Origin of the sequence: Streptomyces johnsoniae (genome assembly GCF_031845565.1) — a bacterium.
In the GTDB taxonomy this organism is placed as follows: domain Bacteria; phylum Actinomycetota; class Actinomycetes; order Streptomycetales; family Streptomycetaceae; genus Streptomyces; species Streptomyces johnsoniae.
Genome location: NZ_JAVREV010000002.1, coordinates 280,694 through 336,996 on the forward strand (window position 1 = coordinate 280,694; position 56,303 = coordinate 336,996).

A 56,303-nucleotide genomic window follows, 5' to 3' on the forward strand; every position below is an offset into this window, starting at 1 on the left:
CGCTGGCCGCCGCCCTCGCCTCCCCGCCCGTCCGCCTGCTGGCCGCGCCTCTGGTCCGCCCGCGGCCGACGACCTGGTTCGCAGCGGTCCGGCGGGAGCGGACACGGGCCGGGAGCGGCTGACAGCGGCTGACAGCGGCTGACAGCGGTGATTGACATCGAGAGTGCTCCAGCTCGTAGCGTCACGGCATGGCACCCACAAGCACGCCCCAGCGGCCCATCAACTCCGGCTTCGACGCCCGGAGTACGGCGAACGGCGTCCTCGACGGCATCGACCTGTCCGGCAAGCTCGCCATCGTCACCGGCGGCTATTCCGGCCTCGGTCTTGAGACGGTCCGTTCCCTGGCGCGGGCCGGTGCGAGGGTGATCGTTCCGGCCCGGCGTGCCGACGCGGCGCGGGAGGCGGTCACCGGCCTCGACGGCGCCGAGGTGGCGCGCCTGGACCTGGCGGACCTGGCGGATGTCCGCGCGTTCGCGCGGGCCGTTCTCGACTCGGGCCGCGGCGTGGATCTCCTCATCAACAACGCGGGCATCATGGCCTGCCCCGAGACGCGGGTGGGTCCGGGCTGGGAGGCGCAGTTCGCGGTCAACCACCTCGGCCACCACGCGCTCACCAACCTGCTCTGGCCGGCGCTCGCACGCAGCGGCGCACACGGCGGCGCACGCGTCGTCGCCGTGTCCTCCGCCGGCCACCAGGGCTCCGGAATGCGGTGGGACGACGTCCAGTTCACGCGCGGCTACGACAAGTGGCTGGCCTACGGGCAGGCGAAGACCGCGAACGCGCTGTTCGCGCTGCACCTCGACGCGCTGGGGCGGCCGCACGGCGTGCGGGCGTTCTCGCTGCACCCGGGCGGGATTCTCACGCCTCTCCAGCGGCACCTGGCGCAGGCCGAGATGGTGGACGCCGGGTGGATCGACGAGCAGGGGAACGCGACGAACCCCACGTTCAAGACGCCGGAGCAGGGCGCCGCGACCCAGGTGTGGGCGGCCACCTCCCCGCGCCTGGCCGACCGCGGCGGGGTCTACTGCGAGGACTGCGACATCGCTCCGCCCGCCTGGCCCGCCCCGGCCGGCGGCGGCCTGGTCCCCGGCGTCGCCGCGCACGCCCGCGACCCGGAGCAGGCGGCACGGCTGTGGGATCTTTCCGCGGAGCTGACGGGTCTCAACGCCTTTGCGACGGCAGGCCGGTGACGCTCATCACCAGCGAGTAGAGGGTGGTGCTCGCGGCGATGAACAGGCGGTTGCGGCGCGCGCCGCCGAAGCGGATGTTCGCCACCGTCTCCGGCACCCGGAGGCGGCCGATCAGCGTTCCGTCCGGGTCGTAGCAGTGAACGCCGTCCGCCAGGGCGGCGGCCCACAGCCGGCCGGCGTCGTCCAGGCGGATGTTGTCGAAGCCCGCGGGGCATTCGGCGAACACCTCGCCGTCGGACAGCGTGCCGTTCTCCCGCACGTCGAAGACGCGGATCTGCCCGGCCCTGCTGTCGGAGACGAACAGGCGGCGTTCGTCGTCGGAGAAGATCACGCCGTTGGGCCCGCGGAAGCCGTCGGCGACCTGCGTGACCTCGCCGCTGTCCGGGTCGGCGCGGTAGACGTTGCAGGCGCCGATCTCGCTGTCGGCGCGGTGCCCCTCGTAGTCGCTCACGATCCCGAAGTCCGGGTCGGAGAACCAGATCGACCCGTCCGACGCGACAGCCGCGTCGTTGGGGCTGTTGAGGCGCTTGCCGCGGTAACGGTCGGCCACGACGGTGACCGAGCCGTCGTGCTCGGTGCGGGTGACGCGCCGGTTGCCCTGTTCGCACGTGACGAGGCGGCCCTGGCCGTCCAGCGTGTTGCCGTTCGGGAATCCGGCGGGGCTGCGGAACACGCCGACGGTGCCGGTCGTCTCGTCCCAGCGCAGCAGCCGGTCGTTGGGGATGTCGCTCCACAGCAGGAAGCGGGCGGCGGGGACGTAAAGCGGCCCCTCGGCCCACCGCGATCCGGTGTGCAGCGTTTCGAGCCGCTGATCGCCCAGCGTGCAGCGCCCGGTGCGGAACCGCTCGTCCAGCACCTCGTAAACCGCCCGGTCGTCCCGGTCGTCCCGGTCGTCCCGGTCGTCGCGGTCGTCGCGGTCGTCACCCACGCGTCTCTCCTTTGCGCCTCCGTGATCATGCGGGCCGCCCACAGTGGACCCCACGCGCGGGGGCGGGTCAAGGAGGAGGGAAGGAGGGGAGGAGGGGAGGAACGGCGCGGGCAGTCCGCCGCGCCCGGTCACGGCTCCGCGACCGCGGCGGCCGGGACCAGCAGGGTCTTGCCGAGCGCCGTTCGGGCCTCGATGGCCGCGTGGGCCTCGGCCGCGGCAGCCAGTGGAAACGTCTGCCCGATCGTCGGCCGCAGCCGGCCCGCGGCGGCCTCGGCCAGCGCGTCCCGCGCGAGCGCGCGCAGGTCGGCCGGGGCGGGCGGCGGCCCGAAGCCGAGGAGCGTCAGTCCGCGGCGCGCGGCCTCTGCCTCGTCGACGGCGGAGGGCGCGCCGGCGGCGAGCCCGTACGTGCTCAGCCGCCCGCCGGGCCGCAGCAGGCCCGCCGCCGCCGTGCCGACGGCGCCGCCGACGCCGTCGAAGACGACGTCGAGGCCGGCGCCGCCGGTGGCGTCGCGCACCCGGTCCTGCCAGTCCTGCCGGGTGTAGTCGACGGCGGCGCGGGCGCCGAGGCGGGTGGCGAGCCGCAGCTTCGCCTCGCCGCCGGCGGCGGCGATGACGTGCGCGCCCGCCGCCGCGGCGAGTTGCACCAGCAGGCTGCCGACGCCGCCGCCCGCGGCCTCGACGAGCACCCACTCCCCCGCGGCGGGCGCGGCGACGCGGGTCAGCAGGAGGGCGGTGCGGCCGTCGGCGAGCAGCGCGGTGGCCTCGGCCGTGCCGAGGCCCTCGGGAACGGGGATCGGCTCGGCGGCGTCGACGGCGACGAGTTCGGCGTAGCCGCCGCTGCCGCCGGTCGTGGTGACGACGCGGCGCCCGAGCAGCGCCGGGTCGGCGCCCGCGCCGAGCGCGGTGACGGTGCCGCCGACGCCGTTGCCCGGGATGACCGGCAGGGTGGGGCGGTGCGCGGCGACAGGGCCGCGGCCCGCGCGGGTCTGGGTCTCGACGAACGTGACGCCGACCACGTCGGCGCGGACGAGCACCTGCCCGGGTCCCGGCTCGGGATCGGGGACTTCCTCGGCCCTCAGCACGTCGGGCGGGCCGAACTCCCTGAGCATCACTGCCTGCATGTCTCTCCCCTCCGGACGCGGCCGCGCGCCTCCCACACCGTCGCCACCCGGAGCGGAACGCTCCGAGTTGCGCGGCCCCAACGTAACCCGGAGCGATACGCTCCGCAAGGCGTATCCTCTGGGCATGCCCGATGCCCCCGCCCGCCGCAAGCCGGGACCGCAGGCCACTGCCGCCCGCAACGACCGGGCCGTCATCGAGGCCGCCCGCGAGGTGTTCCTCACCCAGGGCTTCGACGCGCCCGTCTCCGCCGTCGCCGAACGGGCGGGCGTCGGCATGGGCAGCCTCTACCGCCGCTACCGCACCAAGGAGGAGCTGCTCCAGCACCTGTGCGTCGACTCCATGCAACGGCTCGCGGACGCCGCCCGCGCCGCCCTGCGCGCACAGGACCCGTGGGAAGGCCTGGCCGGTTACGTGCGCCGCTGCGCCGGTTTCGGCTTCGGCGCGCTCGCGCCGCTCGCCGGCACCATCGCCTCGACCGAGGACATGTGGCGTGCCGCCCGTGCCGCCCAGGAGCTGGCCGAGGCGGTCGTGGCCCGCGCGCACGCCGCGGGCGTGCTGCGCCGGGACGTCACCGCGCTGGACGTGTCGCTGCTGATCGGGAAGTTCAGCACGCGGGCCACGGCTCCGAGCCCGGCCGAGGAGGAGAACGCGGCGCACCGCATCCTGGCGATCGCGCTCGACGGGCTGCGCGCCGGCCATCCGGAGCCGCTGCCCGGCCACCCGCCGGTCGTCCGGCGCTACGAGGACCTGTGGCGCCGCGGCGGCGGTGGCCAGGAACCGCCCTTCCGCGTAGCGGATGAGGGCCGTAGTACCTGAGGAGGACCCCGCGGTATCCGCAGTACCGGGGACGACCGCGGCCCGTTCCGCCGCCTACCGTGTCGCTGTGCCTCAGACCGTCCAGCACCACAGCCTCAGAACCGAACTCCGCATCGCCCGCAGCTGGCTCGACGCGCTGCGCGCGGACCTGATCACCGACGCGTTCGCGTTCCGGCCGATCCCGCCCCTGCCGGTCAACGGTCCGCCGCTGAGCCGCCTGCCCGAACGTCTCCGCGCCCCGGCGCGCTGGCTGCCGCACGCGGCCGTCGCGCTCACCGCGGTGGTGACGATGCTGATGTCCGTCTCGCAGTTCAGCTACTGGGAGAGGGACCCGATACGGCTGAGCGTGCTCTTCTTCGGCATCCCGCTGATCGCCGCGCTGTTCCGGCCCGTCGGCGCGTGGTGGCTCTCGCTCGCGGGATTCTTGGCCCTCGCCCTCTGGGAAGTGTCGGCCCACTGGCCGTGGCTCACCGGCCAGCTGGTGGCGCACACGCTGGTGATGGCCCTGGTCGCGGTGCGGGCCAGGGCGCGCGTGGTCGCGGAGATGTGGACGATCACCGTGCTGGCCAGCGCCCTGGTGGTGATGTACGCCGGTGAGCCGTGGCAGAGCGACAACACGCTGATCATGGCGGTCGTTTCGTTCCTCACGCTGCTCACCATTCTGCTGGTGCGCGGCTGGTCCGAATCGCGCCGCGAGGTCGTGAAGCAGGTCGCGGTCACGCAGCGGGAGCGGTCCCGGCGCACGCAGCTGGAGGAACGCACCACCATCGCCCGCGAGTTGCACGACGTGGTGGCGCACCACATGTCGGTCGTCGCGATCCAGGCGGAGGCCGCCCCCTACCGGGTGGACAGCCCGCCGCCCGAGCTGACGCAGGCGTTCGCGACGATCAGGGAGAACGCGGTGGCCGCGCTGGCCGAGCTGCGGCGGGTCCTCGGAGTGGTCCGCGCCGAGGACTACGAGGCCCCGGACGCGCCGCAGCCGACGCTCGCGGACCTCGACGGGCTGCTGGACAACGTGCGCGAGGCAGGTCTGACCGTGGAGAAGGCCGTCACCGGCGCCGTCCGCGAACTGCCGCAGGGCGTCGAGCTGTCGGCGTTCCGCATCATCCAGGAGGCGCTGAGCAACACCCTGCGGCACGCCCCCGGCGCGTCGGCCCGCGTCGAAGTCTCCTACGTGCTCGGCGGTCTCGGCCTGCGCGTGGTCAACGGCCCGCCGCAGGCGCCGGTGCCGCCTTCGCCGGGCGCGGGGCAGGGCATCACCGGCATGCGGGAGCGGGTGGCGATGCTGGGCGGCGAGATGACGGCGGAACCCGCGGCGGACGGCGGGTTCGAGACGACCGTCTTCCTCCCGCTGCCCCTGCCCGCGGAGAACGCGGAGAACGCGGAGAACGCGGAGAACGCGGAGCACGCGGAGGAGCCCGCATGACGATCCGGGTGCTGCTCGTCGACGATCAGGTCATGGTCCGCGAGGGCTTCACCGTGCTGCTGAACGCCCAGCCGGACATCGAGGTGGCGGGCGAGGCGGTGGACGGTGTCCAGGCCGTCGCACGCAGCGCCGCGCTGCGCCCGGACGTGGTGCTCATGGACATCCGCATGCCGGAGCTGAACGGTATCGAGGCGACCCGCAGGATCATCGCCGCGGACGACCCGCCGCGGGTGCTGGTGCTGACGACGTTCGACCTGGACGAGTACGTGTACCAGGCGCTGCGCGCCGGGGCGTCCGGCTTCCTGCTGAAGGACGCCTCGGCCCGCCAGCTCGCCGACGGGGTGCGGGTGGTGGCGGCGGGCGAGGCGCTGCTCGCGCCGACCGTGACGAGGCGGCTGATCGTGGAGTTCGCACGGCGCGGCGGGCCGCCTTCCCCGCCGGCGGGGGTGCGGGTCGGCGAGCTGACCGAACGCGAGACGGAGGTGCTGACGCTGATCGCGCACGGCCTGTCGAACGCCGAGATCGCCGGCCGGCTGCTGGTCGCCGAGTCCACCATCAAGACGCACGTCAGCAGGGTGCTGGTGAAGCTGGGCCTGCGCGACCGCACGCAGGCCGCGATCTTCGCCTACGAGGCGCGCCTCGTGACCCCGTCCTGACCCCGGCCACCGGAACGAGCCGCCCCGGGCCGGGCGTTCAGCGGTCCGCGTGCCCGAGGCCGCGGCCGGGGGCGACCCGGTCCCTGACCAGGCGCTTGACGGCGGTGGGCTCGGGAAAGCCCTGCTCCCGCCGGTCCCACACCACCGCGTCGCCGACGCTGACCCGGAACACGCCGCCGGTGCCGGGCACCAGGGCCACCTCGCTCAGCTCCGCCTCGAACGTACCGAGCAGTTCCTGCGCCAGCCACGCCGCCCGCGGCAGCCAGCGGCACTGCGTGCAGTATTCGATGCGCACCACGGATTCGCGGGCCGGGGTCATGTCGTTCGTCACCTCGTGAAGTAGCGGCGGGCCGCGTTCAGAACGGCAGGTTGCGCAGCACGGCCCACAGCACGGCGCCGCCCAGCACGACGGTGCCCTGCCACCGGGTGAAGCGGGGGCGGTAGCGCCGGCCGCGCAGCCCTTCGACGAGCCAGCGCCCGCCGAGCCACGCGCCGAGCGGGACCCCGAGGACGAGCAGGACCGCGTTGTCCTGGAACGCGGCCGCGATGTCCGCGTGCAGGAGGTCGTAGGCCATGCGCGTCCCGCCGCAGGCGGGGCACTCCAGGCCGGTTGCCCAGTTCAGGGGGCAGCGCGGCAGGAGTGAACCGCCCTCGTGCGGGTTGGTCTGCCACAGGTAGGCGGCGCCCGCCAGGCCCGCCCCCAGCGCGGCGAGCGGCGGGGCCGCGGGGTGGGACGTCAGCCGCCGGGACAGCCCGGGCACAGGCACGGGCACGGTCAGCCCTTGAGTACCAGACCGCGCGAGTCGGTGCGGTCCTCGCTCACCAGGAAGATGATGCCGTCGATGAGCGCCCATATCCCGAGCCCGCCGCAGGTCAGCAGCTGCGCGACGGCCATGCCGGTGTGGCCGGTGTACCAGCGGCCCGCGCCCACGCCGCCGAGCAGGATCTGGAGCACCCCGGCGACGATCTTGGACTTGTGGGAGAAGGGGCGCCCCATCCGGTCGTAGCCGTAGGGCGCGTTGGGGTCGGGCGCGTAGCCGCCGGGCGGCCCGCCGTACGGCGGGTAACCCGCGGCGGGCGGCGGGTAGGACGTCGAGTCGTAGCCGGACGGCTGCTGCCCGGGCGGCTGTTGCTGCCCGGGCGGCGGCTGGTACGGGCCCGAGGACGGCGGCTGGTAAGGGTTCTGGTCGGACATGACGTCCCCCTGGGGAAGTGGGCCGAGCGGTGGGTCACGCGCCTGACAGGGGAATGCCAGACACGTGCCATGGTGCCAGCAGAAACCGGGCGCAGGGGCGCAGGGGCGGGGATTCAACGGACCCCGGCGAACGCCGTGGCCTGCCGCGTACGCTCGGTTTCCATGAGTCAGGCCGCGATCAGGACCGTGCTCGGCGACGTTCCGCCGGGTGACCTCGGCGCGTGCGACGCGCACGACCACCTCTTCCTCTCCGGGTTGATCTCCGGGCCGCGGCCGGCCGGGCGGGAGTTGGACGACCCGGCCGCGGCCGTCGCCGAGGCGCGGGCGTTCGCGGATCTTGGCGGCCGGGCCGTGGTGCAGTGGACGCCCTTCGGCATGGGCCGGCGGGCCGGGCGGCTGGCGGAGGTCTCCCGCGCCGCGGGCGTCCACATCGTCGCGGCCACCGGGCTGCACCAGGCGCGGCACTACACGCCCGCGCTGCTCGAACGGGTCGGCGGCCGGCTCGCGGAGCTGTTCGTGGCCGAGTTGACGCGCGGCCTGCACAACGACGACGACCCGGACGGCCCGGCGGGCCCGGCCCGGGCGGGGCTGATCAAGGTGGCGGGCGCACTCCACGGCCTGGACGCCCACGCGCGGCACGTCATGTCCGCGGCGGCCGAGGCACACCACGCGACCGGGGCGCCCGTCGCGGTGCACCTGGAGGGCGGCACGGCGGCGCTCGACGCCGTCGACCTGCTGTGCGGCACGCTGAACGTTCCGCCGGTGCGGGTGATCCTCGGCCACCTCGGCCGTTCGCCCGATCCGCGGGTGCCCCGGCAGGCGGCGGACACCGGCGCGTTCCTCGCCTTCGACGTGCCCGGGCCCCGGGCGGCGGACGCCCGGCTGCTCGACGTGCTCACGGCGCTCGTCGAGGCGGGCCACGCCGGGCAGGTGCTGCTCGGCACCGACACGACCACCGCCGCGGCGCGCGCCACGGGCGGCGCGGGCCCCGGCATGCCGTACCTCCTGGGCACGCTGCGGCCGCGCCTGGCCGAGCGCCTCGGCGACGGCGTGGCCGAGGCGGCGCTGGTGGGCAACCCGGCGCGCGCGTTCGCCGTCGCCTGGTAGCGCGGGCGCGGGCGCGCGTGGGACGAGTGCGGGATCAGTCGAGCAGGGCCCGCGTCCACAGCTCGGCGCGTTCCTCTGCGTAGGCGGCGTCGCCGTGCCACGCGTCCCCGTGGCCCTCCGCCCACAGCGTCGCCCACGGCTGCCTGCCGGACGCGTGCCCGGCGGCGAGGAAGTCGTACATGCCGCGTGACCGTTCCCACAGCAGCGGAACGAGGGCGCGGCGCTGCGCCTCGTCGTCCAGGCCGTACGCGTCGGCGAACAGCCGCAGCCTGGCCGCGGCCTGGCGGTCCTCGCGGCGGAAGGCCGGGTTGGCGGACAGCGGCACGAAACCGTGCACGGCGTAGGAGAGGTCCCACAGCCGGGTCCCGGGTCCCGCCACGTCCCAGTCGATGAACGTCCAGGCGTCGGTGGCGTCTTCGACCACCAGGTTCCACGGCGCGAGGTCGTGGTGGGCGATGATCTCGTCGCCGTCCGGCGGGATCAGGACATTCCAGGCGGCGTCGGGCGGCGGGGTGAAGTCGGCGACGGCATCGTGGAATTCACGGATCAGCCGGGCCACGCGGGCCAGCCGCGCCGCCGGGTCGAGCAGACCGAACCGCTCGGGCCAGACGGTCGCGCCCGGCGCGAACGTCAGGACCTCGCGCCCCTGTTCGTCGATGCCGAGCGGGCGGGGCGCGGCCGGATAGCCGGCCCGGTGCAGATGGTCGAGCAGGGCGTGCACGGCCGGCGTCCACGGCCCGGCGGGACGGCGCACGGTGTCGCCCGCGCGCACCACTCCGGCGTTGGCGTTTCCGCCGGTCAAGGGTTGCTCGTTCACCTGTGGAATGATGCCGCAGATGCGCTTCCACGCCGATCTGCATATCCACTCGAAGTACTCCAGAGCCTGTAGCAAGGACTGCGATCTGGAACATCTGACCTGGTGGGCACGGCGCAAGGGCATCACCCTGGTGGGCACGGGCGACTTCACCCACCCCGCGTGGTTCGAGCATCTGACGCGGACTCTGGTCCCGGCGGAGCCCGGCCTGTTCCGGCTGCGCGACGAGCTGGACGCGGACATCGCCCGGCGGCTGCCCCCGGCGCTCGCGGCGCGGCCGGTGCGATTCATGCTGTCGGTGGAGATCTCCACCATCTACAAGCGGGACGAGCGCACCCGCAAGGTGCACCACCTCGTCTACCTGCCGGACCTGGCGGCGGCCGAGGAGTTCAACCGGCGGCTGGCGCGCATCGGGAACATCGCGTCGGACGGGCGGCCGATCCTCGGTCTCGACTCGCGCGACCTGCTGGAAATCGCCCTGGAGTGCAGCCAGGACGCGTTCCTGGTGCCCGCGCACGTGTGGACGCCGTGGTTCGCGGTGCTCGGCTCGAAGTCCGGCTTCGACGCCATCGAGGACTGCTACGCCGACCTCGCGGGGCACATCTTCGCGCTGGAGACCGGGCTTTCCAGCGACCCCGAGATGAACTGGCGGATCTCCGGGCTCGACCGGTACCGCCTGGTCAGCAACTCCGACGCGCACTCGCCGCCGATGCTCGGCCGGGAGACGACCGTCTTCGACACGGACCTGTCGTACTTCGCCGTCCGGCGTGCGATGGAGACCGGGCAGGGGCACGCGGGCTCCGTCGAGTTCTTCCCCGAGGAGGGCAAGTACCACACCGACGGGCACCGCAAGTGCGGGGTGCGGATGGACCCGGTGCAGACGCGGGCGCACGGCGGGATCTGCCCCGAGTGCCGCAGGCCGCTGACGGTCGGTGTGCTCAGCCGGGTCGAGGAACTGGCGGACCGCGCAACGCCGTTGCGGCCGGCGGGCGCGGCCGGGTTCACCAGTCTGGTCCCGCTGCCCGAGGTGATGAGCGAGATCGTGGGCGTCGGGCCGAAGAGCAAGCGGGTGCTCGGCGAGATCGACAAGCTGACGGCCGCCCTGGGTCCTGAGCTCTCGATCCTCCAGGAGGTTCCGGTGGACGACATCGCCGCCCTCTCGGCGCCGCTTGGCGAGGCGGTGGCCAGGCTGCGGCGCGGCGAGGTCATCCGGGAGGCCGGGTTCGACGGCGAGTACGGCGTGATCCGGCTGTTCGAGCCGGGCGAGCTGCGCCGCGCGGCGGCCGGGGCCACCCCGTCACTGTTCGACGACGCACAGCTCGGGGCCGCGCCCGAGGCGCGGAGCGCGAAGCCCGCGCGCGCCCCGGCGCCCGCGCCCGTTCCCACAACCGCGCCCGCGCCCGCGCCCGTTCCGGCGCAGCGCTCCGCGCCGGCGGCCGGGCCGCACGGCCTCGACCCGGAACAGGCCGCGGCCGCGGCGGTGACGGAGGGCCCGCTCCTGATCATCGCCGGCCCGGGCACGGGCAAGACCCGCACGCTGACCCACCGCATCGCGCGCCTGGTCACCGAGCACGGCGTGGCCCCGCGGCACTGCCTGGCGATCACGTTCACCCGCCGCGCGGCGGAGGAGATGCGCGAACGCCTCACCGCGCTGGTGCCGCGGCAGGCGCCGGAGCTGACGATCGCCACCTTCCACTCGCTCGGCCTGGCCATCCTGCGGGAGCAACACGAACGGGCGGGCCTCGACGCGGACTTCGGCATCACCGAGGAGCTGGCGGAACACACCCGGGACCTGGTCGACTTCGACGACCTCATCGACCTGCCGCTCGCGCTCCTGGAGGCCGACCCGGAGCTGGCCGCCGCCTACCGGGACCGCTACCGCTGGATCTCGGTGGACGAGTACCAGGACGTGGACGAACGCCAGTACCGGCTGCTGCGCCAGCTCGCCACCCCCGAGGGGAACCTGACCGCGATCGGCGATCCCGACCAGGCGATCTACCGGTTCCGCGGCGCGGACGTCGGGTTCTTCCTGCGCTTCCGCGAGGACTTCCCCGGCGCCCGCACGGTCCAGCTCACCCGCAACTACCGTTCCAGCGCCCCGGTGCTGACGGCGGCACAGCGGGTCATCGCGCCGACGACGCTGGTGCCGGACCGGGAGCTGCGCCCGCTGGGCGACCACGGCAGCGCGCCGGTCGGAGTGCGCCCGGCGGGCGGCGAGCAGGCCGAGGCGACGTTCGTGGCCCGCACGGTGGAGGAACTGCTCGGCGGCGCGACGTTCCACGCCAGGGACAGCGGCTGGGCGGAGACGGAGGGCGCGGAAGGGCTCGGCTTCTCCGACTTCGCGGTGCTGTACCGGACGGACCGGCAGGCGCGGGCCGTGATCGAGGCGCTGACGCGGGCCGGGCTGCCGTTCCAGAAGCGCTCGCACGACCGGCTCGCCGACCGGCCCGGCGTGCCCGAGGTGCTCGCGGCGCTGACGGCCGGGCGGTCCTGGGCCGAGCTGCGGCAGGACGAGGACGCGGTGGTCCGCGAGGCGGTCGAACTGCTGCGACCGCTCGCGGACCGCTGCGGCGGCGACGAACAGCGCTTCCGGGACGAACTGGCGCTCGGCGTCGAGGTGGACACCTGGGACCCGCGGGCCGACCGCATCTCGCTGCTGACGCTGCACGCCGCGAAGGGGCTCGAATTCCCCGTGGTGTTCGTGGTGGGCTGTGAGGACGGGCTGCTGCCGCTGCGCTGGCCGGGCGCGGAGCCGGACCCGGAGGGCGAGGCGGAGGAACGGCGGCTGCTGTTCGTCGGGATGACGCGGGCGCAGCGGCGGCTGTACCTGAGCCACGCCGCGGAACGGCTGCGGCACGGCACGGTGCGCGCCGCACGCCGCTCCCCGTTCCTCGACCGCCTCGACGCCCTCGGCACGGACACGGTCCGCACCACGGCCGCGGTGCCACGCCCGCGCGCCGCGGACACGCAACTGCGGCTGATGTAGTCGCGGCCCGGCGGTGGTGGCGTCGCCAGTGGTGCAGGGCCGGCGGACCCGCTTGCCGCGGCGCTCGCCCGTGCCCGGGTGCACGACAGACCGCCCGGCCCCGGTACGGTCGAACACGATCGAGGTGGGGTTCACGCGTACGGACGGCGCGTTGGCGCTGCTGATGCAGCGGCACGGCCAGGCGGCGGAGACGATGCGCGAGCACGCCGCGCGGCTGGATGCCCCATGACGGGCGACTGGATGCGCTTGAGCGAGGCGGAACCGATTGGCAGCAGCGCACAACAGATCGGCTCGACTCGCTGGAGCGTGCCCGTTGGCCGCTGCCGTCCGTGGCCGCGCTCGTGGCTCTCGCAGGTCTGGCTCTCACCCTCTACCAGTTGGTCACCGCCCGTTGACTGCGCCCCCTGCCCGCCGCCCCCGATGGGGTGGCGGGCAGGGGGCGCTTCGTCGTTCCGCCCTGCTGGCGCTCCTAGACTGCTCGGTGCCCACGGGGCGTACACGTCGGCGTCCCGAGGCGCGCGCCGACGCCGACTCACCAGCCGCAGGGCGACCGCTCGACCTGCCCCGGCTCCGGCCTGCCCGCCACGTAGACCCTGGCAGCACAACAGCCCCGCCATTGATGGCGGGGCCGTTCGCTGTTCCCGGCGCTTGGCCGAGAGTACCGTTCTGAGTGCGACCTCTGGAACGGGAGAACCAGCATGGCACACACCCCTGACCATTTGGAGAGCTTGTCCCCGGGCGAACGTATCCGTGTCCTGCGGGAGTCGCGCGGGATGTCGCGTCCTGTGCTCGCGGGCCTGTGCGGGCGCGGCCCGGACTGGCTCAAGAAGATCGAACGCGGTGACCGTGAACTCCGGTCACATACACAGCTGATGCGCCTCGCTGCCGCGCTCCAGCTCCCCGACGTGTCCCTGATCACTGGCGGCATCCCCGAGGCCGTGCAGCCGGTGCCGCTCGGACGTCTGACGCACCCCGCACTGCCAGAGATCTGGGCTGCCGTCATGAGGCGCCAGCTCGGTCCGCGGGACGAAGAACAGCCTGTCGACGTCGCCGCGCTTCAGGCGCGCGTCGACCAGACGTGGCGCCTGTGGCACAGCTCCACGCGGCAGCGTACCGAGGTGGGGACGCTCCTGCCCGACCTGATCAGAGATACCGAAGTCGCAGCGCGAGCGTCGAACAGCACGTCACGGCGGCGTGCGCTCGTGGCGCTGGCGGACGTGTACCGGCTCACCGCGCAGGCCACCGCCTACGTCGCCCCGTCCGAGCTGGCGTGGGTGGTGGTCGACCGGGCACTGTCCGCCGCCCAGGAAGCGGACGACCCTGCGGCGATCGCCGCGGCGGCGTGGTCGATGGCGAACATCGTGCGCGAGACGGCGTATCCCGAGGAAGCGCTGCGGGTGGTGACGGACGCGGCGGACATACTGCGGCCCCACCTGGCGGACGCGCCTGAGGACTGGCGGGGCCTCTACGGGGCCCTCCAGTTGCACGCCGCGGTCACTTCCGCGCGTGAGGGGCGAGAGGGAGACGCATGGCGGTTCTGGGATTCCGGGGATCAGACGGCGAAGTCGCTGCCGGCCGGGTACGTCCACCCGAGTACGGTCTTCGGCCGGGCGAACACGGACTTCCACGCTGTCAGCGTAGCTACTGATCTTCGAGTGGCGCGCCGCGCGCTGTCTATCGCGGATGACCTCGCCCCCGACACAATGCCCAGCACGGAGCGTAGGGCCCGTCTGTGGGTCGAGGTTGCCCGTGGGCATCTCCAGCGCGGGGACCGCACGGCCGCGCTGCACGTCATGGTGATGGCACACGAGATCAGTTCGGAGACCGTCGCCTTCACGCCGTCAGCGCGTGGTGTGACCGCTGATCTGTGGCGGCGGGCGCCGCGAGCATTGCGGCCGGAGGCAGCGCGTCTGGCAGAGGCCATCGGGATTGCGCCTGAGCACGGATAGGGGGACAGGTAAGTCGAGGGGGACGAAGTGTCCCCCTCGACCACTCGGCGACCTCCTACGGTAACCAGCACATCACAGATGGTTTCCGTAGGAGTCCCATGACTGAGAAGTGGCACGCTTCGCTGGGCACGGGCCCGGTGGCCGTCGACAGAGCCACCGGGGAGGTACGTGTCCCGATCGCGCTCTATGCCGTTGACCACCTGCTCGGGACAGTACAACTGGTCCTATCCCATGTGGAGGCCACCCGCATTTGCGCGGCCCTGACACGGGTGCTCTCAGGGGAGACGGCGCGGTGACCGCCAACACTTTGCCGGATTGGTTGCCGTCTGGTGGTGCGGCGATTTTGCCGTCTGACCGGTGGTGGGACGCCGTGCGCGTCCCGTCGATCGTCGGCGTCCGCGCGGTCGGGGTGCTGCGGGAACGGTCCGGGCCCATCATCGAGGACCGGGCGCTGCACACCATGACGTGGCTGGTGCCCAGAGGCTCGGCGGCCGACTGGGACCCCGCAGCTTTGGGCGTGCTGGTCCTGATGCGCGGGCTGCCGATCCTGGTCCCGCCGGCGGACGCCCAGGGTCACGCGGAGGCGGTCTGGTGGCTGATTCCCCCGACCGCCACGTGCCTGACCGACCCTGACGCCCTGCTTGACGTACTGGAGCAAGTCCGGTGACGGCGCTGCGCCGCGCGCGGCACCGCCGCCGCCCAGGCCGCTGTATCCGCGCCTGGGGGTTGCTGGGTGCCCGCGCCGGTGAACTCCTCATCGCGGCGAACTTGCTGGGCCTCGCCGCCCTGGTCGCCCTCGTCCTTGTCGCGCAGGAGTGAGCGCCCGTGCCCACCTCCGACTGCCGCCACCCCGGGACGCTCGACCGCCGCGACGACGGCGCGCACTGCCGGTACTGCAACACGCTGATCTATCCCGCCGCCGCCCCTGCGGAGCCGCCGCCCGAGCCCGGGCCGGTGCCCGCAGGAGAGCCGCGCACCGCGTCCCGCCACGGCCAGGGGGCCGCGTCGTGACCGGCAGGCCCCTGACGCGGCCCGGCCAGATCATGACCGCGGTGGAGGTCACCGCGGAGACCATAGCCCGCGGCGACCGGCTGACGATCGGCGGGCAGGACTTCACCGTCCGCGACCTCACCACCATGCGCGGCGGCGCGAAACGTCTGGAGTTCGCCTCGGGTGAATCGTTCGTCATGACCCGCGCGACCGTCCTGTGGGCCGCTCGTCCCAGATGACTGCCCTGCCGCTGTCTGACCCCGACACCGGCCCGGAGGGGCAGTCCCACACCACGGCGGCAGGGCCCCGATCTCCTCGCGCGCAGCGGGGCCGCCCCGTCGCAGACCGGGGCAGCCCCCGAAACCCACCCGCGCGCGAGGGGGAGCGCCCGCCCCGCGCTGGCCGCGGGGCGGGCAACCACACCCCAACAACGAGGAGAAGCATGACGACCCCAGACCCCTACGCCGACGTGCCCGACGACGAACTGTTCGCCAAGATCAACGCGTTGGGGCTGATCGCCAACATCGCGTCCGCGCCCGCCGCCCCGGACGAGGTGCGCGAGGCCGCAGAAGCGGACGCCGCCGACATCGTCGACAGCCTCAAGAACCGAAAGAAGTGACTCGCGCTCCGGGACACCCGCTCACCGCTGCCGTCATGCTCACCGACACCGACGGCCGCCTGCTGCTGCTCCGCCCCGCGGGCGGAACTTCTGGCAGTTGCCCGGCGGCATCGTGGAGGCCGGCGAGTCCCCGCGCGAGGCCGCGCGCCGGGAGACCCGCGAGGAAACCGGGCTCGACGTCCACCCCGGCCCTGCGCGCGTCATCGAGTGGATACCCCCGGGCGCCCCCGGACGGCGCGGGCGGCTGGCATTCGTGTTCACCGCCCCCGCCCTGACCGCGGCCCAGATCGCCGGTATCCGGCTCCAGCACGAGGAGATCGACGCCTTCCGCCTGGCGCCACCACCACGTGCCTACGCGCTGCTGCACCCACTCATCGCTGCCCGCCTGCACGATGGCCCCCGCTACCGTGAAGCCCGCCGCACCGAAGAAGAGAAGAGGACGTTTCGTTGACCGATTTCCCGGCCGACCGGCCGCTGCGTATCGGCACCCGCAGCTCCCCGATGGCGCTCGCCCAAGTGGAGCAGGTCACCGCCCTGCTGAAGAAACACGCCCCCGATCTTGCGGTGGAGCCGGTACCGGTGACGACCGAGGCCGACCTGTGGCAGGGCGACCTCGCCAAACTCGGCGGCAAGGGCCTGTTCACCAAGCGCATCGACCAGATGCTCCAGCGCGGCGAAGTCGACATGGCCGTGCACTGCGTCAAGGACGTGCCCGGCGACGTCCCCCTCCCGGAAGGCCTGGTCTTCGCCGCCTACCTGCCGCGCGAGGACGTGCGCGACGTCCTGCTGTTCCCCGAAGGCAGCGACCGGCACAACCTGGCCGACCTGCCCGCCGGGGCCACCGTGGGCACCTCCGCCGTGCGGCGCAAGGCGCAGATCAGCCGCGTCCGGCCGGACCTGAACGTGGTGCGCCTGCGCGGCCTGGTCGGCACGCGCGTGGAGAAGCTGGACGGCAAGAAGCCCGGCCCCGCCCTCGACGCCATGGTCCTGGCCCTCGCCGGCCTGGAACGCATCGGACTGACCGACCGCGCCCGCCAGGTGTTCACCGCGGCCGAGATACTGCCCGCCGTCGGCGCGGGCGTGCTCGGCCTCCAGTGCCGACGGGACGACGGCCCCGTGGCCGGGCTCCTCGCCCGACTCAACCACGACAGGACGATGCGCGAAGTCACCGCGGAACGCGTCATGCTGCACGGCCTGCGCGGACACTGCAACAGCCCCATCGCCGGCTACTGCGTCACCGAACCCGACGGGCAACTGTCCCTGCGCGGCATGGTCTTCTCCCGGGACGGCTCCAAGTTCGTCCACGCCCACCACTGGGGCGAGAACAGCAACGACCCGGCCGTCCTCGGCACCCGCGTCTGCGCCGAACTACTGCGCCAGGGCGCCCGCGACATCATCGAAGGCATCCCCCACTGACCACCCGCCCGTCACGCACGTGGACAGCGTGACGCCCCGCCCACCGAAGCGAAGTCGATCGGTGGGCGGGGCGTTCGCGTTCCTCCGCCCGTGCTCCGCCTCGGCGGCCGGTGGCCAGACGGCGTAAGTCTTTCAGGGGTGCTGTCGGTAGAGATCTCCACCATCTGCAAACGGGGCGCCGCCCCCGCAAGGTGCGCCACCTCGTCCACCTGCCGGACCTGGCGGCCGCCGCCGAGTTCGACGGGCGGCCGGCGCCTGTCGGAATCATCGCCTCCGGCGGGCGGGCGGGCAGAAGAGCCATCTGGCCAGGGGGACGGTCGCGGACGGTGATCGGGACGGGGGCGCGAGAAGCAGGGTTGTCACCCGCCGACGAACGGGAAGGGGAAGCCGGTCAACGCACCCACCGGCTGCGGGGAACCGTCGCGGGGGCGCGCATCAGACTGACGGAGCGCCGGTCCAGCGTTCTTCGAGCCGCTCGCGCAGCTTCGCCGCCCTCGGGTCGCGGTAGGAGGCGATGAGCCGCAGGGCTTCGGCACGGTGGCGGAGGGCCTGTTCCGGGTCGTCCTCGGCCAGGGCCGCGAGGGCCAGCGCCTCGTGCCAGCGGTCGCCCGACTCCCGATGCGCTGCGGCGGCCCGGCGGAAGAAGGGGGCGGCGTCCTCCGGCCGCTTCATCGCGCGATACGTCTCGCCCGCACCGTGCCACGCCATCGCCTCCCGGCCGCGATCGCCAAGGCGGCGGTGGAGCGAAGCGGACCGCTGGAAAGAGGTCAGTGCGTCGGCGTGCTCACCGAGCTCCCGCTGGGCGTTGCCCAGGGCGATCAACCAGTACCCCTCCAGGACGTGGTCCCGCAGGTCGAGCGCGATGGTCACGGCCTCGGTGGCCGCCTGCCGTGCCGCGACCGGCCGGCCGAGCTCCAGGCAGATCCCGCTCAGCAGCCCGAGGGCATCGCCCACGCCGGTACTGCTGCCTCGTTCCCGCTGGGCCGTCAAAGCCTGCCGGGCGGCCTCGGCGGCCTCGTCCAGCCGTCCGGCTTCGTGGCGGGCCGCGGCCAGATTGGCCAAAGAGCCGGACTGCCCATGGCGGGAGAGTAGTTCACCGAAAATCACCTGGGCTTGCTGGAAACACGCCTCGGCCTCGGACAGTTCGCGGAGACGGAGGTGGCTCAGGCCCAGCAGATTCAGCGACTCGGCCTCCCCGTGCCGGTCGCCCAGCTCGCGGCGGATCGTCAGCGCCTCGGCGTGGCAGGGCCGGCCGCGGTCAGGACGGCCGGCCTGAGTGTGCCCCATGCCCAGGCACTCCAGCATCCCGGCCTCCCCGGCGCGGTCGCCGAGGCGGCGCGCCGCGTCCAGACCGGCATGGGCCACGGACAGCCAGTCGGAAGCCGGCGCGCTGGGCGGCAAGGCGTTGAACACCACGGCCGCCAGGTGCCGAACCGTGCGGTCGAGGCCGGCTGTCGCCGCGGCGCGGACGGCGGACAGCAGGTTCTGGTGCTCGTGCTCGGCCCAGTCGACTGCCCGGTCGTAGTCGGGGAATGCCAGTGGCGTAACGCCCTCGACGGGGGAACCCAGCGGTACCCGGGCCTCGTCCGGCTCGATCCACTCCTGTGCCGCGTCCGCCGTGTGCAGGTACCAGTCGAGCACCCGGCGCAGCGCCGCCGCCCGCTCCTCGGGCGGCTCCTCGTGGCGGACCTGGGCGGTGGCGTACGCGCGGAGCAGGTCGTGGAACGCGAACCGGTCGGGCGCGGTCTGCTCCAGCAGGTGCGCTCCGACCAGCACGTCCAGTAACTGCCGGGCGCGGCCGACCGGGAGGCCGGCCAGGGCAGCCGCCGCGGGCAATCCGATTCCGGGCCCGGGGTGGATACCGAGCAGCCGGAAGAGCCGGGCCGCGGGCGGAGACAGCGCCCGGTAGGACCAGGCCAAGACGGCGCGGACACCTTCGGTGTCCTCCCCGTCCTCCGTACTGAGCACGTCCCACAGGGCGGACTGGTCGCGCAGATCGGCGACCAGGTCGTCCAGTGACAGGTGCGGGCGCGCCGCGGCGCGCTCCCCCGCGATCCGCAGGGCGAGGGGCAGCCGCGCGCACAGCCGGGCCAGCTCGGTCAGCTTCCTCTCGTCCTCCTGCGGCCGGTGGTCGGCCGTGATGGTGCGGAGCAGCGCAACGGCCTCCGGCTCGGGGAGGGTTCCGAGGGTGAGACGGCGGGCGCCGTCCCGTATCGACAGGCCCGTGAGACGGCTGCGGCTGGTCACGACGGCCAGACTGCCGGTGCCGCCCGGCAGCAGCGGGCGGACCTGGGCGGCGGTGGCCGCGTTGTCCAGGACGATGAGCACCCGCCGGTCGGCCAGCAGCGAACGGTAGAGCCCGGCCGCCGCGTCGATGTCGTGCGGGATGGCTCGGGGGCGGACGCCGAGGGCGGTGAGGAAGCCGTGCAGCGCCTGCTGCGGGCCGACCGGCTCGCCGGGGTCGTAGCCCCGCAGGTTGACGTAGAGCTGGCCGTCGGGGAACCGGTCGCGGAGCTGGTGCGCCCAGCGCAGGGCGAGCGAGGTCTTGCCCGCGCCCGCGGTGCCCGCGATGACCCAGACGGAGATGACGAGGGGCTCCTCCTCGTGGCCGGGCAGAATCGCGTTCAGCCGGTCAAGCTCGTCCATCCGGTTGATGAAGCCGCGTACGTCGCCGGGTAGTTGACGTGGCACCGGGGCGTCGGGGCGGCCGTCGCGCCCATGGAAGTGGACTCCGCCGCTGACGCTTCCGGCCTGGACCACGTCGCGGGACGTGCCCGACAGCTCGCTGTGCGTACCGTCGCGGCGGCTCTCGCGCTCCTCTGATGGTCCGTTTCGGCTGTCGATGGTCCGCTCCGTCGTCCGTCGTGGCCTACGGCGCGGGGGCCGCCGGTGCGGGCAGGTGGGCGACGTGCCGCTCGACGTAGGAGGTGACGTCCTCGCCGCGCTCGTAGAGCGCGGCGATGAACCGCTCCCACTGGCGGATGCGGTCCACGTCGGTGTAACGGATGGCACCGTCGGGGACGCCCGCCGCCGTGTACATCACCCGGTAGAGGACCAGACCGCCGAGCGTGACCAACTCCGGCAACGGGCCCTCGCGCTCCAGGTGGCCGACCGCGTCGGCGGTGACCACGCGGACCGGAAGGCCGTTCTCCGCCTGCACCCGCAGTGCGTGAAGCTCCCACTGCACGTAGGGCGTCAGAGGCTCCTCGACGATGCGGACGCGGCGGAACACGGAACCGCGCGCGTGGTCCGAGGCGGCCGATTCCCGCAAGGCCGGGCTTTCGGCCGCCAGGAGCCGCAGGGCGTTCGCCCACTCGCCCCGGCGGAACGCCCGGAAACTGGGGTCGTCGTCCTCGTCGAAGAACTGTTCCCGCTCCAGCTTCCAGGAGTCCCGGTCGCGCACCTCGTCCTCGTACCGGTCGAAGTCGCTGTCGTACTCGTCCGGTCCGAGCCGCTCGCCCCCGGCGGGGCCGAGGGCCGGCGGGCGGGTGTCAGGCATCGGGGATGTCTCTCTTCGCGGTGCTGAGCATGATTCCGGGAATTATTACCAGCCGCTCGTCCTCGGCCAGTGAGACGCCCTCCGGAAGGCTCGACCGATAAGCAGCGGTGAGGTCACGCCCGATCACCGCGATATCGCCGTTGCTCATCTGCCAGATGTCCGGGCACGTCCGCTTCTTGGTGGAGATCTTCTGTTCCTCGGCGGACAGTCCCAGCCGCCTCTCGAATAACGCGGACGGATCTGCTTCCCAGTCGCGCTCCATGGCTCCCCGGTCCCCCTTCGGCAGGCACGTTGCCGTTCAGGCTAGGGCCGGCCGCGACAACCGGGCAATGCGCTGACCGCGGATTGCCTGATTCTTGCTCCTTTGGACCGCCTCCCTCGGCTTCGCATCGAATAACGATCTTTCGCGCATCGCCGAACGATACGAAACGGGGATTTTCACTGGAAAGGCTGACCAGAGGAGTTAACCGTACGGGTTGACCGAAAAGAGTGAGGGTCGCCTCCGATGACGGGTCCGAGTCCAGAACGGCGGGTTCACGCCCGGGGATAGCGTTCCAGCCAGATGCGGGCGGAGTCGCCGGGGCCGTGGAGGGTGGGGCCCTGGGTCATCTCCATGGCGAAGTCGTCGGCCAGTTCGGCGATCGTGGCGCGGCCTTCCAGCTCCGCCAGCCAGGCCGGGGGCAGGGCCGTTTCGCCGTGCAGGGCGCCCAGCAGGTTGCCGCAGAGGGAGCCGGTGGAGTCGGAGTCGCCCCCGTGGTTCACCGCGAGCAGCAGGCCGTGGCGCATGTCCTCGGCGACAAGGGCGCAGTACACGCTGATGGCCAGGGCCTCCTCCGCCGTCCAGCCCTCGCCCAGCGACTCCACCCGCTCCGGGCTCGGCATGCCCTGCCGGACGGTGCCGAGCGCCTTCTTCAGCGCGTCCGTGGTCTCCTCGTGCCCCGGGCGGGACGCCAGCTGGACCAGCGCCTTCTGGACCGCCGCGTCCAGGCCGTCGCCGCGCACCAGCGCGTGCACGATCGCGGCGAACGCGCCGGCCGCGAGGACTCCGGTGGGGTGGCCGTGTGTCTGGGCCGCGCACTCGACGCCGAGTTGGAAGACGAGTTGCGGCTCCCAGCCGACGAGCAGTCCGAACGGCGCGGAGCGCATCACCGTTCCGCAGCCCTTGGAGTCCGGGTTCTTGGGCTGGTCGACGGTGCCCATCACCGTGTCGGCGAGGCCGGTCAGGCAGGCGCGGCCGGGGGCGCGCTGCGCGTACAGCCACTCCTGGCGCGCCAGCCAGCCGTCGCCCGCGCGCCGCTCGTCCGGGCCCCACTCGCGCTGGGTGCGGTACCAGCGCCGGTAGGCGGCGTGCACGTCCGTCGGCGGGTGCCAGGCGCCGGTGTCGCGCCGTACATGCGCGCGGATCAGGCCGTCCACCGTGAACAGGGTCATCTGGGTGTCGTCCGTGACGGCCCCGCGCCTGCCGTACGCGGGCACGTAGTCCGTCACCCCGGCGGGCCCGTGCTGCTCGCGTATCGCGGCGAGCGAGTCGAACTCGATGCCCGCCCCGAGCGCGTCGCCGATCGCCCCGCCCAGCAGGCAGCCGCGGACGCGGCTGCGGAAGTCCTGCTGTTCCGCGCGCCCCCACAGCGCGCCGCCGGCCGGGGCGGTCACGCCTCGGCTCCCGCCCCGACGACCGGCAGCAGCCGCGGCAGCTGCCCGTCGGCGGCGAGGGCGCGCTCCGCGCGCTCCGCCGTCACCGCACCGTAGGTGGTGGTCCGCAGCCGCGAGGGGCGGCCCGCGGCCTCCGCGATGGCCCGCAGGTCCGCGACCGAGCGGTAGGAGCCGTACGCCGAGCCTGCCATGCGCGAGATCGTCTCCTCCATCAGCGTGCCGCCCAGGTCGTTGGCGCCGGAGCGCAGCATCTCCGCGGCGCCCTCGGCGCCCAGCTTGACCCAGCTGGTCTGGATGTTGGTGATGTGCGGGTGGAGCAGGATGCGGGCCATGGCGGTCACCGCCCGGTTGTCCCGGGCGGTGGGGCCGGGTCTGGCGATTCCGGCCAGGTAGACCGGCGCGTTGGTGTGGACGAACGGCAGCGTGACGAACTCGGTGAAGCCCGGCACGCCCTTCTCCTCGTTGGCGCGCTGCATCGCGGCCAGGGTCCGCAGGTGCCCGAGCCAGTGCCGCGGCTGGTCGACGTGCCCGTACATCATCGTGGAGGAGGAGCGCAGGCCGAGCTCGTGCGCCGTGGAGACGACGTCGATCCAGGTGGCCGCGGGCAGTTTGCCCTTGGTCAGCACCCATCGCACCTCGTCGTCCAGGATTTCGGCGGCGGTGCCGGGGATGGTGTCGAGTCCCGCTTCCCGGGCCGCGGTCAGCCAGTCGCGGACGGACATGCCGGTGCGGGTGGCGCCGTTGACGACCTCCATCGGCGAGAAGGCGTGCACGTGGATGCCCGGGACCCGGTCCTTCACGGCGCGCGCGATGTCGAAGTACGCGGTGCCCGGCAGGTCCGGGTGGATGCCGCCCTGCATGCACACCTCGACGGCGCCCACGTCCCACGCCTGGGCGGCCCGTTCGGCGACCTGGTCGAGGGAGAGGGTGTAGGCGTCGGCGTCGGTGCGGCGCTGTGCGAAGGCGCAGAACCGGCAGCCGGTGTAGCAGACGTTGGTGAAGTTGATGTTGCGGGTGACGATGTAGGTGACCTCGTCGCCGACGACCGAACGTCTCAGGTCGTCGGCGACCCGGCAGAGCGCGTCCAGCGCCGGTCCTTCGGCGTGCAGCAGGGCCAGCGCCTGGTCGTCGGTGAGCCGCCGCGGGTCGTCGGCGGCGACGGACAGGGCCGCGCGCACGTCGCCGTCCAGCCGTTCGATCCGTTCGGCCGCCATGCCGGGCGCGGCGAGGTCGCGCAGCTCGTCCCAGTCGCCGTACACCTCGTCGAAGTCGTCCCGCCGGTCGCCGGTGCGGCCCTCGGTGTCGATCGAACGGTGCAGGTCGGTGCGCCCGGCGGCGGTCAGCGGCTCGTCCGGCTCCTGCCAGGGCAGGCCGCGGGGGCGGGCGTCCTCGCGGGCGAGCCCGGTGTCCGGGTCGGCGAGCGCGGTGACGTGCGGCAGCAGCCGCGGGTCGAGCCACGGCTCGCCGCGCCGGATGAACTCCGGGTAGATGGTGAGCCGTTCGCGCAGCGTGAAGCCGGCGGCCGCGGTGCGTTCGGCGAGGTCGTCGATCTGCGGCCAGGGCCGTTCGGGGTTGACGTGGTCGGGGGTGAGCGGGGAGACGCCGCCCCAGTCGTCGATGCCGGCGCGGATGAGCAGCGCGTACTCCTGGTCCACCAGGTTCGGCGGGGCCTGAATGCGGGCGGCGGGCCCGAGCAGGAGGCGCGTCACCGCGATGGCCGCCGCCAGCTCCGCCAGCTCGGCGTCCGGCATGCCGCGCATCGCCGTATCGGGCTTGGCGCGAAAATTCTGCACGATGACTTCCTGGATGCCGCGGTAGGTCCGCGCGACCTTCCGCAGCGCGAAGACGGACTCGGCGCGTTCTTCGAAGGTTTCGCCGATGCCGATGAGGAGGCCGGTGGTGAACGGGACGCTGGAGCGGCCGGCGTCGTGCAGGACGCGCAGGCGCACCGCGGGCTCCTTGTCCGGCGAACCGTGGTGGGGGCCGCCGGGCTCGGACCACAGCCGCGTGGCCGTCGTCTCCAGCATCATGCCCATGGAGGGCGCGACCGGCTTGAGGCGCTGGAAGTCCGTCCAGGACAGGACGCCGGGGTTCAGGTGGGGGAGCAGCCCGGTTTCCTCCAGGACCCGCACGGCCATCGCGCGGACGTAGGCGAGCGTGTCGTCGTACCCGGCGGCGTCGAGCCACTCGCGGGCCTCGGGCCACCGGTCCTCGGGCTTGTCGCCGAGCGTGAACAGGGCCTCCTTGCAGCCCAGCTCGGCGCCGCGGCGCGCGATGTCGAGCACCTCGTCCGGCGAGAGGAACATGCCATGCCCGGCCCGCCGCAGCTTGCCGGGGACGGTCACGAACGTGCAGTAGTGGCAGCGGTCCCGGCACAGCCTGGTCAGCGGAATGAACACCTTCTTGGAGAACGTGATCACCCCGGGCCGCCCCGCGGCTTCCAGGCCCGCGTCCCTGACCCGGGCCGCGGCACCGGCGAGACCGGCCAGATCCTCGCCGCGCGCCTGGAGCAGCACGGCCGCCTCCGGCACGTCCAGGGCCACGCCGTCCCTGGCCCGGCGCAGGGCGCGCCGCATCGCGTTGGCTGTCGGTCCCTGAGCGCTCGTCGTCATCCCACGAGCATAAGAGGGCGGACCGCGCGGGAACACGGCGTCGCCCGCTGTCCGCCCGGCCCTCCCCCGCGCTTCTCCTGTATTCCATCTGCCCGTGTGACGGTGACCACTTCCGACGGCGACAGGCAGGCGACAGGGAACGGAGGCCGGTCGATGAAACGGCGCGACGTGCTCAGGTTCGGGGCGGCGACGGGCGGCACGACCGCGATTACGCTGGCTCCGGTGGACTTCGCACAGGCTGCCCCCGCACCGCCGGGCGAGGAGGAGACGCGCACCGTTCGCGGCCATCTCGACCCGGGCGCCCCCGACTTCGTCTACCTGCCCGTCGAGGTGCCGCGCGGGGTACGGCGGATCGCCGTGTCCTACACCTACGACCGGCCCGAGGTGCCGGACGGCACGCAGGGCAACGCACTGGACATCGGCGTCTTCGACGAACGCGGCACCGCCCTGCCGGGCGACGGATTCCGCGGCTGGTCGGGCGGCGCCCGCACCGAGTTCGCGATCAGCGCCGAGGAGGCCACCCCCGGCTACCTCGCCGGCCCGGTGAACGCCGGCACCTGGCACGTCGCCCTCGGCCCCTACACCGTCGCGCCGCAGGGCCTGGACTACGAGGTGACGGTCACCCTCACCCGCGGCGGGCCCGGCCGCACCCCGCGGCCCGTCCACCCCCCGCAGCGCGCGGCCGGGCGGGGCCGCGCCTGGTACCGCGGCGACTGCCACCTGCACACCGTGCACTCGGACGGCCGCCGCACCCCGGCGGACGTGGCCGCCGCGGCGCGCGCCGCGGGCCTGGACTTCATCGTCACCACCGAGCACAACACCACCTCCGGCCACGGCGCGTGGCAGGGCCTGTGGGGCGACGACCTGCTGGTGCTGTGCGGCGAGGAGGTCACCACCCGCAACGGCCACTTCCTGGCGCTCGGCATCGACCCCGGCACGTTCATCGACTGGCGCTACCGCGCCCGCGACGGCGCGTACGCCCAGTACACGCGCCGCATCCACCGCGCCGGGGGGCTCGTGGTGCCCGCGCACGCGCACGCCGCCTGCATCGGCTGCTCCTGGAAGTTCGGCTTCACCGGTGCCGACGCCGTCGAGGTGTGGAACGGCCCCTGGAACGCCGAGGACGAACTGGCCCTCGCCGGCTGGGACTCGCTGCTGCGCCACGGCGACGGCTGGCTGCCCGCGATGGGCAACAGCGACGCGCACCGCGAGCCGGACGTCGTCGGTCTGCCGCAGACGGTGGTCCTGGCCGACGACCTGTCCCGCCCCGCCATCCTCGCGGGCATCAGCTCCGGGCGTTCCTGGGTGGCCGAGTCCGCCGCCGTCGACCTGGCCTTCTCCGTCACGGACGAACGCGGCGGGCACGCCGGCATCGGCGAACGGCTCCGCGCCCCGCGGGACCGGCGCGTGACGGTCCGCCTGGACGTCTCGGGCGTACCAGAAGGCGTCGTACGCCTCGTCACCGACCAGGGCGTGCGGCACACCGCGGCCCTGCCGGGCGGCGGCAGCGGCACCGTCACCTGGGACACCACCCCCGCCAACGCCTCGCACGTACGCGCCGAAGTCCGGCATCCGGCACCCGAGCAGGGCGAACCAGGTCTTCCCGGACCGATGGCGGCGATCACGAACCCGGTCTTTCTCGGGGCCGCCGGTGACCGATAGACTCCAACGTTCGCCCCATACGTTGAAGAGGTAAGAAGCAGAGGACACCATGGTCGTTGGTGAGGGGACCACGGGGGGTCACACGCCTACCTTGCACTTCGCCGTGCTGGGCCCGGTTCGCGCCTGGCAGGGGGACCGGCCGTTGCCATCCGGCTCCCCTCAGCAACGCGCTTTGCTCGCTGCTCTGTTGCTGCGCCGTGGCCGGACCGCCACGGCGCAGGAGCTGGTCAACGCCCTGTGGGGCGAGGACCCACCGCAGCAGGCGCTCGCGGCACTGCGCACCTACGCCTCCCGGCTGCGGAAGGCGTTCGGATCGCGCACGGACGTCCTGGTCACCGAGCTGGGCGGCTATGCGCTGCGGCTCGGCCCGTTCGACGAGCTGGACGCCGACACCGTCGTCAAGCTGACGACCTCCGCGGAGAAGGCCGCCGCGGCCGGTGACCCGATGCGGGCACACGAGCTGTACGGCAAGGCACTCGCGCGGTGGGACGGCGAGGCGCTCGGCGGCGTTCCGGGACCCGACGCGGAGGTGGCCCGCACCCAGCTGGCCGAGCAGCGCCTGATACTCCAGGAACAGCGCCTCGACGTCGGCCTCCAGGCCGGACTGCACGCCGAGTCCGTCTCCGAGCTGACCGCCCTGACGACCAGCCACCCGCTGCGCGAACGGCTGCGCGAGCTGCTGATGCTCGCGCTGTACCGCAGCGGCCGGCAGGCCGAGGCCCTGGCGGTGTACGCGGACGCGCGGAAGCTGCTGATCGACGAGCTGGGCGTGGAGCCGCGCGCGGAGCTGGCGGAGCTGCAGCAGCGCATCCTGAACGCGGACAGCTCCCTGAGCCAGGCGGCCAAGACCGCCGCCGCGACGCTCCCCGTCATCCGCCCCGCCCAGCTGCCCGCCGCCGTCCCCGACTTCACCGGCCGCGCGGCGTTCGTCGCCGAGCTGGGCGCCCAGCTGGCCACGGTCGGCGGGCGGGTCATGGTGGTGTCCGCGGTCGCGGGCATCGGCGGGGTCGGCAAGACCACCTTGGCCGTTCAGGTGGCGCACGCGGCGCGCGAGCACTTCCCCGACGGCCAGCTGTACGTGGACCTGCACGGGGCGGGCGCCAGCCCGGCCGACCCCGCTGCGGTCATCGGCTCGTTCCTGCGGGCGCTCGGTGTCACCGACGCGTCGATGCCGGAGGGCCTGGCGGAGCGCGCCGCGCTGTACCGCTCGCTGCTGGACGGCCGCAGGCTGCTGATCCTGCTGGACAACGCCAGGGACGCGGCGCAGGTCAGGCACCTGCTGCCCGGCACCGCGGACTGCGCCACGCTGATCACCAGCCGGGTGCGGATGGTGGACCTGGCCGGGGCGCACCTGGTCGACCTGGACGTGATGAGCCCAGAGGAGGCGCTGACCCTCTTCACCCGGATCGTCGGCCCCGAGCGGGTCAACGCGGAGCGGGACGCGGCGATGGACGTGGTGGCGTCCTGCGGGTTCCTGCCGCTGGCCATCCGGATCGCCGCCTCCCGCCTCGCGGCGCGCCGCACCTGGACGGTCTCCACGCTGGCCCGCAAGCTGAGCGACGAACGCGGCCGCCTGGACGAGTTGCAGGCGGGCGACCAGGCCGTGAAGGCCACCTTCGAGCTGGGGTACGGCCAGCTGAGCCGCGAGCAGGCGCGCGCGTTCCGGCTGCTCGGCCTGGCCGACGGGCCCGACATCTCCCTGCTGTCCGCCGCCGCGCTGCTCGACCGCGGCCAGGGCGCGACGGAGACGCTGCTCGAATCCCTCGTCGACACCTCGCTCGTGGAGTCGGCGGCGCCAGGCCGTTACCGCTTCCACGACCTGGTCCGCCTCTTCGCCCGGGCGTGCGCCGAGCGCGACGAGCAGCCGCCCGCCGAGCGGGAGGCGGCCACGTCGCGGCTGCTCGACTTCTACCTGGCCACCACGGCGAACGTGTACGAGCTGGAGCGTCCGGGCGACCGCACCACGGCCCACCTGGAGCCGACGCAGTATCCGGGCCTGACGTTCGACACCCCGGCGGCGGCCGTCGACTGGCTGTTCACCGAGGCCGACTGCCTGCTGGCGGCCGTCCAGGGCGCGACCTCGGGCGAACGGCTGCGCAAGGCGGCCGACCTGCTGCTGGTGGCCAGGGACCTGTCGGAGTCGGGCGCGTTGCCGCTGCCGTACGAGCGCGCGTCCGAGGCCACGCTGCACGCCGCGCAGACCGCGGGGGACGCCCGCACCGAGGGCAGGGCCCGCATCGCGCTCGTCCTGGCGGGCAGTCACGCCGGGCGCTTCTCGTCCGCCTACGAGCACGGGCGGCGGGCGATACTTCTGGGCACGGCGGCGGAGGACCCGGTGACGCGGTCGCACGCGGCCAACGAGCAGGGCATCATCGCCGGGTATCTGGAGCGCAACGACGAGGCCGAGGAGTACCTGACGCGGGCTTTCACGGAGTTCGAGGGGTACGGCAACCAGCCGGGCGCGGCCAGTGCCCTGGGGAATCTGGTCCGCATCAACCTGAAGGCGGGCGCCACCGAGAATGCCGTTCAGCTGGCGCACCGCACCCTGGACATCCTCAAATCCCTCGGGTCCGATCTGCGCATGGCGAACGGCCAGTACGCGCTCGGTCAGGCTTTGTCGGCGGACGGCAGGCACGAGGCGGCGCTGCACCAGTTCACCGTGGCGCTGAAGACGTTCTCCTCACACCGGCAGCGCCTCTGGGAGGGCATGACCCACTACCGCATGGCCGAAACGCACATCGCGATGGACTCGCCCGCCGAGGCGGCGAGGCTGTGCGAGCTGGCTCTCGCGCAACTGCGCAATGTCGGCGGGGCGTGGCGCAGGGCCAACGTGCTGACGCTGCTCGGGCGCGCGCTCCTCGGCATCGGTCAGGAGGGCCGCGGCGAGGCGTGCCTCCAGCAGGCGCTTGAGATCTTCGACGAGCAGGGCAGCCCGGAATCCGCCGCGGTCCGCAACCTTCTGGGCTCCTCTGCCGTCTGAGCCTTCGAACCACCTTCGGTGCCGCATTCACGAATCGTTTATCGGAACCTGAAACGCTTCTGCGCACCGACCGCCGCCACGGGGAGGCGGTTCGGGGCCGGGCCGTCCGCGCACCGCGGGGGAGTTGGCGGACGGCCCGGCCCCGGTTGACTGCGACCAACGGGAGTTGACCTTGACTGAAATCAAGCCTTCGGGTGACGGCTGGTCGACCAGCGAACCCGCCGACGAAGACGGCAAGGCCGTCGTCAGGCCCCAGGGCGCCGGCCGGATGGCCGGAGAACCAACGGGGGAATCCGACGGCAGCACGGCCCAGGCCGCCAAGAAGAAAGAAAAGGGCGGTGTCAAGCCGCTCGGCGACGGCTGGTCCACCAGTGAGCCCGCCACGCGGGACGCCAGGTCGCCTGTCAGGCCGCTCGGCGACGGCTGGTCGACCAGCGAACCCGCCGACAACAAGGACGCATCGTAACGATCCGGCGGTCCGCCGGCGGGGCCGGCTGTAGTGGGCGTCACCACTACAGCCGGTTCTTGCTGTCGGACGGCGGGCAATCTTTCAAAGTGGTGCATTCTTTCGACCACTCCCGACCGTTAGGAGATGTCATGAACCGCGTGCGAAGAAGGCTTTCGGCTGTCGCCGCCCCGGTGGTCGTGGCCGCCGCGGCCCTGGCCGCGCTCACCGCCGCCCCCGCCCAGGCCGCGCCGTCCCTGGAGGCGGCCGGGGACAGCTGGTCCACCGGGACGCCGGCGGGCGCGTCCGCCGTGTCGCAGGACGCCGGGCGCTGAGGCGCCGTCGCCGGCCCCCGCACACGTTTATCCCTCGTTTATTGCCCTCTGTCATGCTCATCAACAACCGACCGCACAGGGGTGCGCGGTTGGCCTCCCTCGGGCCTGTTCGGCGGTAACGGGGGAGCCGCCGAACAGTCCCGGTGCCGGTGAACGGGCCGGGCGGCGTGGAGGGGGCGTCGTCCGGACCGGGCCCGGTTCCGGCCTGGTCGGCCAGGGCTGCCGGTGGGGGCCGGCAGCACAGCCGTAAAGGCAGTCCGTTCCGCCCAGCGCACAGCGCGGGGCGGAACGGGCGGGCCGGGCGGAACGGGCTCAGGCCCAGGATCAGGCCCAGGCCCGGACCCTCCTAAGCGCGCGGCCGGGCGAGGCCGCCGGCGAAACGGTCGAGGGCCCGCACGTAGGTCTGAAGCAGCGCGACGGAGCCCACCACATCCCCCGGCAGTTCGAGACCGTGGTCCGCACCGGGGAACTCAAGGGTCTCGTGCGGCAGTTCGCCCGCCACCGCGGAATCCCACAGCGGGTCGGCCGTACCCCCCACCAGCAACGTCCGCGCCGGCGTGCGCCGCAGCGCGCCCGCCACCGCCCCGGTGCGCAGCAGCGGGGTGAGCCACACCGCGGGCAACGCCCGGTCGGCCGCGATACCCGCGGCGAGCGTCCCGAGGGACTTGCCCACGATCAGCCGGCAGTCGTCCGCCGCCGCCAGGGCGGCCACCACCTGCCGTTCCACCCAGGCGGTGCGCTCCGCGTCGGAGAACCGGGCGAACGTGCCGGGGGTCTCCCACCACAGCTCCCGGACGGTGAAGCCGTGCTGCTCAAGCACGGCACGGGCGTAATGCAGCAGCGGGCGGGCGGGGGTGTAGCCGGCACCGGGCAGCAGCAGGGCGCCGACGGGGCGCGGAACGGCGGTCATGGCGGCAGCGTAGACGCCGCCCGCGGTGCCCGGCGCCGGCGGCGGCCCGTTCGGCCTCAGGTCCTGGCCTCAGTCCAGGTACACGGTGACCGCGAGCGGCAGATGGTCGGAGGCGTCGGAGTCGATCACGTCGAAGTCGCCGAACGCCACCCCGCTGCCGCCGAGAATCCAGTCCACGCGGCGCGGGGGCGTGGTGGCGGTGTCCCGTTCCGGGTCGCCGATCTCGTCCTGCGCGCTGCGCAGACCCGCCGCCGCCACGGCCGCCATCTCCCGCGAGCCCGGCCTGGCGTTGAGGTCACCGGCCAGGACGGCACCGGGATCGTCGCCCACGGCGGCCAGCAGCGGCTCCAGCTGCCGCAGCCGCGGGCCCGGCTCCTCGCCGCCGTCCAGGTGCGTGCCCACGACGGCGGCCTCTTCGCCGTCCGTCAGCCGGACGGTGACGGCGGCGTAGGAACGGTCCATGTCGCCGCCGGCCCGCGGCAGGCTCTCGGTGACCGAGTCCGTGACGGGCAGCGAGGTCAGCACGAGGTTCCCGAACTGCCGGTCCGCGCCCGGCACCCAGACGGCCGTGGCGTCGAACCGCCGTTCCAGGAAGGTCACCAGGTCGAGCCCGCCCGCGGCCGGCCGGCCGCGCGGCACCTCCTGGAGCACGGCGACGTGCGCGCCCGAGTCCGCGATCACGTCCGCGACGGCGTCGGGCACCAGCTCGCCGTCCGCGTTCACGGCCCAGTGCACGTTCCACGTCAGCAGCCGGTACTGGCCGCCCGCGGTGTCCGTCGGCAGGGGCCGCGGGCCGTCGCGCAGCGCGGTCAGCAGCGGCGGCGCGGCCAGCAGCAGCACCGCCACCAGCACCGGCCGGAAGGCGTGGCCGAGCCGCCGCACGGCCCCGGCCGCCCCGGTGCGGGTCGCGGACCAGCCGAGGCCGGCCGCGGCGGCCACGGCGAACAGGCCCGGTACGAGCCCGAGTTGGACCGGCAGCACCAGCAGCCCGTAGCCGACCGCCGCCCCGCAGCCCGCGAGCGCGAGGTCGGCGAGCGCGCCGCGGCCGGTCAGCAGCCGCGGCAGCGCGAACAGCCGGCGCAGCACCGCGGGCAGCGCCGCCGTGCCGGCCAGCGCGGCGGGCGCGGCCAGCGGGGCGGGCAGGGCCACGAAGACCGCGACCGCGACGGCCAGCACGCCGGGCGCGGCGATCCCGGCGATGCCCCCGGCCCGCGGCGACACCTGCGGCAGCGACAGCGCCCAGACGCCGAGCACGGTGCCGCAGGCGATCGTCCAGCCCGCCGCGGGCACGGACAGACCGCCCTGCGCCGCGACGAACGCGGGCGAGGCGAGCAGCACCGCGTACAGCGCCAGCGCGGGTCCGAGCAGGGCGAGTTCGGCGCCGCCGCCGGGCGCGGACCCGGCCGCGTTCCCCCACAGCCGCCACGCGCCCGCCACCAGCAGGCAGGACAGGAGCAGCGCCCACAGCCACCCGGCGGCGCCGCCGCGCCACACCGGGTCGAGCAGGTCGAGCGGCAGCCGCAGCGCGACATCGGCGCCGACCGCGAGGGCGATCGCGCGCGCGGCGCGCCCCGGGCCGTTCACCGAACCCGCGGCCAGGCGGCGCACGGTCAGCAGCAGCGCGGCGAGCGCGAGGCCCGCGGCCACCGCGACGACGGGCTCGGCCCGCGCCGCGGGGATCTGCACCAGCAGCCGCGCGGCGGCGAGCGCGGCGACGGCCGCGGGCAGGGCGCGCCGCGGCCCGAGCCACCACACGAGCGGACCGGCCGACGCCGCCGCGGCCGTCACCGGCAGCACCGCCCAGGCGGAACCCGAGGCGCCCGCGAGCCGCAGGAGTTCGAGGGCGGCCACGGTGATCACGGCGGTGAGCAGGGGCAGCGTGCGCGGGGCGGGGGTCATGGGCGGAGGGTAATGCCCGCAAGCGGGCCGCCGCCGTTCGGGGTGCGGGCCCGGCGAAGGGCACGTAGCGTCGGAAGACGAGCCGGAGTATCACAGCCACACCGAGGGAGGCTCGAAATGTGGCGTAACGCACTTGGGTCCGTGCTCGCCGCCATCGCCGCTGCGGCGGCCATCGTCAGTGTTTTCTTCAACTGGTACGGCGGCCGCGACGGACAGCACATCAAGTGGCCATCACTGTTCACCGGGGACGGGGTTACCACCGGTAACGCCAACCTGTTCACGGGCATGTTCCTGCCGATGCTGGTGGCCGCCGCGCTGACGGCGGCGGGCATCCTGCTGCGCTCGCGGCTGCTGATGCTCCTCGCGGGCATCTGCGCCCTGGGCTTCACCATCCTGTGGCTGGTGCGCCAGTACCAGGTGAACGACAGCCTGATCGTCGGAGCCGGCGGCATCAAATGGGCCGTCGCCCTGCCGCTGGCGGCCGGTCTGGTGATGCTGGGCAGCGCGGCCGGGATGGCGGGCCGGCACCTGCGCGAACGCGAGCACGCCCCCGCGGAGGGCCGCCGTGCCCACGCGGGCCGCGGGCACCGCAGGGAGGCCGAGCCGCACCGTGGCGGCGACGTCCACCAGGGTCCGTGGCCGCGCGACCGCGAGGAGCCGCGCGAGGGCGAACGCGGTCGCGACGTGGCCTGAGCACACCCGCGACACGGTGTGACGCGTGCGATGCGGCACGTGACACGCCACCGCGGGGGAGGCGGCCCTTCGGGGAAGCCGCCACCCCCGCGGACGCGGTCGCGCGTCGCCCGCGCGGCCCCCGCGAAGGCGGGGGAACGCGCTCTCGCTGGACAGGCGGGCGGCTCCGGCTGAGATCATGCTGATATGCCACTGAGCCGGGTGCCGCGGGCCGGACGGCGGGGACGGGGGGAATGCGCGTGAACGGGGTGGAGTTCCGACTCCTCGGCGCCGTCGGCGTTTGGCAGGGCGCGCGCCTGGTCGGTCCGCACACCGCGCAGCAGCGCACCGTGCTGGCCATGCTCCTGCTGGAGCCGGGCCGCGTGGTCTCCATGGACCGCCTGGTCACCGCCCTGTGGAACCGGCAGCCGCCGGCGTCCGCCCGCAACGCGGTACAGGGCTGCGTCTCGCGGCTGCGCCGCACGCTGGCCCAGCTGTCCGGCGTGGAGGCCGAGCTGACGACCTCGGCGCAGGGCTACTGCCTGTGGGTCGACCGCGATCTCGTCGACCTGCACCGGTTCCGCCACCTCGTCCACCGGGCGCAGCGCAGCGAACCGGCGCTCGGGCACGAGCTGCTGGGGCGCGGGCTCGCGATGTGGCGCGGCACGGCGCTGACGGACGTGGCGGGCGGCTGGCTGCCCGAGGCGGTGGTGCCCGCACTTGAGGAGGAACGGCTCGCCGCCCAGGAGGAGCGCGCCGCACTGGACTTGACGCTCGGCCGCCCGCAGGACGCGGCCGCCGGCCTCTCAGGGCTGGTGGCGGCCCATCCGATGCGGGAGCGGCCGGTCTCGCTGCTGCTGACCGCCCTGCACCGAACGGGGCGGCGGGCGGAGGCACTCGCGCTGTTCCGCCGGGTGCACGACCAGTTCGCCGACGAACTGGGCATCGAGCCGGGCGAGGAGTTGCAGCGGGCGCACCAGGCGGTGCTGCTCGGCGAGGACACCGGCGGGGCAGCGCAGGCGTCCCCGCCCGGCGAGCCGTCGCGGGCGGCCGAGGAGCCCGGGGCCCCTGCCATCGCGGTGCCGCGTCAGCTGCCGCCCGACGTCGAGCACTTCACCAGCCGCACGCACGAGCTGGACGCGCTCGACGCGCTGGCGCGCAAGGGCCGGGGCGGCGGCGGGGCGCCGGTGATCTGCGTGATCGCCGGCACCGGCGGCGTGGGCAAGACCGCGCTCGCGGTGCACTGGGCGCACCGGGCGCGCGACCTGTACCCCGACGGTCAGCTCTACGTGAACCTGCGGGGGTTCGGCCCCACGGACGCGGCGATGACGCCGGCCGACGTGGTGCGGGTCTTCCTGGACGCGCTCCAGGTGCCTGGCGACCGGATTCCGGCGGCGTTCGAGGCTCAGGTGGGGTTGTTCCGCGGGCTGCTGGCGGACCGGCGCATGCTGATCGTGCTGGACAACGCGCGGGACGCCGAGCAGGTGCGCCCGCTGCTGCCGACCTCGCCGGGATCGCTGGTGCTGGTCACCAGCCGCAACGAGCTGACCGGCCTGGCCGTGACCGAGGGCGCCCACCAGCTGCCGCTCGACCTGCTGTCGGCCGTCGAGTCCCGCGAGCTCCTCGTCCGCCGCCTCGGCTCCCGCGAGTTCGCCGCGCGGCAGGGCACGGTCGACGATGTCATCGCGATGTGCGCGGGTCTTCCGCTGGCCCTGGCCATCGTGGCGGCGCGCGCCGCGACGCAGCCGGGGCTGCCGCTGACCACGCTGCGCGGGTGCAAGGCGGACGACGAGCTGGAAGCCGGCGACGGCCTCGACGTGTTCGAGAGCGGGGACCCCAGCACGGATGTGCGCACGGTGTTCTCGTGGTCCTACCGGGCGCTGAGCCCCGCGGGGGCGCGGGTCTTCCGCCTGCTCGGGCTGGTGGACGGCCCGGACATCACGCTGCCCGCCGCGGCCAGCCTGGCCGGGCTGCCCGTGGCGCACACCCGTCGGCTGCTGTCCGAGCTGCTGCGCGCCCATCTGGTCGGGCAGCGTGTGCCGGGCCGCTACAGCAGCCACGACCTGCTGTGGACGTACGCCCGCGAACTCGCCCTGGAGCGCGACGGCGAGGCGGAGCGGCGCGAGGCACTGCACCGGCTCCTGGACCACTACGTGCACAGCGCCGTTCCCGGCGACGCCCTGCTGAACCCGGCGGTGACGGCGTCGATCGACCCGGCGCCCGCGCTGCCGGGCGTCACCGTGACGCGGCCGGCCGAAGTGACGCGGGCCAGGGCCTGGTTCGCCGGTCAGCTGCCCGCGCTGCTGGCCGCGGCCCGGCAGGCCGCGCACCACGGCTTCCACGCCCATGCCGCGCAACTCGCCCACGCCAGCCGGGCGTTCCTCTTCCAGGAGGGGCACGCCCAGCACCAGGTGACGATGCACAGGATCGCGCTCGACGCGGCGCGGCGCATCGACGACCTGCCGGCACAGGCCCTGTCGCATATCGGGCTCGGCCAGGCGTACTACCGGATCGGCGACTACGCCGGCACCGAGGAGCACGTGTCCCTGGCGCTGCGGATCTACGAGGAGCAGGACGACGTCACCGGGCAGGCACGGGCGCACACCCACCTCGGCTACCTGAGGCACCAGCAGGGCAAGCACCGGGAGGGCCTGGAGCACGCGACCAGGGCGCTGGACCTGCACCGGGCCTCGCGGCACCGGGTCGGTGAGGCGCAGGAGCTGAACAACATCGGGTGGTTCCACGCGGTGCTCGGCGCGTACGAGGAGGCGCTGCGCTACTGCGAGAAGGCCCTGGCGATGCACCGGGCGCTCGGCAACGCGGGCGGCGAGTCGTCCACGTTGGACAGCCTCGGGCTCATCCACCACCGCCTCGGCGACCACGAGCGGGCCATCTCCTACTACGAACGGGCGCTGGTGTGGCGCACCGACCGCGAGCGGGTCAGCGGGGCGGAGACCCTGACCCGCCTCGCCGAGGCCCAGGCCGCCGCCGGGCGCCCCGCGGAGGCACGCCGTTCGCTGCGGCGGGCCCTGGACATGCTCGACGAGTTTGCCCACCCCGACGCCGAGTCCGTACGCACCCGCCTGGCCGAGCTGGACACCCCCGCCCCGCGGAACGCCCCTGCCTCCACGGCCGGACCCGGCCGCCGAAGATGAACGGCGCGACCCGACCGCCGCGCGGGGTTGGTGAAGCCGGCCGCCGCTCCGGCGGGCCAGGACTATGCGGACTGGCGGGTGCCGCGGGCCGCGTCGAGGGCGTACACGCAGTGGTCCTTGCTGCACGCGAAGACCATGCCGCCCTCGGCGGCCGGGGTGCCGGTGATGGCGCCGCCCGTCTCCAGCTTCCAGCTCAACCGCCCGCTGACCGCGTCCAGCGTGTAGAGGCAGTGGTCCTCGGAGCCGAAGTGCAGCCGCCCCCTGGTGACGACCGGGGAGCCGACGATCGTGTCGCCCGCGGCGAACCGCCAGCGCGGCGTGCCGCTGACCGCGTCCAGCGTGTACATCGCGCTGCCGCCGCCGAGGTGCACCATGCCGTCCGCGACCACCACCGGCTCCACGGACTGCCTGGCCTCGGTGGCGATCCGCCACCGGTCGTCGCCTGTGGCCACGTCCAGCGCGTAGACCGTGCCGAGGTAGTCGGTGAAGTACACGCCCGCGGAACGGGTGTTCGGCGACTGGTACGTGGCCGGGCACAGGATCGCCGCGGGCGCGTCGAACCGCCAGCGCTCCGCGCCGCTCGCGGCGTCGAGCGCCAGCACGCGCGAGCCCGCGCACACGAGCACGAGGCCGTCGTCGGTGGGCGTGACCCGCACGGGAACGCCGCCGGTCACCGAGGTGTCGCCGACGGGGTGGCGCCACAGCTCGGCGCCGGTGCGGGCCTCCAGCACGAACAGCTGGCCCTCGCCCCAGGCATAGACGACGCCGCCGTGCACCACGGGCGCCGCGTCGTGCGTCTCGAAGTCGGCCTGGGCACCCGACAGCTCCCACAACTGCTCGCCGGTGCCGGACTCCCACGCCTGCACGCCGCCGCCGCGCGTCGCGGTGACGACGGTGCCGCGCTCGGCGCGCAGCGCGTAGATCCAGGTGTCGGTGGGAATCCGCCATCGGTCGGAGCCGTCGGTGGCGTCGAGCGCGTACAGGCTCGGGCCGTCGGAGGCCAGCACCCGGCCGCCGGTGACCGCCATGGACCAGGCGACCTCCCGCGTCTTGAACTGCCGCCGCCCGCTGGCCACGTCCAGGGCGTGCACCTCGAAGGAGGTGACGTACAGGAGCCCGTCGCGGACGACGGGCGAGCCCCACAGGTCGTTGTTCATACGGAAGCGCCACGGCCGCCAGCGCGCCGGATCGGCGGTGTGTCCCCGCTGGCCCGGGTGCGCGGTGGAAGGGCTGGCGATGGCGGAGGCGGCGGCGCCGGTGGGCGGGCGCGCCCAGTCCGGCGAGTGCGGCACGAGGTGGTCGCCGGGCGCGGGCGGCTCCCCGCGGTGCGGACCCGGGCCGACGGGCATGCCGGAGCCCGGCAGCCGCACCGGGTCCTCGGCCGCGGGCGGCGGGGGCATCGACGGCGGCATCGAGGGCGGGGCGGGCGGCATGGGCGGTGGCGCGCTCGGGGCGGCGGAGGGCGCCGAGACGGCGGCCGGCTGCGCGTCGGGCGCCGGGGCGGGCGTCTGCGGGGCACGCCCGCGGCGCGACTCGATGAGCGCGACCGCGCCGGGCGGCAGCCAGGCCGAGGCGCTGCCGCTGTCGTCGCTCGCCGCGAACAGGTGGGGGGCCAGCTGCGCCTGGAGGTCGGCGGGCGTGGGCCGGTCCTCCGGCTTGTGCACCATGAGCGACTCGATCATCGGCCGCAGCTCGTCCGGCAGCCCGCTGAGGTCGGGCCGCTCGCGCAGCAGCATGAAGACGGTCTCCACCGGGTTGGCCCCGTGGTAAGGGGGGTGGCCGGTGGCGGCGAAGACGAGGGTGGAGGCCAGGGAGAAGATGTCGCTCGCCCCGTTGACGCTGCGGGAGTCCCTGGCCTGCTCGGGCGACATGTAGGCGGGCGTGCCGACCGCGACGTTGGTCATGGTCAGACGGGTGTTGGACACCCCGGAGGCGATGCCGAAGTCGATGACGCGCGGCCCGTCCTCGACCACGAGCACGTTGGACGGCTTGAGGTCCCGGTGCACCAGGCCCGCGCCGTGGATGGACTGGAGCGCCTCGGCGATGCCGGCGGCCAGCCAGCGCACGCCCTGGGGCGGCAGCGGGCCGCTCTCGGTGACGATCTCTTCCATGGAGGGCGCCGGCACGTAGGCGGTGGCGAGCCAGGGCACGGCGGCCCTGGGGTCGGCGTCGACGACGGCCGCGGTGTAGAAGCCGCTGACCGCGCGGGCCGCCTCGACCTCGCGCGTGAAGCGGACGCGGAACAGCTGATCCTCGGCCAGCTCACTGCGCACCGTTTTGATCGCGACCCTGCGGCCGGACGCCGAACGGGCCAGATACACAAGACCCATGCCCCCGGCGCCGAGCCGGCCGAGCACCTCGAACGGCCCGATCCGGCGCGGATCGTGCTGCGTCAGCTGCTCCACCATGTGCTTGACACCTCCCCGTACGGGCGCTCCTCGACCGCCCCATGCAGCATCTCATTGCCGCGCGCTCGGCGGACCTACGCGTCGATTCTTCCCCCCGCCTACGACAGTGGCGAACCGGGGGCCTGGATTGAGGGAAATGTCGGGAACGGTCCGCGCCGGTCAAGCGGATACCCCCCGATCGGATGCGATCAAATCGCGCCTAGATCACGCGTCGATAAGCTGACTGGCATGACAGGACAGGTGACAACCGTCGACGGCCGGGTCGCCGGCCGACGCGGGCAGGCGACGCGGCAGAAACTCCTCGACTGCCTCGGCAAAATGCTGGGGACTTCTCCCTACCGGGATGTCAGGGTCATTGACGTGGCCCGTAAAGCAGGCACCTCACCTGCGACTTTCTATCAGTATTTCCCCGACGTGGAAGCCGCGGTCCTGGAGATCGCGGAGGGGGCCGTACGCGAGAGCGCCGGCCTTTCCGAGCTCGTCGCGGGCCGTTCCTGGTCCGGCAGGGCGGGCCGCCAGACCGCGGAAGACCTGGTCGAGGGCTTTCTCGCCTTCTGGCGCAAACACGACGCCATCCTTCGGGTCATCGACCTGGGCGCGGCCGAGGGTGACCGGCGTTTCGTGCGGATCAGAACCCGCGTGCAGGGTGCAGTCGTCAAACCACTGACCGAATCCATCGAGAGCGCGCGGGCCAAGGGCCGGGCCGCTGACCAGGGCCCCTCGGCCGCGGCGCTGGCGGGTTCGCTGGTCACCATGCTGGCCGCGGTCTCCTCGCAACCCAAGAGCCTCCAGGCGCTGGGCGCCAAGCAGGCCGACCTGAAGCCGACGCTGACCCTGCTGGTGCACCTGGGCGTCACCGGACGCAAGCCCACGAAGTGAGGGAACGGGCGCCGCCGCCCGGTCCCTGTCCCGGGACGGCCCCCGCGCCCTCCACGGCCCGCCACCCCTGCCGGGGCGGCGGGCCTTCTGCGTATGCTCATGGACATGCCCACGCCGCCTGTGCACATCATCGGAGCCGGACCCGGCGGGCTCGCCACCGCGGCCGCGCTCGCCGACCGCGGGGTCAAGGCCGTCGTGCTCGACAAGTCGGACGACGTGGCCGCCTCGTGGCGCGCGCACTACGACCGGCTGCGGCTGCACACCACCCGGCGCTGGTCGTCCCTGCCCGGCCTGCCGATCCCCAGGTCCGCGGGCCGCTGGGTGCGGCGCGACGACTTCGTCCGCTACCTGGAGGCGTACGCGAGGTACCACAGGATCGACCTGGCCGCGGGCGTGGAGGTCGCCCGCGTGGACCGGCCCGCGCCCGACGGCGACTGGGTGCTGCACGCGAACGGGGGACGCCGCCTGCACGCGTCGGCCGTGGTGGTCGCGACAGGCTTCAACCACACGCCGCGGCTGCCCGACTGGCCCGGCCGCGACACGTTCACCGGCGAACTGCTGCACGCGCACGCCTACCGCTCGCCCGGCCCCTGGCAGGACAGGGACGTGCTGGTCGTCGGAATCGGCAACACCGGCGCCGAGATAGCCACCGACCTGGCCACGGGCGGCGCGGGCCGGGTGCGCCTGGCCGTCAGGACCGCTCCGCACATCCTGCGCCGCGCCACGCTCGGCTGGCCCTCCCAGGCGAGCGCCATCCTGTGCCGACGGCTGCCGGTCCGCCTGGTGGACCGGCTGGCCCGCCCGCTGGAGCGGACGGTGCCCGACCTGACGCCCCACGGTCTGCCGCGCCCGGACACCGGCCTGTACTCGCGGGTGCGGGAGGGCGCCATCCCCGTGCTCGACCCCGGCCTGGTGCGTGCGGTGCGGCGGGGGCAGGTGGAGCCGGTCGGCGCGGTCGAGTCCTTCGAGGGCGAGAAGGTGCTCCTGGCCAACGGCGAGACGATCACCCCGGAGGTCGTCATCGCGGCAACGGGCTACCGGCGCGGCCTCGAACCGCTGATCGGCCACCTCGGGGTCCTCGACGGCCGGGGCCGCCCGCTGGTGCACGGCCGCGACACGCACCCGGCGGCGCCGCGGCTCTACTTCACCGGCTACACCAACCCCATCAGCGGCATGCTGCGCGAGCTGGCCAGGGACGCCCCGCGCATCGCGGCGGCCATCACCCGCGGGGCCTGACCGCGCCCGCGCGGTGGCGCCCCTCCCCGGTCGGGGGAGGGGCGGGTGATCCGCGCTCGCCGAGCCGACGCCTCGACGTCCCCTCGCCACGCACCACCCCGGCCCCGCCCGGCCCCGCCTCCGAGGACCAGCACGGCACCCTTCCCCAGGGTGAGCAGGGCGGCACGTACCGTCAATACCCGGCCGGTACCTGGACGCCCGCCTCGGCCCGCGACTCGGCCACCGGCGGCCCCGCGGACGCGCAGTCCAGCTCGCACCAGACCCGTTTCCCCCGCCCCTCGGCCTGCCAGCCCCAGCGGTCGGCCAGCACGTCGATCAGCTCAAGACCGCGGCCGCCGGTGTCCTCGCCCTCCGCCCGTCTGGGGCGCGGCGCCCTGCTGCTGTCGTCCACCACCTCCAGGCGCACCGGAACGTTCCGCCCCGGGCGCCGTCCGCGCGCGGTCAGCCGGAGCACGGCCGGCCGGCCGGTGTGCACCACCGCGTTCGTCACCAGCTCGGACACCAGCAGCACGAGCGTGTCCTGCTGCGCCTGGTCGGGGCAGGCCGGAGCGGCCTGGCCGCGCTCCAACTGCGCCCGTACCCACCGGCGGGCCCGGCCCACCTCCGCGGGCTCGGGGGCGACCTCCAACTGCTTCTCCAGCTCCTGCACCGTTCACACCATCCGAACCGGGCGGACAAATCCCCTCACACCGAGGCACAACCCCGGCTCATCACAGCATGATTGACGGGCGAGTCGGACAACAAGTGCTTCAGGAATATTCCGGCGCAAAGGAGTAAGCAATCTGCAAACTGTGCGACCGCTCGGCGTGCCGATCGAACACCGTCGAGAAGCGGCCCGACCTGCGGCTCATGCCGTCAGGGGCGCCCCTGCGTCGCTGGTGGCGGCCTCCAGATCGGCGTAGCAGTCGAAAAGACGGCGTACCCCGAGCGCGGCGAGCACGCGGTTGACGTGCGAGCCGTCCGCCGCGCCGCGCGCCGGCAGGATCAGGCGCAGCTCACCGGCGCACGAGCGCATGAGCCGGCGCGCGGCCACCATCACGCCCACCCCGCTGGAGTCGCAGAACAGCACCTCGGACAGATCGAGCACCACCTGCCTGCGGCCGTCGGCCACCGCGTCGTGCACATGCTGGCGCACGGTCGGCGAGGCCGCCATGTCCAGCTCGCCGACGACCCGCAGCACGGTCCACTCCCCCCGCTGCTCCGCCCGCACTTTCAACGCCACGTCCCCGCGGCCCCTCTCCTGCTCGGCTCCTGCTCGGCCGTACCGCTCATACGTTCCTTCTCTGCGCCCTGCCCACTTTCGCGGCCGTCACTCGTCCCCGCCGCCCCGGGCGCCGATTCGTGTGCGGGGGCGCGCACGAACAGCGCCGCACACTACATTTGACGTACGCACGGGGGCGAAGGTTGTCCGCAGCGGACGCGAGGCGGGGATGGGAGGCGGGATGGCGCACGAGACGCCGCCCCACTGGGACCGGAGCATGCGGCAGCGGCTCCGGCGCGGCGAGGCCGCGGCGCTCGCCGAGCTGTACGACCGGTTCGCGTCCCTCGCCTACGGAACGGCCCGGCGCGTGCTCGACGACGAGGCCGACACCGGCGAGGTGACCCGCGAGGTCTTCTCCCTCATCTGGCAGTCGCCGCACGACTTCGACCCGGACAAGGGCCCGATGCGTTCCTGGATCGCCGCCGCGGCCCACCGCCTGGCCGTCGACCGGCTGCGCCGCAGGCCGGGGCCCAGCGGCGCGAGCCCGGCCGAGCAGGCCGAGCTGGTGCGCGCGGCCTCCACCGCGGCCCGCGCCGACTACATCGTCACCGCGATGCCGGCCCCGCTGCGCGACGCACTCGAGCTCACCAGGTTCCAGCGCCAGGACTGCAGGCAGATGGCGGAGCGCCTCGGCATCAGCGAGGCCGAGGCCCGCCGCCGGCTGCGCCTCGGCCTCCAGCTGCTCTCCTCAGCGGCCCGCTACTCCTCCGACGCCGGGCGGCCCGCGGAGCCGGGCAGGGAGCACGCGTGACGACTCCGCCGGAGCCCGGCCCGCGCCGGCCACCGGCGGCCGACGCCCACCGCGTCCCCGCACCACGCGGCCCGATGCCGCCCTCCGCCGACGGCGGGCCAGGCGGCCCACCGCCGGTCCCCCCTCGGCAACGGGAGGCCAGCGAGCCGATGTCCGCTCCCCTGGACGACCGGGATCATCAGGACCTGATGTCGCTGCTCGGCGCCTGGGCGCTCGCCGCCTGCACCCCGAAGGAGGCGGAGCGGGTCGAGGCCCACCTCGGCGAGTGCGGGCGCTGCGCCGAGGAGGCCCTCGGCCTGCGGGACGCCGCCACCCTGCTCGAACCCCAGCGCAGCCTCGACCTCGACCCCGGGCTGCGCACCGCCGTGCTGGCGGACTGCCTGGCCCGCCGCCCCGCGCGGCAGCCGCTGCCGTCGTGGGCCGCACCGTTCGACGCGGAGGCGGCGCGGCTCGACGCGCTGCTCAACGACATGGCCGAGGACGAGTGGCGTACGCCCGTGTCGCTGCGCTGGTTCGCGGACGACCAGTGGTCCTGGCGCCGCACCACGGTGGCCGGCGTGGTGGACCACCTGCTGGCCGGGGACGGGCCGCTGGCCCGCGCCGTCGGCTTGCGGGACCCGGCGGGCGGCCCGCCCGGCCGCCGGCCGGATGCGGGCGACGGGGCGCGCGGCGAGCGCTGCCCGGCGTGGCAGCCGTGGCGCGACCGGACCAGATCGCTGGTGCGGAAGGCGGGCGAGCTGGGCGGCAGGACCGGGGAACGGACGCTGCCGCGCGCGGCGTTCGGCGATCCCGGGCGCTTCCCCGGGGACGGTGACCGGGTGCCGCTGTCCGACGCCTACCTGGACCGGGCGTTCGCCTGCTGGGTGCACGCCGGGGACATCGCCGAGGCGGTGGAGTACCCGTACGCCCCGCCGCACGGGCCGCATCTGCGGCTGCTGGTCGATCTGAACGCGCGACGGCTGCCGGGCAGCATCGCCGGCCGGCGGCGGGCCGGGCTCGCGGTGTCGCCCGCCCGGCTGACCACGGCGGGCACGCCGGGCCGCACGCTGCACCTGGAGGTCGAGGGCGCGGGCGGCGGCCACTGGTACATCCCGCTCGACTCGCCGGTCGCCGGCGTCTCGCGCACGCAGGCGCGGGACGCGGTGGCGCATGTGGCGCTCGACGACGTGGTGTTCTGCCAGCTGGCCGCGGGCCGCACCTCGCCGGAGGACGCGGCCTCGGGCGTCGAGGGCGACCCGGCGGTCATACGCGACGTGCTGAGCGCCGCGGCGGCGCTGTCCCGGCCGTGAGCCGTGAGCCGTGAGTCAGCCGAAGACGACGGTGCGGTGGCCGTTGATGAGGACCCGGCGTTCGCTGTGCCACTTCACCGCGCGGGCCAGGGCCTGGCACTCCACGTCGCGGCCGACCGCGACGAGCTGCTTCGGGGTCAGCTCGTGGCCGACCCGTTCCACTTCCTGCTCGATGATCGGGCCCTCGTCCAGCTCCGCCGTCACGTAGTGCGCGGTCGCGCCGATCAGCTTCACGCCCCTGGCGTGCGCCTGGTGGTACGGCCGGGCGCCCTTGAAGCTGGGGAGGAAGGAGTGGTGGATGTTGATGATGCGGCCCGGCAGCCGCTTGCACAGGTCGTCGGAGATCACCTGCATGTAGCGGGCGAGCACGATCAGCTCCACCCCCTCGTCCTCGACGATCCGCAGCAGCCGCGCCTCCGCCTCCGCCTTATTGTCCGCGGTGACCGGAATGTGATGGAACGGGACGTCGTTGGACGCGGCCAGCTCGGCGAAGTCGGGGTGGTTGGAGACCACGGCCGCGATCTCGACGGGCAGCGCGCCGCTCCGCGCACGGAACAGCAGGTCGTTCAGGCAGTGTCCGAACTTGCTGACCATGAGCAGCACGCGCGTCTTCTCGTCGGCCGGGTGCAGCTGCCAGTCCATGCGGAACGTGTCGCCGACCGCGGCGAAGCTCGCACGCAGCTTCTCCGGCGCCGGCCGGCCCTCGGCCGAGAAGTGCACCCGCATGAAGAACAGCCCGGTGTCCCGATCGCCGAACTGCTGGCTGTCCTCGATGTTGCAGCCGGTCATGAACAGGAAGCTCGACACGGCGTGCACGATGCCGGGCTTGTCGGAACAGGACAGCGTCAGCACGAACTCGGACCGCGCCGCTGGCTGGTCTGGCTGGTCGGTGGTCATGGTGCCCAAGCGTGGCACACCGGCATCAGACCGTGTGCATCGCGGCGGCCAGGTCGTCCAGGGTGCGCGGCGGCACGTCCGGGTCCTCGCCGTCGTTCACCGCGAGCCGCGTGTGCGCCTCGCGCGCCGCGCGCACGGCCTCGGGCCAGCCGTGGTGCTGGAGGTAGTCGGTCACGGGGGCGTCGGCACCGACCTGGTGCATGATCCGCAGCACGCGCAGCACGGCGACGTCCACGAGGGCGGCCTCCTGGCTGTCCCTGAAGACCGTGCCGACGTATTTCTCGGCGGACCAGTTGTCCAGCCAGGTGTCCTCCACCAGCCGGTAGACCGCGTCCGTCACGTCACCGTAGCCGGGCACGCCGGCCACCCAGCACGTCTGGTGGAAGGCGGAGTCGGAGAGCATGTGCAGCGCCGAGCGCACATTGGTGCGCCAGCGCCACCACGGCATGTCGTTGAGCGGCATGCCTGCCATGGTGGAGGAACGGCGGGCGTGACGGGAAGACTTTTCGGTGCTTTGTGCGCTCACAGTTGCGTCGCCGCCCGTTCGGGCAGGCCGTGTTTCCTGGCCAGCGGGTTCCACAGCTCGGCCGCGCGCTCCTTCGCCGACGTCGCCCGGCCGCTGGCCGCGTCGCCGTTCGACGCCCGGTCGGTGTGCCGCGCCTGTCCGCCCCGGCAGACCTGCGGATCGTTGCCCGCCTGGTCGGCCCAGGCCGCGTAGTGCTCGTCGGCCTCCGCCGAGGCGTGCCACGCCTCGCTGAGCGACTGGGCGAGCGCCTCCCCCTCGGGCAGCTGGTCGAGCGCGAGCCCGTCGAGACGCGTGACGAGGCCGTTGCGCTGCTCCGCCGCGGCGCGCAGATCTTCCGCGGCGCGGTCGAGGTCGCGGCAGGCCCTGATGCTGGTGACGGACTCGATGACCGCGTCCCTGCTGTCGTTGCTGTCCGCGAGCAGCGCGGACAGCGCCTCGGCCTGCTCGGCCTCGGCGTCCGCCGCCTCCCCGGCGCCGCCGTCCGACCCCTCCGCCGTGCCGTTCTCCGGCTCCTTCTCCCCGGCCGCCTCCGGCTCCGTGGTCTCCCGCGTGTCCCCGCCGTCGTCGTCGCCGCCGCTGAGCGCGGCCCCCGCGATCAGGCCGACGAGCGCACAGCCGACGACGACCGCGGCCGCCACCACGGCGGGGGAACGGCGCCGCGGACCGCCGGTGGACCGCCGCCCGCCGCCACCGCCGCGCGGTGGTGGCGGCTCCTCGGCGACGGCCGCCGACCGGAAGAGACTGTCGAAGTCGCCGGGCACGCGCGGCATGGACTGGGTCGGCTCGGCGTCGCCCCGCGGGGGCGCGGCCGGTCCCGGCCTGCCGTGCCCGGGGCCGGCGGGCGCCGGCCGGGCGGGCGCGGGGCCGCGGTAGGCGCGCAGCTGCGTGGTGGCCTCGGGGTCCCCGGCCGCGGGAACGGGCGGGATCAGCTGGGTGGCACTTTCCGAACCATCCCCGGGAACCGGCGGGATCAGCTGCGTCGCGCTCTCCGAACCATCCCCGGGAACCGGCGGGATCAGCTGCGTCGCGCTCTCCGAACCATCCCCGGGAACCGGCGGGATCAGCTGCGTCGCACTCTCCGAACCGTCCCCGGGCGGCGCGGTCGGGCGGGCCGGGGTGCCCTGGGCGGGCAGCGCCCTGATCCGGGCGGTCGTCTCCACGGCCGGGATCTGCTGGGTCGCGTCGCCGTGGGCGGCGGCCGGGGCGGGCCGGGCGGGCGGCGGTGCCGCGGGCATCGGCGGCGTCGGCGACTGCGGCAGCGCCGGGGCCTGCGAGGCCGCGGGCGTCTGCGGCGGCGCGGGCATCTGCGGCGGTGCGGGGGCTTGCGGCGGTGCGGGGGCTTGCGGCGGTGCGGCGGGTCCTGCGGCGGGGAACGGCGGGGGCGGGCCGGGCACGGCGGCCTGCCGCGGCGGCCCGGCCGCGTCCGGGCCCCACGGCTGGCCCCAGGGCTGACCGGGGAGCGGGGCGGCGACGGTGGCGTCCTGACCGCGCTGCGGGGCGCTGGAGTCCCATGCCTCACTGCCGTCCGACGGCAGTATCACGCCCTCACGGGGTTCGTTGTCCCGTCCGTTGTGGCTGGTCACGCGGGCTCCTCGTCACTCAACGCCGTTCGCCGGGCCACGCTACCGGCCCTACAGGAGACTCGCGGTGCCACCTCCCGGCGTCAAGTCCGGCAGGTCAGCGGGGACTCACACCTTCACGCCGCGGTCTGCGGGCGGTGAACTCGCGCACCGGCGGATCGTTGCGGTGCGGTTCGAGGCGGGCCGTGAACTCCTCCAGGTACTCCGTGCCGCGGCCGGAGCGCAGGCCGTCCAGCATGGTGCCCGCCTCCGCGGCGGTGTGGCAGGCCAGTTCCAGCTCACCCTCCTGCAACTGGCCCGTGGCCAGCACCACAAGCCCTATGGCCCGCCGCCGCGTCCGCGTCCCGGGGTGGCCGGCGAGCGCCTCGGCCGCCCGTTTCTGCGCCTCGCGGCCCTGGCCGAGGTCGCGGTGGCAGTGGGCGAGTTCGTCGGCGAGGTAGGCGGCGTCGAAGTGCGCGATCCACACCGGGTCGTCGCCCGTCTCCCCGCCGGAACGCTCCAGCGCCGCCGCCGCGTCGGCCGCCGCCCGGTGGCAGGCCGCGCGGTCGCCGAGCTGCGCGTATCCGCGGGCCTCCGCGGCCAGGAACAGCGCTTCCGCGCGCGGCGTCGCGCGCCCCTTGGCGCCCTCCTGGGCCGCGCGGGCCAGCTGGATCACCTCGCGCGGGTTGCCGAGTGCGGCCGCGAGATGGCTCATTCCCGCCGCCAGCACGTAACCGCCGAAGCCCCGGTCCCCCGCGGCCTGGGCGAGGCGCAGGGCCTGGATGTAGTAGCGCTGGGCGAGCCCGGGCAGGCCGGTGTCCACGGCCATGTACCCGGCCAGCTCCGTCAGCCGCGCCGCCGCGCCGAACAGCTCCCGGCCGACCGTCTCCCGGTAGGCGCCGGAGAGCAGCCCCGACACCACGCTGTTGAGGTAGTGCACGACGACCGGGCGCACGTGCCCGGCGCCCCAGCGCCGGTCGAGACTCACCAGCGCGGCGGTGGTGGCGAGCACGGCCTCGACGTCGGCGGTGCCCACGCGCGTGCCCGCGGTGCGGGCGACCTCGGCGTCGGCCGGGGTGATCAGCCAGTCCCGGCTGGGCTCCACCAGCGCGGCGGGCGCGACGTGCGAGCCGCCGGTGGCGTACGGGTTCTGCCCCTCGCCGTTCTCCCGTCTGGTCACGTCCGAGTGCCACAGCTCACCGGCCTGTTCGACGCACTCGGCGAGCCCGGCCGCGAAGTGCAGGCCGACGGACGAGGTCAGCTGGCGGGCGGTGCCCATGCCGATCTCGTCGACGGTCACCGGCCGGCCGAGCTTGCGCCCCAGCGCCTCGGCAATGACGTCAGGCGCGCGGCCGCGCGGCTGCTGGCCGCGAATCCAGCGCGCCACGGACGTCTTGTCGTAGCGGAAGTCGAGACCGCGCTCGGCCGCGCACATGTTGACGCGGCGCGCCAGCCCGGCGTTCGAGCAGGCCGCTTCCCTGATGAGGGCGAGCAGCCGTTCGTTGGGCTGGCGGGCGATCAGTGGTCTGGCAGTCATCAGCGGCTCCCTTTGCTGACGGGCCCCTGGGGAATCCCGGCTGATCACTGCCCGGCCGCCGCCCGGTCCATCCCGTATGCCCCCATGGATGCACCGATGCGCCCCGCGTGCGGGCGTCCCCCGGGAGACCCGTTCCCGCGCGGCCGTAACCCGTGCGGAGTAGTCGAGTTGTCATCGGCGTGGAAGAGACCAGCGCACGCACCGCAGGAGACACAGCACCGCCCCTCGCACGGCAATTCGGCGGAAACCTCCTCGAACATGCCCTTCAGTACGTCAAGGAACGGCACTGGGAGGTGCTGCCGGGGGCATGGCTGGAGTCGGATTCCGGCGCGACGCGCTGTTCGTGCGCCGTTCCGGCCTGCGGTGCGCCCGGCGCGCACCCCCTGCGCCGGGACTGGACGACGCACGCGACAGGCAGCACCGCGGAGGTGCGCCGGCTGTGGTCGCGGGAGCCGCGGGCGGCGATCCTGCTGCCGACCGGGCGCACGTTCGACGTCTTCGACGTGCCCGAGACGGCGGGCTGTCTGGCACTGGCCCGGATGGAACGGAGCGGGGTGGCGCCGGGGCCCGTGGCGGCGACGCCCGCGGGCCGCATGCAGTTCTTCGTGCTGCCGGGCGGTGCGGCGAAGGCCCCAGGACTGCTGCGGCAGCTGGGCTGGTCCCCGGCGGCGCTCAGCCTCTCGGTGCGCGGCGAGGGCGACTTCGTGGCCGCCCCGCCGACCCGCATGGGCCGCCGCGGTGCCGCGCAGTGGGTGCACCGGCCGACCTCGGTGAACCGCTGGCTCCCGGACGCGGCGGAGGTGATCGCCCCCCTCGCCTACGCCTGCGGCCAGGAGCCCTGACCGCATGAGTCCACCGCATCGACCCACCGCATAAATCCTGGGAAAGTCGGCGGAAGCGCCCCGTCTAGGGTGTGAGACATGACAGGCCAACCTGAGCAGGACACGACACCAGGGCCAGCCGCAACGGACACGGCGGCCCGGACGGCCGTGTCCGTGCGGGGGCTGTGGAAGCGATTCGGGGAGCAGGTCGCCGTCTCCGGCATCGACCTGGACCTGCCGGCGGGCCGGTTCGTCGGCCTCGTCGGACCGAACGGCGCGGGCAAGACCACCACGCTTTCGATGATCACGGGGCTGCTGAGACCGGACTCCGGCGTCGTGGAGGTCGCCGGCACGGACGTGTGGCGGGACCCGGTGGCGGTCAAGGCGCGGATCGGGGTACTGCCGGAGGGGCTGCGCCTGTTCGAACGGCTCTCGGGCCGGGAGTTGCTGACCTACCTCGGCCGGCTGCGCGGGCTGCCGGCCGACGAGGTGGACCGGCGCACGAACCAGCTGCTCGACGTTCTCGACCTCTCGGGCGCGCAGCACAAGCTGGTGGTCGACTACTCGACGGGCATGCGGAAGAAGACCGGGCTGGCCGCGGCGCTGCTGCACAATCCCGAAGTGCTGTTCCTCGACGAGCCGTTCGAGGGGGTGGACCCGGTGTCGGCGCAGATCATCCGCGGCGTGCTCGAACGTTATACGGCCTCGGGCGCGACCGTCGTGTTCTCCAGCCACGTGATGGAGCTGGTGGAGTCGCTGTGCGACTGGGTCGCGGTGATGGCCGCGGGCCGGATCAGGGCGCACGGCCCGCTGGACGAGGTGCGCGGGGACGCGGAGTCCCTGCAGAGCGCCTTCCTCGGCCTGGTGGGGGCGCAGGGCAATCCGGCCGGGGACCGGCTGGACTGGCTGGGCGGCGGCGGCAGATGAGCGGCGGCATGGGGACCGCGGAACTCTCGGCCTCCTCCGTCGCCGGAACGTTCCTGCGGCTGAAGCTGTCGCTGCTGCGGAACGGGGTGCGGCAGTCCAAGGGGCGCTCGGCGGCGTTCGTCGGCTCGCTGGTGGTCGCGGGCCTCTTCGGCGTCCTCGGGCTGCTGATCATGGTGGCGCTGCGCGGGCACGAGGACGGGCCCGCCGCGGGCGTCGCGCTGGTCGCGGCCACGGCGCTCGGCTGGGCGTTCATGCCACTGTTCGTGGGTGCCGCGGACGAGACGCTCGACCCGGGGCGGCTGGTGATGCTGCCGCTGCGGCCCAGGCCGCTGCTGACCGCGCAGCTCGTCGCCTCGCTGGTGGGCGCGGGACCGCTGTTCACCCTGCTGCTCGTGGCCGGCGCGGTGGTGCCGGGGGCGCGCGGCGGGGCGGCCACGGTGGTCGCCGTGTGCGCCGTCGCGCTGGTGCTGCTGACGTGCACGACGCTCTCGCGCACACTCGCCACGGCGAACGCGGGCCTGCTGAGCAGCCGCAAGGGACGTGATCTGGCCGTGCTCAGCGGCCTCGTGGTGGCGTTCGGCATCCAGGGGGTGAACCTCGGCTTCTCGGCCCTGGCCGACGAGGACGGCGACGGGCTCGGCCCCGTCGCCGCGGTGGCCGAGGTGGCGCGGTGGGTGCCACCCGCCTCGGCGGTGGACGCGGTGCGGGCGGCGGGCGAGGGCTCGTGGGGCTTCGTGGCCTACGGTCTCGGCGGCACGCTGCTCGCCTGCGGGCTGCTGCTCCTGTGGTGGAGCCGCACGCTGACCCGGCTGATGACCGCGCCGGACGCCTCCACGCTCCAGACCCCGCCGGAGAGCGCCGGCGCGCGCGGCGCCGCGGGGCGCGGCCTCGCCGCGTGGCTGCCCGAGGGGCGCACGGGAACGGTGATGCGGCGCGCGCTGACGTACGCGTGGCGCGATCCGAAGACGAAGATGGGCTGGGCGATGTCGCTCGGCATGGGCCTGCTGCTCCCGCTGGTCTTCGCGGTCCAGGGCAACGGCAGCGTGTACAACGCCTGTTGGGTCGCCGCGCTGCTCGGGTTGCAGATGTACAACCAGTTCGGCCAGGACTACAGCGGCTTCTGGCTGGTCGCGCAGTCCATCGGCACGGACCGGGACGCGTATCTGGAACTGCGGGGGCGGGCGCTGGCGATCGGGCTGATCGGGTTGCCGTTCACCTGCGTGGTCGTGGTGGGCTCCGCGGCCGCGTTCGGGGCGTGGGGGTCGCTGCCCGACGGGCTCGGCCTGGCGCTCGCGCTGCTGGGCGCGCTGGTCGCGGCGGGCGCGGTGACCAGCGCCCGGTTCCCCTACTCGATCCCGCAGGACAACGCGATGAAGAACGTGGCGCCGGGGCAGGGCGCGCTGGCGTGGTTCAGCATCATCGGCGGCATGCTGGCCGGCGGCGTGCTGTGCGCGCCGGTGATCGCGCTCACCGTGTGGGCCCACGCGCAGGACGCGGCCTGGACCTGGGCGCTGCTGCCCGCCGGTGCCGGGTACGGGCTGCTGCTGGCGTGGGCGGGGCTGCGGATCGCGGCGCCGATGACGGCGGCGCGGCTGCCGGAGATCCTGGCCGCGGTCAGCAGGTCCTGACCCGGGCCCTGACCCGAGTCCTGACATGCGTGCGGCCCGGCCCGCGGAGCCGGGCCGCACGCGACGGCTCACGCCGCGATGTCGCCCTGGCGGAAGTCGGCGATCTCCAGGATCTGGTCGGCCGGCGGCTCCTCGAAGGCGACCGGCTCGTTGAAGTCGCTGAACTCGATCTCCATGGGGGTGCCGTCCGCCTGGGTGCGCATCAGCAGCGGGTACGGCTCGCCCTCGGCGGCGACGAAAATGGTGGTGACCTCGCCGCCGCTCTCCTCGTGAATCGGGATGACGGGAACACCGTTGTGCTCCGTCTGCGGGTCGGCCGTGACATTGTCCCCGGCGCTGCCGGTCGGGCCCAGCTCGCCGAAGAACTCGTCGAGCGCGCAGGTGCCGGCCATCTGCGACAGCTCCGGGTCGCTGGTGGTGCCGTGCAGGTAGCTGCCGTCCACCAGGCTGATGAGCGCCGGGTCGGAGGCGCCCATGCCGTTCTCCCAGAACTGGCTGTCGGGCTTCATCCACACTTCCTCGCCGCTCATCAGCAGCTCCACGGAACCGGCGCCGGGCGCGGTGACGGAGCCCTGACAGGTGCCGTCCGTGTCGAGGTGGAGGTCCATACCGAAGCCGATGGCCGAGGTGTCCCCGACCGTGGCCATGCGGAGCGAGTCGACCGAGATCAGGGCGTCCGCGGCGGCCTGCGCTATCTCGTCGGGCGGCAGGTCCGCGGTGGCCGAGCCGCCGCCGCTGTCGCCGCCCCCGCCGGAGTCACCGCCGGTCTCGCCGCCCTCGTCCCCGCCGCCCTCGTCCCCGCCGCCCTCGTCCCCGCCGCCGCCGGTCTCGCCGCCCGCGGAACCGCCGCCCTCGAACGGTGACTCGCCGTCACCGCCACCACATGCTGCGGTGAGCACCACCAGACTCGCGATGACCGCGGCAGTCCCGGCTCGACGCGTCGCTTTCGACATGATCAACTCCCCCTTGGGCCCCCACGATGGACCGTAATCATCGCACAGCCGCACGGCTGAACGACCGCCGAATGTTCCGGGTTTGCACCAGTCCTGTCACGTCACGGTCATGACGGGCCGTCACGATCGCCCGCCGGCCGGGGCCACCCCCAGGGCCTCCCCGACGAACGGTCCGACGATCTCCCGCCACTCCGCGGGCCGCTCCATATGCACGAGGTGGCCCGCGTCCGGTATGTCGGCGTACCGGCCGCGCGGCAGCACCCGGACCATCTCCTGCGCCTCGGCCCGGCCCAGCTCTCCCTCAAGACCGCGCACGACGAGGGCCGGGCAGCGCACCTGGGCCAGCTCCTCCCAGTGCGCGTCGCGGACCCAGCTCTCGCGGGCGGCGAGCATCTGGCGCCGGGAGAAGCCGGGCCGCCAGCCGTCGACGCGCTCAACCATCACCTCGGCGAAGAAGTCGCCGCGGGCGGGCCGCGGCCGGTCGAGGGCCGGGTCCTCGGCACCGAACCAGCGCCGCACGTCCGCGAGCGTCGCGAACGGCAGGGGCCAGGAGGTCAGCCAGTCCCGCCACTCGCGCCGCGCCCTGACGCCGAGCGCCGCCGCCCGCATGTCGCAGATCACCACGGCGCGCACCAGGTCGGGCCGCCGGGCGGCCAGCTGCCAGGCGGTCAGCGCGCCCATGGCGTGGCCGATCAGCACCGCGGGCCCGAGGCCGAGTTGCTCCACCGCGGCCTCCGCGTCGGACACGAAGGCGTCGCGGTCGAACGGGCCCGCGGCCGGCTTGGCGCTGCGGCCGTGGCCGCGCTGGTCCAGGGCCACCGCGCGGACGCGGCCGGAGAGCCAGCGGGCGGTGTCGGCCCAGTGGGCGGCCCGGCCGAGCAGCCCGTGCAGCAGCAGCACCCCGGGACGCCCGGCCGCGGACCCCGCGGGCGGACCGGACCCCGCAGACGGACCGGGCGGATCGGGCGGGGCGGGCGGGGCGGGCGGACCGGGCGGGTCGGCGAACTCCCATGCCGCGAGCCGGACCCCGCCCTGCCCGCTCACGTCGAAGCGCCGCACCATGTGCACCCACCCCTCTCTCCGGCCCCGGCTCGCCCCGTACCTCCAGAGGCCACGATATCGAATAAATATTCGAACACCGGGCAGTTGCCGCCCAAGATTCCCCTTTCGGATGACGAAGTTTCAGGGTTGACGGCCGCCGGACTCGGGGATTCGGGCCGACCCGCGGAGCGGGCCGGCCCGGTCTCACCCCTTGTTGACGAAGACGTGCATCGCGACGTCGTGCGCCAGCTCGGCCGACTCGCCGCCGCTGCCGACCTGCACCGCGCCGGCCTGGCCGGCGGTGACGCTGACCGACGCCCCCGGCTGCACCCCCGCCCTGCGCAGCGTCTGCATGACGGCGGCGTCCATCTGGATCGGCTCGCCGATGCGCCGCACCACGACGGTCTTCCCGCCGTCGGCGTCCAGATCGGCGAGCGCCACCATGCCCTCGCCGAGAAACGGGCCGACCTCCCCCGTCTCCCCCAGCTCGGCCAGGCCGGGAATCGGATTCCCATAGGGCGACTCGGTCGGGTGGTTGAGCAGCTCCAGCACGCGGCGCTCGACCGCGTCGCTCATCACGTGCTCCCAGCGGCACGCCTCCGCGTGCACCTGCTCCCACTCCAGGCCGATCACGTCGACCAGCAGACACTCGGCCAGCCGGTGCTTACGCATCACGCGCTGCGCCAGGCGCCGCCCCTCGTCCGTCAGTTCCAGGTGCCGGTCCCCCGCGATGGTCAGCAGGCCGTCGCGCTCCATGCGCGCCACGGTCTGGCTGACCGTGGGCCCGCTCTGTTCGAGCCGCTCGGCGATACGGGCCCGCATCGGGATCACGCCCTCCTCCTCCAGCTCCAGAATGGTGCGGAGGTACATCTCGGTCGTGTCGATGAGTCCGGACATAAGTGCCCCTCGAAGTCTCGTGCGGTGGCCCTGCTCCAATTCTGACGTACGGCGATGACAACCGATCCCGCCGCGAGTAACCGGGCGCATGCGTATTGACACCCCACTGGTCCAGACCATTACGGTGGCCCCAGCGGAACCGCCTCCGCACCGCCACGGCCAGCAAGGGGACGCACCACACATGAGCGATATCACGCTCGCCGACGAGTTCTTCGACGCCACGATCGGCCTGCTGCACCGCGTCCGCGAGCGGGAGGCCCCGCACATCGCCGAGGGAGCCGCGCTGGTCGCCGGCACCGTCGCCGCGGGCGGCAAGCTGTTCGCCCACGGCGCCGGGCACTCCGCGCTCCCGGCGCAGGACCTCGTCTACCGGGCGGGCGGCCTCGCCCTGGTCAACCTGCTGTCGGTGCCCGGCACCACCGGCGTCGACGTGATGCCCGCCACCCTGGGCAGCGCGCTCGAACGGGTCGGCGGCCTCGGCCCCGCTGTCCTCGACAACAGCTCCGCCGCCGCCGGCGACCTGCTCATCATCGTCTCCCTGTCCGGGCGGAACGTGCTGCCCGTCGAGATGGCCGCGCACGCCAGGTCCCGCGGGCTCACGGTGATCGGCGTGACCTCCGTCGCCTACACCGCGGAGACCACCTCCCGCCACCCCTC

The 56,303-nt window shown here is 74.2% G+C and carries 51 protein-coding genes and 1 pseudogene (2 of these 52 running past the window's edge); 29 read left to right on the plus strand and 23 right to left on the minus strand.

Annotated elements, in window-relative coordinates:
- Together RM779_RS04355 and RM779_RS04360 are read left to right on the plus strand one after the other, a co-directional pair.
- On the plus strand, window positions 1-122 hold the 3' portion of the coding sequence (locus tag RM779_RS04355) for an acyltransferase family protein (protein ID WP_311615958.1). 943 nt of this gene lie to the left of the window's left edge; the window shows 122 of its 1,065 coding nt (coding positions 944-1,065); the start codon falls outside the window, past its left edge; it ends in the stop codon at window positions 120-122.
- 66 nt (window positions 123-188) lie between these two features.
- Entirely contained in the window at window positions 189-1,190 is a 1,002-nt protein-coding gene (locus RM779_RS04360; RefSeq protein WP_311615960.1) for an SDR family NAD(P)-dependent oxidoreductase, read from the plus strand.
- On the opposite strand, the gene RM779_RS04365 is transcribed toward RM779_RS04360, so the two are convergent.
- Window positions 1,162-2,046 (minus strand): SMP-30/gluconolactonase/LRE family protein, encoded by an 885-nt coding sequence (locus RM779_RS04365; RefSeq protein WP_311616510.1) that lies wholly within the window; start codon window positions 2,044-2,046, stop codon window positions 1,162-1,164. The two genes, RM779_RS04360 and RM779_RS04365, sit on opposite strands and share 29 nt — an antisense overlap.
- A gap of 200 nt (window positions 2,047-2,246) precedes the next feature.
- Window positions 2,247-3,239, minus strand: coding sequence for a zinc-binding dehydrogenase (locus RM779_RS04370; RefSeq protein WP_311615963.1), 993 nt, complete (start codon window positions 3,237-3,239; stop codon window positions 2,247-2,249).
- A gap of 124 nt (window positions 3,240-3,363) precedes the next feature.
- Here RM779_RS04370 and RM779_RS04375 point away from each other — a divergent pair, with 124 nt between their 5' ends.
- Genes RM779_RS04375 through RM779_RS04385 form a run of 3 tightly spaced genes read left to right on the plus strand, consistent with a single transcriptional unit; the run spans window position 3,364 to window position 6,138 of the window.
- Window positions 3,364-4,056, plus strand: a complete 693-nt coding sequence (locus RM779_RS04375) for a TetR/AcrR family transcriptional regulator (RefSeq protein WP_311615965.1) — start codon at window positions 3,364-3,366, stop codon at window positions 4,054-4,056.
- On the plus strand, window positions 4,037-5,482 hold the full coding sequence (locus RM779_RS04380) for a sensor histidine kinase (protein WP_394813216.1): 1,446 nt from the start codon (window positions 4,037-4,039) through the stop codon (window positions 5,480-5,482). Before RM779_RS04375 ends, RM779_RS04380 begins: the two co-directional genes overlap by 20 nt.
- The gene (locus RM779_RS04385) at window positions 5,479-6,138 is read left to right on the plus strand and encodes a response regulator transcription factor (protein ID WP_311615969.1); all 660 of its coding nucleotides are present in this window, start codon (window positions 5,479-5,481) and stop codon (window positions 6,136-6,138) included. The genes RM779_RS04380 and RM779_RS04385 overlap by 4 nt, the downstream gene beginning before the upstream one ends.
- Before the next feature lie 37 nt (window positions 6,139-6,175).
- Here RM779_RS04385 and RM779_RS04390 read toward each other — a convergent pair whose 3' ends face one another.
- The 3 genes from RM779_RS04390 to RM779_RS04400 are packed head-to-tail and all read right to left on the minus strand — an operon-like array spanning window position 6,176 to window position 7,333.
- Window positions 6,176-6,457, minus strand: coding sequence for a SelT/SelW/SelH family protein (locus RM779_RS04390; protein ID WP_311615972.1), 282 nt, complete (start codon window positions 6,455-6,457; stop codon window positions 6,176-6,178).
- A gap of 37 nt (window positions 6,458-6,494) precedes the next feature.
- Window positions 6,495-6,911, minus strand: coding sequence for a DUF2752 domain-containing protein (locus RM779_RS04395; protein ID WP_311615974.1), 417 nt, complete (start codon window positions 6,909-6,911; stop codon window positions 6,495-6,497).
- A 2-nt stretch (window positions 6,912-6,913) separates the two neighbouring features.
- On the minus strand, window positions 6,914-7,333 hold the full coding sequence (locus RM779_RS04400; RefSeq protein WP_311615976.1) for a TM2 domain-containing protein: 420 nt from the start codon (window positions 7,331-7,333) through the stop codon (window positions 6,914-6,916).
- A gap of 162 nt (window positions 7,334-7,495) precedes the next feature.
- Between RM779_RS04400 and RM779_RS04405 the strand changes: the two genes are divergently transcribed.
- Entirely contained in the window at window positions 7,496-8,440 is a 945-nt protein-coding gene (locus RM779_RS04405; RefSeq protein WP_311615978.1) for a phosphotriesterase family protein, read from the plus strand.
- 34 nt (window positions 8,441-8,474) lie between these two features.
- Here RM779_RS04405 and RM779_RS04410 read toward each other — a convergent pair whose 3' ends face one another.
- The gene (locus RM779_RS04410; protein ID WP_394813217.1) at window positions 8,475-9,257 is read right to left on the minus strand and encodes a phosphotransferase; all 783 of its coding nucleotides are present in this window, start codon (window positions 9,255-9,257) and stop codon (window positions 8,475-8,477) included.
- A 19-nt stretch (window positions 9,258-9,276) separates the two neighbouring features.
- On the opposite strand from RM779_RS04410, the gene RM779_RS04415 reads away from it, so the two are divergent.
- The 9 genes and pseudogenes from RM779_RS04415 (at window position 9,277) to hemC (ending at window position 17,214) form a co-directional block, all read left to right on the plus strand.
- Window positions 9,277-12,240: a UvrD-helicase domain-containing protein gene (locus RM779_RS04415; protein WP_311615980.1), complete on the plus strand. Its 2,964-nt coding sequence runs from the start codon at window positions 9,277-9,279 to the stop codon at window positions 12,238-12,240.
- 698 nt (window positions 12,241-12,938) lie between these two features.
- Window positions 12,939-14,189, plus strand: a complete 1,251-nt coding sequence (locus tag RM779_RS04420) for a helix-turn-helix domain-containing protein (protein WP_311615981.1) — start codon at window positions 12,939-12,941, stop codon at window positions 14,187-14,189.
- Window positions 14,190-14,559: 370 nt separating this feature from the next.
- A complete protein-coding gene (locus tag RM779_RS04425; RefSeq protein ID WP_311615983.1) occupies window positions 14,560-14,856 on the plus strand; it encodes a hypothetical protein in 297 nt (98 codons plus the stop codon).
- The gene (locus RM779_RS04430; protein WP_311615985.1) at window positions 14,853-15,008 is read left to right on the plus strand and encodes a hypothetical protein; all 156 of its coding nucleotides are present in this window, start codon (window positions 14,853-14,855) and stop codon (window positions 15,006-15,008) included. Before RM779_RS04425 ends, RM779_RS04430 begins: the two co-directional genes overlap by 4 nt.
- A gap of 6 nt (window positions 15,009-15,014) precedes the next feature.
- Window positions 15,015-15,200 (plus strand): hypothetical protein, encoded by a 186-nt coding sequence (locus tag RM779_RS04435; protein ID WP_311615987.1) that lies wholly within the window; start codon window positions 15,015-15,017, stop codon window positions 15,198-15,200.
- Window positions 15,197-15,418, plus strand: a complete 222-nt coding sequence (locus tag RM779_RS04440) for a hypothetical protein (RefSeq protein ID WP_311615989.1) — start codon at window positions 15,197-15,199, stop codon at window positions 15,416-15,418. The genes RM779_RS04435 and RM779_RS04440 overlap by 4 nt, the downstream gene beginning before the upstream one ends.
- Before the next feature lie 203 nt (window positions 15,419-15,621).
- On the plus strand, window positions 15,622-15,798 hold the full coding sequence (locus RM779_RS04445; protein ID WP_311615990.1) for a hypothetical protein: 177 nt from the start codon (window positions 15,622-15,624) through the stop codon (window positions 15,796-15,798).
- Window positions 15,799-15,877: 79 nt separating this feature from the next.
- A pseudogene (locus tag RM779_RS04450) lies at window positions 15,878-16,249 on the plus strand (NUDIX domain-containing protein); the annotation flags it as partial.
- Entirely contained in the window at window positions 16,246-17,214 is a 969-nt protein-coding gene (hemC, locus tag RM779_RS04455) for a hydroxymethylbilane synthase (RefSeq protein ID WP_311615993.1), read from the plus strand. The pseudogene RM779_RS04450 and the gene hemC, both read left to right, overlap by 4 nt.
- Window positions 17,215-17,649: 435 nt before the next feature.
- Here the strand turns inward: hemC and RM779_RS04460 are convergent, their stop codons facing one another.
- From RM779_RS04460 to RM779_RS04480, 5 genes are all read right to left on the minus strand, one after another.
- Window positions 17,650-19,860, minus strand: coding sequence for an ATP-binding protein (locus tag RM779_RS04460; protein WP_311615995.1), 2,211 nt, complete (start codon window positions 19,858-19,860; stop codon window positions 17,650-17,652).
- A 223-nt stretch (window positions 19,861-20,083) separates the two neighbouring features.
- Window positions 20,084-20,713 (minus strand): DUF6879 family protein, encoded by a 630-nt coding sequence (locus RM779_RS04465; protein ID WP_311615997.1) that lies wholly within the window; start codon window positions 20,711-20,713, stop codon window positions 20,084-20,086.
- Entirely contained in the window at window positions 20,706-20,975 is a 270-nt protein-coding gene (locus RM779_RS04470; protein ID WP_311615999.1) for a hypothetical protein, read from the minus strand. The genes RM779_RS04465 and RM779_RS04470 overlap by 8 nt, the downstream gene beginning before the upstream one ends.
- Window positions 20,976-21,247: 272 nt before the next feature.
- Window positions 21,248-22,366, minus strand: coding sequence for an ADP-ribosylglycohydrolase family protein (locus RM779_RS04475; RefSeq protein ID WP_311616001.1), 1,119 nt, complete (start codon window positions 22,364-22,366; stop codon window positions 21,248-21,250).
- A complete protein-coding gene (locus tag RM779_RS04480; protein ID WP_311616003.1) occupies window positions 22,363-24,978 on the minus strand; it encodes a bifunctional FO biosynthesis protein CofGH in 2,616 nt (871 codons plus the stop codon). The genes RM779_RS04475 and RM779_RS04480 overlap by 4 nt, the downstream gene beginning before the upstream one ends.
- A 153-nt stretch (window positions 24,979-25,131) precedes the next feature.
- Between RM779_RS04480 and RM779_RS04485 the strand changes: the two genes are divergently transcribed.
- The 4 genes from RM779_RS04485 to RM779_RS04500 all read left to right on the plus strand — a co-directional run bounded on the left by RM779_RS04485 (window position 25,132) and on the right by RM779_RS04500 (window position 30,400).
- Window positions 25,132-26,640 carry a CehA/McbA family metallohydrolase gene (locus RM779_RS04485; RefSeq protein ID WP_311616005.1) on the plus strand — a complete coding sequence of 503 codons (1,509 nt, stop codon included), beginning with the start codon at window positions 25,132-25,134 and terminating at the stop codon, window positions 26,638-26,640.
- 49 nt (window positions 26,641-26,689) lie between these two features.
- Complete coding sequence (locus RM779_RS04490; RefSeq protein WP_311616007.1) at window positions 26,690-29,620, plus strand: AfsR/SARP family transcriptional regulator; 2,931 nt, start codon at window positions 26,690-26,692, stop codon at window positions 29,618-29,620.
- Between the two features lie 172 nt (window positions 29,621-29,792).
- On the plus strand, window positions 29,793-30,086 hold the full coding sequence (locus RM779_RS04495) for a hypothetical protein (RefSeq protein WP_311616009.1): 294 nt from the start codon (window positions 29,793-29,795) through the stop codon (window positions 30,084-30,086).
- A gap of 131 nt (window positions 30,087-30,217) precedes the next feature.
- Window positions 30,218-30,400 (plus strand): hypothetical protein, encoded by a 183-nt coding sequence (locus RM779_RS04500; RefSeq protein ID WP_311616011.1) that lies wholly within the window; start codon window positions 30,218-30,220, stop codon window positions 30,398-30,400.
- Window positions 30,401-30,746: 346 nt separating this feature from the next.
- On the opposite strand, the gene RM779_RS04505 is transcribed toward RM779_RS04500, so the two are convergent.
- Together RM779_RS04505 and RM779_RS04510 are read right to left on the minus strand one after the other, a co-directional pair.
- A complete protein-coding gene (locus RM779_RS04505) occupies window positions 30,747-31,310 on the minus strand; it encodes an alpha/beta hydrolase (protein WP_311616013.1) in 564 nt (187 codons plus the stop codon).
- Between the two features lie 69 nt (window positions 31,311-31,379).
- Window positions 31,380-33,209, minus strand: a complete 1,830-nt coding sequence (locus RM779_RS04510) for an endonuclease/exonuclease/phosphatase family protein (protein ID WP_311616015.1) — start codon at window positions 33,207-33,209, stop codon at window positions 31,380-31,382.
- 117 nt (window positions 33,210-33,326) lie between these two features.
- Here RM779_RS04510 and RM779_RS04515 point away from each other — a divergent pair, with 117 nt between their 5' ends.
- Both RM779_RS04515 and RM779_RS04520 read left to right on the plus strand, forming a co-directional pair.
- Window positions 33,327-33,902: a hypothetical protein gene (locus RM779_RS04515; protein ID WP_311616017.1), complete on the plus strand. Its 576-nt coding sequence runs from the start codon at window positions 33,327-33,329 to the stop codon at window positions 33,900-33,902.
- A gap of 239 nt (window positions 33,903-34,141) precedes the next feature.
- Window positions 34,142-37,036 (plus strand): AfsR/SARP family transcriptional regulator, encoded by a 2,895-nt coding sequence (locus tag RM779_RS04520; RefSeq protein ID WP_311616019.1) that lies wholly within the window; start codon window positions 34,142-34,144, stop codon window positions 37,034-37,036.
- Window positions 37,037-37,098: 62 nt separating this feature from the next.
- On the opposite strand, the gene RM779_RS04525 is transcribed toward RM779_RS04520, so the two are convergent.
- Window positions 37,099-39,444: a serine/threonine-protein kinase gene (locus RM779_RS04525; protein WP_311616021.1), complete on the minus strand. Its 2,346-nt coding sequence runs from the start codon at window positions 39,442-39,444 to the stop codon at window positions 37,099-37,101.
- 228 nt (window positions 39,445-39,672) lie between these two features.
- On the opposite strand from RM779_RS04525, the gene RM779_RS04530 reads away from it, so the two are divergent.
- Window positions 39,673-40,323, plus strand: coding sequence for a TetR/AcrR family transcriptional regulator (locus RM779_RS04530; protein WP_311616023.1), 651 nt, complete (start codon window positions 39,673-39,675; stop codon window positions 40,321-40,323).
- 99 nt (window positions 40,324-40,422) lie between these two features.
- Window positions 40,423-41,559 carry a flavin-containing monooxygenase gene (locus RM779_RS04535; RefSeq protein ID WP_394813218.1) on the plus strand — a complete coding sequence of 379 codons (1,137 nt, stop codon included), beginning with the start codon at window positions 40,423-40,425 and terminating at the stop codon, window positions 41,557-41,559.
- A 172-nt stretch (window positions 41,560-41,731) separates the two neighbouring features.
- Here RM779_RS04535 and RM779_RS04540 read toward each other — a convergent pair whose 3' ends face one another.
- Entirely contained in the window at window positions 41,732-42,208 is a 477-nt protein-coding gene (locus tag RM779_RS04540; protein ID WP_311616027.1) for an ATP-binding protein, read from the minus strand.
- A gap of 198 nt (window positions 42,209-42,406) precedes the next feature.
- A complete protein-coding gene (locus RM779_RS04545) occupies window positions 42,407-42,781 on the minus strand; it encodes an STAS domain-containing protein (protein WP_077060851.1) in 375 nt (124 codons plus the stop codon).
- 220 nt (window positions 42,782-43,001) lie between these two features.
- On the opposite strand from RM779_RS04545, the gene RM779_RS04550 reads away from it, so the two are divergent.
- Complete coding sequence (locus RM779_RS04550) at window positions 43,002-43,571, plus strand: RNA polymerase sigma factor (protein ID WP_311616029.1); 570 nt, start codon at window positions 43,002-43,004, stop codon at window positions 43,569-43,571.
- Between the two features lie 149 nt (window positions 43,572-43,720).
- Window positions 43,721-44,860 (plus strand): zf-HC2 domain-containing protein, encoded by a 1,140-nt coding sequence (locus tag RM779_RS04555; protein WP_311616031.1) that lies wholly within the window; start codon window positions 43,721-43,723, stop codon window positions 44,858-44,860.
- A 15-nt stretch (window positions 44,861-44,875) separates the two neighbouring features.
- Here the strand turns inward: RM779_RS04555 and purU are convergent, their stop codons facing one another.
- From purU to RM779_RS04575, 4 genes are all read right to left on the minus strand, one after another.
- Window positions 44,876-45,757: a formyltetrahydrofolate deformylase gene (gene purU / locus RM779_RS04560; RefSeq protein ID WP_311616033.1), complete on the minus strand. Its 882-nt coding sequence runs from the start codon at window positions 45,755-45,757 to the stop codon at window positions 44,876-44,878.
- Between the two features lie 25 nt (window positions 45,758-45,782).
- A complete protein-coding gene (locus RM779_RS04565) occupies window positions 45,783-46,229 on the minus strand; it encodes an SCO4402 family protein (protein ID WP_311616035.1) in 447 nt (148 codons plus the stop codon).
- Window positions 46,230-46,279: 50 nt separating this feature from the next.
- Window positions 46,280-47,866 carry a hypothetical protein gene (locus RM779_RS04570; protein WP_311616037.1) on the minus strand — a complete coding sequence of 529 codons (1,587 nt, stop codon included), beginning with the start codon at window positions 47,864-47,866 and terminating at the stop codon, window positions 46,280-46,282.
- A gap of 94 nt (window positions 47,867-47,960) precedes the next feature.
- Complete coding sequence (locus tag RM779_RS04575) at window positions 47,961-49,379, minus strand: transcriptional regulator (RefSeq protein ID WP_311616039.1); 1,419 nt, start codon at window positions 49,377-49,379, stop codon at window positions 47,961-47,963.
- Between the two features lie 179 nt (window positions 49,380-49,558).
- On the opposite strand from RM779_RS04575, the gene RM779_RS04580 reads away from it, so the two are divergent.
- The 3 genes from RM779_RS04580 to RM779_RS04590 all read left to right on the plus strand — a co-directional run bounded on the left by RM779_RS04580 (window position 49,559) and on the right by RM779_RS04590 (window position 52,755).
- Entirely contained in the window at window positions 49,559-50,221 is a 663-nt protein-coding gene (locus RM779_RS04580) for a bifunctional DNA primase/polymerase (RefSeq protein ID WP_311616041.1), read from the plus strand.
- A 78-nt stretch (window positions 50,222-50,299) separates the two neighbouring features.
- Complete coding sequence (locus RM779_RS04585) at window positions 50,300-51,127, plus strand: ABC transporter ATP-binding protein (RefSeq protein WP_311616043.1); 828 nt, start codon at window positions 50,300-50,302, stop codon at window positions 51,125-51,127.
- 8 nt (window positions 51,128-51,135) lie between these two features.
- A complete protein-coding gene (locus RM779_RS04590) occupies window positions 51,136-52,755 on the plus strand; it encodes a transporter (RefSeq protein WP_311616045.1) in 1,620 nt (539 codons plus the stop codon).
- Window positions 52,756-52,823: 68 nt separating this feature from the next.
- Here RM779_RS04590 and RM779_RS04595 read toward each other — a convergent pair whose 3' ends face one another.
- The 3 genes from RM779_RS04595 to RM779_RS04605 form a co-directional block, all read right to left on the minus strand.
- The gene (locus tag RM779_RS04595; RefSeq protein ID WP_311616047.1) at window positions 52,824-53,708 is read right to left on the minus strand and encodes a hypothetical protein; all 885 of its coding nucleotides are present in this window, start codon (window positions 53,706-53,708) and stop codon (window positions 52,824-52,826) included.
- A gap of 120 nt (window positions 53,709-53,828) precedes the next feature.
- Window positions 53,829-54,770, minus strand: a complete 942-nt coding sequence (locus tag RM779_RS04600; protein ID WP_311616049.1) for an alpha/beta fold hydrolase — start codon at window positions 54,768-54,770, stop codon at window positions 53,829-53,831.
- Between the two features lie 183 nt (window positions 54,771-54,953).
- Window positions 54,954-55,646 (minus strand): iron dependent repressor, metal binding and dimerization domain protein, encoded by a 693-nt coding sequence (locus tag RM779_RS04605; RefSeq protein ID WP_311616051.1) that lies wholly within the window; start codon window positions 55,644-55,646, stop codon window positions 54,954-54,956.
- Window positions 55,647-55,827: 181 nt separating this feature from the next.
- Between RM779_RS04605 and RM779_RS04610 the strand changes: the two genes are divergently transcribed.
- Window positions 55,828-56,303: the 5' portion of an SIS domain-containing protein gene (locus RM779_RS04610; RefSeq protein ID WP_311616053.1), read on the plus strand. Its footprint extends 280 nt past the window's final position; the window shows 476 of its 756 coding nt (coding positions 1-476); the start codon lies at window positions 55,828-55,830; its stop codon lies beyond the right edge, outside the window.

Excerpts from the sequence above, each read along its gene's own strand:
- RM779_RS04445 (WP_311615990.1), top strand. The coding sequence starts at position 15,622 with ATGACGACCCCAGACCCCTACGCCGACGTGCCCGACGACGAACTGTTC.
- RM779_RS04480 (WP_311616003.1), bottom strand. The coding sequence starts at position 24,978 with ATGACGACGAGCGCTCAGGGACCGACAGCCAACGCGATGCGGCGCGCC.
- RM779_RS04555 (WP_311616031.1), top strand. The coding sequence starts at position 43,721 with ATGTCCGCTCCCCTGGACGACCGGGATCATCAGGACCTGATGTCGCTG.
- RM779_RS04585 (WP_311616043.1), top strand. The coding sequence starts at position 50,300 with ATGACAGGCCAACCTGAGCAGGACACGACACCAGGGCCAGCCGCAACG.
- RM779_RS04490 (WP_311616007.1), top strand. The coding sequence starts at position 26,690 with ATGGTCGTTGGTGAGGGGACCACGGGGGGTCACACGCCTACCTTGCAC.
- RM779_RS04550 (WP_311616029.1), top strand. The coding sequence starts at position 43,002 with ATGGCGCACGAGACGCCGCCCCACTGGGACCGGAGCATGCGGCAGCGG.
- RM779_RS04525 (WP_311616021.1), bottom strand. The coding sequence starts at position 39,444 with ATGGTGGAGCAGCTGACGCAGCACGATCCGCGCCGGATCGGGCCGTTC.
- RM779_RS04470 (WP_311615999.1), bottom strand. The coding sequence starts at position 20,975 with ATGGAGCGCGACTGGGAAGCAGATCCGTCCGCGTTATTCGAGAGGCGG.
- RM779_RS04390 (WP_311615972.1), bottom strand. The coding sequence starts at position 6,457 with ATGACCCCGGCCCGCGAATCCGTGGTGCGCATCGAATACTGCACGCAG.
- RM779_RS04460 (WP_311615995.1), bottom strand. The coding sequence starts at position 19,860 with ATGGACGAGCTTGACCGGCTGAACGCGATTCTGCCCGGCCACGAGGAG.
- RM779_RS04590 (WP_311616045.1), top strand. The coding sequence starts at position 51,136 with ATGGGGACCGCGGAACTCTCGGCCTCCTCCGTCGCCGGAACGTTCCTG.
- RM779_RS04420 (WP_311615981.1), top strand. The coding sequence starts at position 12,939 with ATGGCACACACCCCTGACCATTTGGAGAGCTTGTCCCCGGGCGAACGT.
- RM779_RS04485 (WP_311616005.1), top strand. The coding sequence starts at position 25,132 with ATGAAACGGCGCGACGTGCTCAGGTTCGGGGCGGCGACGGGCGGCACG.
- RM779_RS04510 (WP_311616015.1), bottom strand. The coding sequence starts at position 33,209 with ATGACCCCCGCCCCGCGCACGCTGCCCCTGCTCACCGCCGTGATCACC.
- RM779_RS04530 (WP_311616023.1), top strand. The coding sequence starts at position 39,673 with ATGACAGGACAGGTGACAACCGTCGACGGCCGGGTCGCCGGCCGACGC.
- RM779_RS04380 (WP_394813216.1), top strand. The coding sequence starts at position 4,037 with ATGAGGGCCGTAGTACCTGAGGAGGACCCCGCGGTATCCGCAGTACCG.
- RM779_RS04600 (WP_311616049.1), bottom strand. The coding sequence starts at position 54,770 with ATGGTGCGGCGCTTCGACGTGAGCGGGCAGGGCGGGGTCCGGCTCGCG.
- purU (WP_311616033.1), bottom strand. The coding sequence starts at position 45,757 with ATGACCACCGACCAGCCAGACCAGCCAGCGGCGCGGTCCGAGTTCGTG.
- RM779_RS04360 (WP_311615960.1), top strand. The coding sequence starts at position 189 with ATGGCACCCACAAGCACGCCCCAGCGGCCCATCAACTCCGGCTTCGAC.
- RM779_RS04375 (WP_311615965.1), top strand. The coding sequence starts at position 3,364 with ATGCCCGATGCCCCCGCCCGCCGCAAGCCGGGACCGCAGGCCACTGCC.
- RM779_RS04405 (WP_311615978.1), top strand. The coding sequence starts at position 7,496 with ATGAGTCAGGCCGCGATCAGGACCGTGCTCGGCGACGTTCCGCCGGGT.
- RM779_RS04370 (WP_311615963.1), bottom strand. The coding sequence starts at position 3,239 with ATGCAGGCAGTGATGCTCAGGGAGTTCGGCCCGCCCGACGTGCTGAGG.
- RM779_RS04465 (WP_311615997.1), bottom strand. The coding sequence starts at position 20,713 with ATGCCTGACACCCGCCCGCCGGCCCTCGGCCCCGCCGGGGGCGAGCGG.
- RM779_RS04500 (WP_311616011.1), top strand. The coding sequence starts at position 30,218 with ATGAACCGCGTGCGAAGAAGGCTTTCGGCTGTCGCCGCCCCGGTGGTC.
- RM779_RS04595 (WP_311616047.1), bottom strand. The coding sequence starts at position 53,708 with ATGTCGAAAGCGACGCGTCGAGCCGGGACTGCCGCGGTCATCGCGAGT.
- RM779_RS04565 (WP_311616035.1), bottom strand. The coding sequence starts at position 46,229 with ATGGCAGGCATGCCGCTCAACGACATGCCGTGGTGGCGCTGGCGCACC.
- RM779_RS04505 (WP_311616013.1), bottom strand. The coding sequence starts at position 31,310 with ATGACCGCCGTTCCGCGCCCCGTCGGCGCCCTGCTGCTGCCCGGTGCC.
- RM779_RS04535 (WP_394813218.1), top strand. The coding sequence starts at position 40,423 with ATGGACATGCCCACGCCGCCTGTGCACATCATCGGAGCCGGACCCGGC.
- RM779_RS04415 (WP_311615980.1), top strand. The coding sequence starts at position 9,277 with ATGCGCTTCCACGCCGATCTGCATATCCACTCGAAGTACTCCAGAGCC.
- RM779_RS04515 (WP_311616017.1), top strand. The coding sequence starts at position 33,327 with ATGTGGCGTAACGCACTTGGGTCCGTGCTCGCCGCCATCGCCGCTGCG.
- RM779_RS04385 (WP_311615969.1), top strand. The coding sequence starts at position 5,479 with ATGACGATCCGGGTGCTGCTCGTCGACGATCAGGTCATGGTCCGCGAG.
- RM779_RS04400 (WP_311615976.1), bottom strand. The coding sequence starts at position 7,333 with ATGTCCGACCAGAACCCTTACCAGCCGCCGTCCTCGGGCCCGTACCAG.
- RM779_RS04605 (WP_311616051.1), bottom strand. The coding sequence starts at position 55,646 with ATGTCCGGACTCATCGACACGACCGAGATGTACCTCCGCACCATTCTG.
- RM779_RS04575 (WP_311616039.1), bottom strand. The coding sequence starts at position 49,379 with ATGACTGCCAGACCACTGATCGCCCGCCAGCCCAACGAACGGCTGCTC.